Raw genomic sequence first — 44,918 nt, forward strand, 5'->3', positions numbered from 1 at the left:
GAAGCCAGGTGTACCGCTTGTCATTGGCCGCCGACTGCTGGAACAATGGGCCGTAGGACGCCTCATACTTCTGACGTCCCTCCCGCTCCAGCGCGGCGTACTGCTGGAAGAGCGCAAAGGCTTCGCTGTCCCCCTGATGGGTGTCCAGATACTGGCCCAGCTCGGCCAGTACAAATTCCAGCGCCTGCAGCTCCGCCAGCGGTCCGCTGCCCACCTTGCCCGCCTCCGCCTTCAGATGAAAGGGCAGGTTCAGACCGGGAAACAAGGTCCCGTTGCGCAGCGCCTCCTGCTGGCTGTATCGCTTGGAGCCGGTCTGCTGAAAGGGAACATAAGGCACCGCCAACGGCGCGCACTCAGGCAGCAAGCCGCAGCCGTCCGCGCAGGGCATCACCGGCGCCTGATTCTCTTGATCGGAATTCAAAGAAAATGCCTCCTTTGGTCAGATTGGAGGACCCCTCCGGGCCTCCACCCCATCCTATGCCGTTCCGCTCTGCCGGCGCCGGCTCTCTTCTGCGCCATGACCCGGTTGTCCGCCGGTTGGGGGGTCTTTTTCCCCCAAACGTCCGCCCGACGCCGCCGGTCGTTTCAAAATGGGCCCATAAAAAATCTGCCCGCCCGAAAAAACGGACGAGCAGATGTCAAACCCTTGAACTTAGAACCGGGCCACTGCCAGCACGTCGCCCGTTTGCAGCACCGTGTCCCCGTTGGGCACGATGGTCGCATCCCCCCGGCGCACCATGATGACCAGCATCCGCCGGTTGGGCGACAGCTCCCGCAGGGCCTTGTCGCACCAGCGGTGACCGCCGTCAATGGCGATCTCCTCCAGCGTCAGGTCCTCCCGGTCCTCAAAGGTGGGAGCCGCCAGCACCAGCAGGTCCCCCGCCTCGATGCGGGTGTCGCCTACGGGCAGTACGGTCTCCTTGCCGCGGAGGATCAGCACCACCAGCTGGCCCGCCGGTATGGACAGCTCCCGCAGACGCTTGCCCGCCATGGGGCTCTCCGGATCCACATGATGCTTGATAAAGGAGATGTCCCCGTTCTCCTGGTAATCGTTGAAGGTGCGCAGTACGTCGGCTTTTTCGTCGATCATGCCCATCCGGCGGGCCATGACGGGCAGCAGGCCCCCCTGGACGGACAGAGAGAGAAGCACCACCACAAACACCAGGTTAAAGAGGGAAAAGGGCAGCTCCACCCCCGCCAGCACCACATAGATGGAAAACACGATGGAGGCCACCCCACGCAGACCGGACCAGGACACCAGCCCCACCTGCCCCAGCGAGGACCGGAAGGGGGCCAGCAGCGCCGCCGTGGACAGCGGACGAGCCGCCAGCGTCAAAAAGAGCATCACCGCCAGCGCCGGCAGAAATACCGCCGGCAGCTCCGCCGGCGTCACCAGCAGGCCCAGCAGGAAAAAAATCACCATCTGTGCGATCTCTGTCAGGGCGTCGAAAAAACGCACCATGTCCTTTTTACCGGCAATTTCCCGGTTGCCCATGTAAATGCCGCAGAAGTAGACGCTCAGATAGCCATTGCCCCCCAGCACCGCCGGCAGAGCGTAGGCAATGGCCGCCACGGCAAAGAGAAAAATCGTATGGCTTTGCGCGCCGTGGAACAGACCATCCCGGCCCAGCAGCCACACCGCCACCCAGCCCACCAGCAGTCCACCCAGCAGTCCAAAGGCCATCTGCTGGAAGAGCATCAGAGGCACTGAGATTTCCTGGCCGCCGATGAGGGCCAGGAGCACCATGGTCAGCAGATAGGCCACCGGATCGTTGGAGCCGGACTCCAGCTCCAAAAGGGAGTCGGTGTGGTCCTTCAAGGCCAGCTTTCTGGCCCGCAGGATGCTGAACACCGAGGCCGCGTCGGTGGAGGCCATGACCGCGCCCACCAGCAGGCTCTCCAGCAGACCCACACGGAGCACGAGATGGACGAACGCGCCCACCAGCCCGGCGGTCAGGACCACCCCCAGGGTGGAGAGCAGGAAGGCCCGGGCCATCACCGGCCTGGCCTGCTTGACGTTGGTGCCGAAGCCGCCGTAAAACATGATGAACAGCAGCGCCACCGAGCAGATCTGTTCCGACAGGGCGTAGTCGTCAAAGGCGATGCCAAAGACCCCATTGACGCCGAAACACATACCCAGCGCGATGAAGAGGAGCAGCGACGGCACCGGCAGACGGACCGCCAGACGGTTCATCAGCACGCACAGCGCGATGACCCCTCCGGCAAAGAGCAGCAACCCATTCAACATAGAATCTCCTTTCTCCAGAAAAATAAGAATCGCCCGCAGCGACCGAGCGTCACCTCCGTCCGCGGCGGGCGTTTCAGATGTAACCGTTATCCTTCCTCCGGCGGCAGAGGGGCCTTGTGATCCACGGAGGCCTGATAAGTGCGCAAAATCCCCTTCAGCGCGTCGTCATGCACGCAGAATTCCTCCGTCAGGTGCTCCATGCTGTGCCGCACCCGCTCCAGCTCACCGGAGGCGTGGGAAATGGTGGCGTCAATGTCGCTGCGCATCCGGTCATAGCTCTCCTGTACCTTGGCGATCCACTGCTCCACTTCCCGTTTGGTCTTTTCCACCTGCACCTGAGCGGCGGCCTCCACCGCCTGGGCCCGGCAATGGGCGTCCAGCTCAATGCCCGCCGTCCGGTCCTTGATGGCCTCGTAGGCCTGAGCGGCCCGTTCGGCCTTGGCCAGCCGCTCCTTCAGGGCCGACATCTGCTCGGAAAGCTCCCCTTGCAGCTCGTCTTGCAGCTTGGACTCCCCCTGGGCCTCTTCCAGAGCCTTGTTCTTCTGGGTCAGCTGGGCGGACAGCGTGTTGATCTTGGCGCTGAGCTGGTCGATGCGGCTCCGCCGTTCCAGCCCTTCCTTTTCCAGAAGGGCGGCGCGCTCCCGCAGCTCGTCCCGCTCCGCCTGGACCTCCGCCAGGGTCTGTTCCAGCTCTTCCAGGCGCTGATTGTGCTCCCGGTTGGCCTTTTCGATATAATCCAGCACGTCCTGCTTCAAAAAGCCGCCAATGGCCGCCGTGCGGAACTGGATGTCTCCTGTCTCCATATTGATACGCTCCTTCATGGGGCTTGATTCCCCTATGATCCCAAAAATACACAAGCATTGTACCATAATTTTTCCCATATTACAACTTCTATTCTATTTGACGCCCCTTGCGCCAGGTGGTATAATACTTAAATTGCAGAAGTTGATTTATGCTGGAAAATTTGCGGGAAATGAAAGAGGACAGCCTATGTGGATTTCAGACAATTGGAAGGACTATGCGCTGCTGGACTGCGGCGGAGGGGAAAAACTGGAACGGTGGGGCAAATATCTGCTGGTCCGCCCCGATCCCCAGGCCATCTGGAATACCCCCAGAAAGCACCCCGGCTGGAAGCGCCATGACGCCCGCTATGCCCGCTCCTCCACCGGCGGCGGACAGTGGGCCAAAAAGGACCTGCCCGAGCGGTGGACGGTGTCCTATGGCGACCTGACCTTCAACATCAAGCCCATGAATTTCAAGCACACCGGCCTCTTCCCCGAACAGGCCGCCAACTGGGACTTTGCCCGGGAAATGATCCGTACAGCCGGCCGGCCCATCCGCGTGCTCAATCTCTTCGCCTACACCGGCGGGGCCACCGTGGCCTGCGCCGCCGCCGGCGCCAGCGTCTGTCATGTGGACGCCGCCCGGGGCATGGTCTCCTGGGCCAGAGAGAACGCCAAAAGCTCCGGTCTGGAAAGCGCCCCCATCCGCTGGATCGTGGACGACTGCGCCAAGTTCGTGGAGCGGGAGATCCGCCGGGGCCGGAAATATGACGCCATCATCATGGACCCCCCCTCCTACGGCCGGGGTCCCTCCGGCGAGGTGTGGCGGCTGGAGGAAAATCTGTGGCCCTTTGTGGAATTGGTCGCCGGGGTCTTGTCTGACGACCCCCTCTTTGTGCTCATCAATTCCTATACCACCGGTCTGGCCCCCTCGGTCCTTACCTATATTATGGAGTCCATCTTCACCGCCCGCTTCGGCGGACATACAGAGAGCCAGGAGCTGGGCCTGCCGGTGTCCGAGACCGGTCTGGCCCTTCCCTGCGGCGCCACCGGCCGGTGGCGCGCCCACTGACGAGGTGCGCCATGGCTGAGGCAATGATCCAAACCAGAGACCTCCGCTTTTGCTACACCGACACGGAGGAAGTCCAGCCCGTGGTGCTGGACGGGGTGGACCTGGACATCCAGGAGGGCTCCTTTGTGGCGGTGCTGGGCCACAACGGCAGCGGAAAGTCCACCCTGGCCAAGCATATGAACGCGATTTTGCTCCCCACCGGCGGAAAGGTGCTGGTGTCCGGCATGGACACCGCGGACGAGGCCCTGCTGCTCCAGATCCGGCGCACCGTGGGTATGGTCTTTCAGAACCCGGACAACCAGATCGTGGCCAACGTGGTGGAGGAGGACGTGGCCTTCGCGCCGGAAAATCTGGGCGTCCCGCCGGAGGAGATCCGCCGCCGGGTGGACGACGCCCTCAAAGCTGTGGGGATGTACCAGTATCGGGAGCACGCCCCCCATCTCCTCTCCGGCGGCCAGAAGCAGCGGGTGGCCATCGCCGGCGTCATCGCCATGGCCCCCCGGTGCATCGTGCTGGACGAGCCCACCGCCATGCTGGACCCGGTGGGACGGCGGGAGGTGGTGGACACCATCAAAAAGCTCAACCGCGCCTCCGGCGTGACGGTGGTGCTCATCACCCATCACATGGACGAGGCCGCCCAGGCGGACCGCCTGGTGGTCATGTCCAGCGGCAAAATCATCGCGGACGGTCCCCCGAAAACCGTCTTTCAGCAGGTGGACGCCCTGCGCGCGGTGGGACTCACCGTGCCGGAGACCACCGGACTCCTTTGGGAACTGCGCCAAGCCGGGCTGGACGTCCCCCTGGACGCCCTCTCCGACGAGGAATGCGCCCAGGCCCTCTATCAACTGCTCACAAAGGAATGAACGCATTGGAAGCCATCCTTCAGACCGAAAAACTCTCCCATATCTACTCCTCCGGTACACCCTTTGAGCACGGCGCTCTGGTGGACGTGGATTTTGCCGCCTATGAGGGGGAGTATCTGGGCATCATCGGCCACACCGGCTCGGGAAAGTCCACCCTGATCCAGCACCTCAACGGCCTGCTCCAGCCCACCTCCGGCCGGGTGCTCTTCCAGGGGCAGGACATCTGGGCCAGCAAGGCCCGCACCCGCCAGACCCGCTTCCAGGTGGGTCTGGTATTCCAGTATCCGGAATACCAGCTCTTTGAGGAGACGGTTTATCAGGACATCTCCTTCGGGCCCAAAAACATGGGCCTGGATGAACGGGAGATCGACCGCCGGGTGCGGCGGGCCGCTTCCTTCGTGGGCCTCACCGACGCCCAGCTGGAAAAGTCCCCCTTTGAGCTCTCCGGCGGACAGAAGCGCCGGGTGGCCATTGCCGGCGTCATCGCCATGGAGCCCAAGGTTCTCATTCTGGATGAGCCCACCGCCGGACTGGACCCGGTGGGTGTGGAACAGATTTTGGGCAACATCCGGGACTATCACAAGGCCAACAACGCCACCATCATCCTGGTCTCCCACTCCATGGAGGAGATGGCCCGGACGGTGGACCGGCTGGTGGTCATCAACGACGGGCGCATCCCCTTTGAAGGCCCTCCCAGAGAGATCTTCCGCCACGGCGCCGAGCTGGAGGCCATGGGTTTGGGCGTCCCCCAGATGACCCGGGTCTTTACCCGCCTCAAAGCCATGGGCGCCGACGTGGACCCGTCGGTCTACACCATCGCGCAGGCCAAGGAGGCCATCCTGAACGCCCTGGCCAAACGGAAAGGGGGAGCGTAAATGGCCCTCAAAGACATTACCCTCGGCCAGTATTTCCCCGGAAACAGCATCCTCCACCGGCTGGACCCCAGGACCAAGCTCCTGCTGACGGTGGCCTATATCGCCGCACTCTTCCTGGCCGGCGGTACGGCGGCCTATCTCCTGCTGCTGGCGGTGCTGGGGGCCGCCATCGCCGTTTCCCATGTGGGCATCCGGTCCATTCTGCGGGGGATGCGGCCGGTGGTGGTCATCGTGGTCCTCACCGGTGTGCTCAACCTCTTCTATACCCCCGGCGAGGGGGACCCGCTGGTCCGGTTCTGGGTGTTCCGCATCTACGCCGAGGGCATCTATGCCGCCATTTTTATGGTGCTGCGCATCCTGATGCTCATTACCTGCACCTTCCTGCTCACCTACACCACCTCCCCCATCCGCCTCACCGACGGACTGGAGAATCTGATGGGGCCCCTGAAAAAGCTGGGCGCGCCCGTCCATGAGCTGGCCATGATGATGTCTATCGCCCTGCGCTTTATTCCCACCCTCATCGAGGAGACCGACAAGATCATGTCCGCCCAGAAGGCCAGAGGCGCCGACTTCGACACGGGCAATCTGGTCCAGAAGGCCCAGGCCCTGGTGCCGCTGCTGGTCCCCCTCTTTATCTCCGCCTTCCGCCGGGCCGACGAGCTGGCCGTGGCCATGGAGTGCCGCTGCTACCATGGCGGCGAGGGCCGGACCCGTCTGCGTCAGCTCCGCTACGGCCGAAACGACGTGCTCTTTCTGCTGGGCGGCGCGGCGCTGGTGGCGCTGGTGGCGGCGCTGGGCTTCTTCGGGCTGTGACCCGGGGCGTTCCGCCCTCCCTTTTATCAAATCTTAATCCCATCTTAAACCACCGGCGCGGACGGATATGGTATGATAACCCCATACCCCGCCCCGCCCAGGAGAATCCATGAGAAGAAATATCGCCTTACAATTGATGTATGTGGGCACTGCCTACCACGGCTGGCAGGTTCAGAAAACCATTGCTACGGTGGCGGAGACCCTGGAAAAGGCTCTGTCCACCGTGGTCTGTCATCCGGTGAAATGCACCGGGGCCGGACGGACCGACGCCGGCGTCCATGCGGAGGCCTATATCGCCAATTTCTATACCGATTCGGCCATCCCAGCCGACCGCATCCCCCTGGCGGTCAACACCCGCCTTCCGGACGACATCGTGGTGGTGGCCGCCTGGGACGTGCCCCAGTCCTTCAACGCCATTGGCTCCTGCCTGAAAAAGGAATACACCTATCGGATCTACAACTCCCGCATCCGCAACGCCTTTTTTGTGGACCGGGCCTGGTTTTATCCCAAGCCGCTGGACGCGGAGGTGATGAACCGGGCCGCCTCCCACTTTGTGGGCACCCATGACTTTGCCGCCGTCCGCTCGGTGGGCACCGACGTGCGCTCCACCGTGCGCACCGTCCACTATTTTGACATCTCCCGCCGGGGCGATGTCATCACCTGCCGGGTGTGCGCCGACGGCTTCCTTTATAACATGGTGCGGGCTATGGTGGGTACCTGCGTCTATGCCGCCGAGGGCAAATTCGGCCCCGACGACATCCCCTCTATTTTGGAGGGAAAGTGCCGGACCGACGCCGGCCCCACCGTGCCGCCGGGCGGGCTCTACATGACCCGCCTTTGGTATCCGGAGGAAACGCTGGGGGAAATCGTCCCCCTCCTCTCCCCCTTTTGATCCGTACGCTGGGAGGCTTTTATGGAACAGCTGGACGCCAAGAAAAAAGCAGTCAAAAAACCACTGAAAAAAACCACCAACCCCTTTTTCCGCTTCCTCGCCTTTCTGGTGACGGTGGCGCTGGTGCTGGGCGCGGTGTTTTTGGTGGTCAACCGGGATATCTTTAATCTGGACGGACTGCGCCGCTGGTTTGCCTACCGCAGCATCCGCCGCAGCGACACCGGTCAGGCCGACTCCTTCTCCTACGACGGCGGCTCCTCCAGCAGCTTCGCCTCCCTGAACGGCGGCTTACTGGTCTGCGCCAACAACAGCATCCGCCTCTATGACGGAAGCGGAACAGTCTATTTCAACGAGCCGGTCTCCATGGAAAACCCCGTGGTGGACTGCACCGACTCCGCCGCGCTGGTCTACGACGCCGGCGGGACCAACCTGTCCCTTCTGTACGGCGAGGAGTCCTATTTTACCCTCTCTTTGGAAGAGGGGGGCCGCATCCTCTCCGCCCGGCTCAACGACGCCGGCTGGATGACCGTTACCACCCAGGAGAGCGGCTATAAAGGCGTGGTCACCATCTACAACGACCAGCAGGAGCCGGTGATGCGGGTCAACCTGTCCAGCCGCTTCGTCACCGACGCCATCCTCTCCCAGGACTGTCAGACCGTGGCGCTGGCCACAGCCGGCATCAGCGACGCCGCCTATGAGAGCCGGCTGGACTTCTATGACATCAACCACAGCGCCGACGATCCCGAGCCGGACAACACCCTCTCTCTGGGGGACCAGGTGTGCCTGGACCTGCGCTGGACCGACGACGGCATCTGGGTGCTGGGCGACAGCACCCTCTCCCTGGTCAGCGGCAGCGGAGCGCTGAAGTGCAAGTATGTCTTTTCCGGCCGCTATCTGAAGAACTTTACCCTGGACGGAGACGGCTACGCCGTGCTGCTGCTGGGCAAGTACCGGGCGGGCAGCGAGGCCCAGCTGGTGGTAATCAACACCGCCGGCGAGGCGTCCGCCGCATTGACCGTCAACGAACAGATCTTCGCCTTATCCGCCGCGGGACGGTATATTGCCGTCCTGCGCTCGGGAAATCTGGAGATCTACACCTCGTCTCTGGACCTCTACCGCACCCTGGAGACCACCCAGGGCGCCCGGCAGGTCCTCCAGCGGGCCGACGGCTCCACCATGCTCATCAACGCCAATACCGCCCATCTCTATGTACCCAACTGAAAACGGAGGTTATCCATGTCCTATCTTCTCTTAGACCTGCTGGTCCTGGCCGTGATCGCTTTGTTCGTGTGGCGGGGCGCCGCAAAGGGCTTCGCCCTGTCTCTGTGCGGGCTGCTGGCCTTCGCGGTGGCCTTCGGCGGCGCGTCCGTCGCCAGCCGTACCCTCTCCCCTGCCGTGGCCCAGGCGCTGGAGCCCAGATTTGCCGCCGCCATCGGGGAGCAGCTGAACCAGGCCATTCAGAATGCGCCCTACCTCACCGAACAGGGGGGCGTGGCCACGCTGCCGGAGGAGGTGCCGGTCTCCGGCGTGCTGGACGTGCTGCGGGAGCTGGGCGTCTATGAGGACCTGATCCAGACCATCGACCAGGCCGTGGAGCAGGGGATGACCACCGCCGCCGCCAATGCCGCCGCCGCGGCTGCCGCGGCCGTTGCCCAGTCGGTGGCCTACCGCCTGATTTTTGTGGTCTCCTTTGCCCTGATTATGGCGGCGTGGACCCTGCTGAGCCGGGCCCTCAATCTGGTGGCCAAGCTGCCCGGCCTCCGGTTCCTCAACAAAACCGCCGGCGCGCTGGTGGGCCTGGTGAAAGCGGCCCTGATCCTTTTCCTGGCCGGCTGGGTCATCCAGTGCATGGGAAATGTGATCCCAGAAGAGACGGTCCAACAGACCGTCCTGCTCCGCTTTTTCCTGGAAAATACCCCCCTCTCCCTTTTGGCCGCTGCGACCGCCATGGTCTGAGCCGCTTTTATTTCCGTCCTTTGAGGTGTTTGTCATGAATCTGCCCAATCTGCTTTCTCTCCTCCGCCTGGTCATGGTCCCGGTCTTTGCGATGGTCTTTTTCCGGGATGACCCCAACGCCCACTATTGGGCCGCCGGCGTCTATGCCCTGGCGTTCTTTACCGACATTGCAGACGGCTGGATCGCCCGGCACTTCAACCAAATCACCCGGCTGGGTCGTATCCTGGACCCTCTGGCCGATAAGCTGATGACCCTTACCGTGATCCTCTGCATTACCATCGCCGGCATCATCCCGGTCTGGGCGGTGGTGGTGTTCTTCCTCAAGGAACTGCTCATGGGGATCGGCGCGCTGGTCATGTACCGCCGGATGGATGATGTCATCTCCTCCAACTGGCTGGGCAAGGCTTCCACGGGCGGTTTCTTTGTGGTCTGCGCCGCGCTGGTCCTCTTCCCCCAGATCCCGTCAACCTGGGCCACCGTGCTCATCTCCTGCGCCCTGGCGCTGACCATCGCGGCTTTGATCAGCTATGTGGTGCAGTATCTTCAGGTCTGCTCCCACAAGCGGGAGCTTCCCTGAAGCCCCCGTTCTTTTTCCCTGAGAAATTCATAACCAGTTCATATTTACTGGTTATAATCATACTTCCGGAGCGGGCATATCCCCTCCAGGCACGGCGCACGCGAGACGCCGTGCGGCAAAGGAGTTGAAACCGTATGCAGCCGACACTCTGTTCCAGATGTCACAAAAACGTGGCCGTGGTCTTTATCCAGAAGATCGAAAACGGCAAAGCCACCACCGAGGGCCTGTGCCTCAAGTGCGCCAAGGAGCTGGGCATCGGACCTGTTCAGGATATGATGCAGAAAATGGGCATCACCGACGAGGATCTGGAGAACTTTTCCAGCGAGATGATGTCCGCCATGGGGTCCCCCGAGGCCATGGAGGGCCTCATCCCCACCCAGGAGGAGGACGAGGAGGAGGACGACGGCAAGACCGCCACCTTCCCCTTCCTCAATAAGCTTTTCGGCAGCCAGAACCAGCAGCCCGGCGACGCCCAGCCCCCCAGACAAAGCAAGGAGGAAAAGGGCAAGGGCGACCGTCCCGCCAAGCGGAAGTTTTTGGAGAATTACTGTATCTCTCTCACCCAAAAGGCCGCCGAAGGCAAGCTGGACAACATCATCGGCCGGGAAGAGGAGATCCAGCGCACCATCCAGATCCTCAACCGCCGGCAGAAAAATAACCCCTGTCTCATCGGCGAGCCCGGCGTGGGCAAGACCGCCATCGCCGAGGGGTTGGCTCAGCGCATTTACAAAAAGGAAGTGCCCTATAAGCTCCAGGACAAGGAGGTCTATCTGCTGGACCTCACCGCCCTGGTGGCCGGCACCCAGTTCCGCGGCCAGTTTGAAAGCCGCATGAAGGGCCTTATTGAGGAGATCAAAAAGCTGGGGAACATCATTTTAGTCATCGACGAGGTCCACAACATTGTGGGCGCCGGCGACGCCGAGGGCTCCATGAACGCCGCCAACATCCTCAAGCCCGCCCTTTCCCGGGGCGAGATCCAGGTCATCGGCGCCACCACCCTCACCGAGTACCGCAAGCACATCGAAAAGGACACCGCCCTGGAGCGCCGTTTCCAGCCCGTCATCGTGGAGGAGCCCTCCATCGAGGACGCGGTAAAGGTCATCGAGGGCGTGGCGCCATACTATGAAAACTACCACTTTGTCTCCATTTCCCCCCAGATGTGCCGCCTGGCCGTCACCATGAGCGAGCGCTACATTACCGACCGCTACCTCCCCGACAAGGCCATCGACCTCATCGACGAGGCCTGCTCCGACGTGAACCTCCACAATAAGAGCCTGGCCCGGGAGGCCCAGCTGCGCAAGGAGCTCCAACAGCTCTCCGCCGACCGGGAACGGCTCATGAACGAGGCCAACGACAAGGAGTACAAGCGGCAGAGCGGCCTCAAATCCAACGAGCAGAAGCAGGCCGATATCCGCCGTCAGCTGGGCCGTCTGGCTGAGGAGCACGCCGCCCTGGCCGCCGATCCCGACCAGGCCCCTGGCCTGCGGGACAACGAACGGGAGCAGACCCGCCTCCAGCGGGACCTGGCCCTCCTCAACAAGGAGCACGACGCCCTCTCCGCTGAGAGCGGCGCGGATTACGAGCGCCTGGCCGGCATCAAAAGCCGGGAGATGCAGCTCCAGGAGGAGCTGTCCAAGCTGGAGGCCCAGAGCGCCCCGCCTCTGACGGTGGCGCATCTGGCCCGGGTCATCGAGCTGTGGACCAAGATCCCCGCCAGCTCCATCCAGGAGGCGGAATACGAGCGCCTGGCCAAGCTGGAGGAACGGCTCAAAACCCATATCATCGGCCAGGATGAGGCCGTCAAGGCAGTGGCCGCCGCCGTCCGCCGGGGCCGGGTGGGCATTGCCTCCAAGCGCAAGCCCGTGTCCTTCCTCTTTGTGGGCTCCACCGGCGTGGGCAAGACCGAGCTGGTCAAGCGCCTGGCCCAGGACCTCTTCCACTCCCCCGAGTCCCTCATCCGGCTGGATATGTCCGAGTTTATGGAAAAGTTCGCCGTCTCCCGCATCATCGGCTCCCCGCCTGGCTATGTGGGCTATGACGAGGCCGGCCAGCTCACCGAAAAGGTGCGGCGCAAGCCCTACTGCGTGGTGCTCTTCGACGAGATCGAAAAGGCCCACCCGGATGTGCTCAACATCCTCCTCCAGATCCTGGACGACGGCCACATCACCGACGCCCAGGGCCGGAACGTCAACTTTGAGAACACCGTCATCGTCATGACCTCCAACGCCGGCAGCGACACCAAATCCGCCGGCGCGGTGGGCTTCGGCGGCACCGCCAACGACCAGGGCAAGGAGCGGGCCATGAAAGCCCTGGAGTCCTTCCTCCGCCCCGAGTTCCTCAACCGCATCGACGAGATCGTCTACTTCAACAAGCTCAGCGAGGAGAACTTTAAGGCCATCGCCTCCATTATGCTGGGCGAGTTGCGGGACGTGCTCAAGGAAAAGGGGATCACCTTTACCTGGGACGATGCCCTGCTGGACTACCTGGTGGAAAAATCCTATTCCCTCACCTACGGCGCCCGCAACCTGCGCCGCCAGATCCAGAAGGACCTGGAGGACGCCATCGCCACCCGCCTCATCGAGAGCTATCAAAATCCCTTCTCCCAGATGAAGGCCACCGTCACCGACGGAAACATCCAATTGCTGACGCTGTAACGTCAAAAAAGAAGCGAGGTCAGGACTGGTTCCTGACCTCGCTTCAGCTTTGCAAAAAAGTCTCTTATCTCCTGTCAAAGTGCAAGTGTCCTGCGGAAAAGATGTAAATTGCCGCAGAATCGTTTTTCGATTCCCCGCCGGAACGGCCCTACGCGGGCGGCGCCAGGCCCTTTTCCCAAAAAGGGCCTGGACCAAAAGGGGCAGAAGGGGGGATACCCCCCTTCTGCACTTCCCCCAGGTGCCGCAGCGTTAAGAAAATGTGTCGGTGACATATTTTTAGCGTAGGCCGCAGCGGCTATGCCGCGAGGAAGAAACCCTGTTCATCGTTCCCCTTTACCCGCAGGTGACTCCCCACCCACATCACCCAAACGCCCTACCTCGTAGGGGCGACCCTTGTGGTCGCCCGCTTCCATGCTGCGGCAGTCTGTGGCATGCTACTCCTCCGGGGCGGCGGTCTGAGACGTTCCCAAGTCTGCGGCCGTCCAGGTGTCTCCCTTGTCGTGGGAGGTCATACGCCACCCGCCGCTGTCGCTGATAAACGCCAGCATCTCCACCGTCTCGCCGGTTACGGTGATCTGCTCCACCTGGGCCAGCGGGTCCGGCATGATGATCTCCACCCAGTTCTGCCCGCCGTCGGTTGTGATGAGACAGGGCGCGTTATCAAAGCGCTGCCCGCACAAAATCAGCCGGTCCTCGTCCACAAAGCCCACGCAGCTGAGAGAAAAGGTTATTGCCTCCGGCTTGGTCCGCTCGACCCAGGTTTCCCCGCCGTCCTGAGTGCGGTAGACGTAGCTGTCCGCGTGGGCCACCCCCATACCGTAGGTGACCGTCAGCCAGCCCACCGTGTCCGACATCATCCGGCCGCGGAAAGTCCCGGTATCCGGCAGGATGTCCGCCTCGTTCCGCCCGCCCACATCCTGTCGGCTCCATTCCGCCGGAACCGGGATGGGCTGGCCGCTCAGCGCGGTCCAGCTTCCCTGCCGGAAAACATAGGGCAGGCCGTCCCGGACCGTGAGTTCCCCCTCCGTACCGGCGAGATAGGGCAAAAGGTTGATGCTCCGCTCCTCCTCCCCCGCCCATACGTCCATGGTGAGCTCCGTCAGAGCCGCCGCCGTCTCCCGGTCCATGGCAAAGGAATAGGTTTCACCGGGGGTCCAGTCCGTGCCGTCCAGGTAGTGGAGGCTCATGCCGCCCACCCCGTCGGCCTCCATGCGGCCGGAAATCAGAAGGTTCCACCCCTCCTCCCCCTCCGGCAGGGTAAAGGAGAGCGCCGCCCCGTCATAGGCGATGGTCGCTTGCAGGGCGTCCAGAGGATCATCCTTTCCCTGCCGGGGCTGACAGGCCACCAGAAGGCCCGCCAGAAGGGTACAGAGAAGCACCAGCGCCAACAAGGCGCGGCTGTTTTTCTTGTGGGCGAAGAGATTGGAAAGCCGCTTTTTCAGCTCGGCCGCGCTGCCCCCGAAGCGGGTGGACAGAGCCGGACCGGGTTCCGCCGCCGCCATGGTGAGCAGCAGCTCCCCATATTGCCGCCGGAAGGCTCCGTCCCGCCCACGCAAAGCGTCGTCGTCACAGCACAGCTCCAGATTCCGCCCCGCCGCACGGCTGAGCCACCAGGCCAGCGGATTGAACCAGTGCAAATCCGTCACCCACAGCAAAAGGGCTTTATAGGCCACGTCATGCCGCTTGATGTGGCACAGCTCATGACACAGCGCCGCCGCCCGTTCCCCCTCGGTCAGGGCTTGGGGGAGGAAAATCACCGGTCGGAACAGTCCCACCACCATGGGACTTTTTATTCCGGAATGAAGAAAGACCGGCGTTTTTCCCGCCTGCCCCGCGCCTTCCGCGCCCCGTAGAAGGGACCGGCGGGCCAGCAGGTAGCCGGCGGTCCGAACCGCCAGCAGTCCCGCCGCTCCCACCGCCCAGACCAGCGCCCCCAGCTGGGTGACGGTTACGGTGGTTCGCGCTTTGCCGGCAGAGGGGGACGGGTCAGACCGGGTCTCCGTCTCCTGCTTTGGCAGCGGGTCCGGCGGGACAACGGGGACCGACAGGGTTTGGCCGGGCGCCGTCACGATGAGGACCGGCTCCGGAAGGCTCACATCCACGGGAAGCGCCAGGCGGAGGGCCAGCACCAGAAAAAGGGCCCACAAGGTCCTGGCGGCGTACCGGTTTTGGAGCCGGCCCGACAGGAGCAGCACCGGCAGCAGCACCGCCGATGTGGTCAGAGAGGTAAAGACGGTTTGGAGAAAAAGGGCCTCCATCACTCCCCCTCCTTCCGCTCCAGCTCCTCCAGATAGGCCCGCAGTTCGGCCACTTCGTTCCGGTCCAGACCGCCGCCGTCGTAGAGAGAGGCGGCAAACCGCTTCAAAGACCCCTGGTAGAGCTTGCCCAGAATGCTGCGGCTCTCCTGCCGCTCATAGGCCGCCCGGCTCACCAACGGCGTGTAGCGGTTCACCTTCCCCACCTTTTCGCAGCGGAGAAAGCCCTTCTCCTCCAGCCGCTTGAGATAGCTGTGGAGGGCGCTGGCCGTCAGCGGACGCTCCAGCCGCTCCAAAATCGCCGGGGCCGTGGCCCCCTCCCCCAGTCCCCACACCGCCAGCATGAGATCCAGCTCCGATTCGGGCAAACGCTGCTTCTCTTTCACGGATGTTTCCTCCTTTCATTTTCTGCTTTTGCAGATATTTATATTCTACATTTGCAGAAGTTCCTCTGTCAACTGGCATTTGGGACAAATTTCCTTCATATCTTTTGTGCGAAAGGATGTGGTTTTCCGTGGCAAAACAAAACACGATGCACTGCAAGCAGCATTTTCAGGGCAAGGAGCCGGACAGGGACCGCTTTACCCGGCTGTGGGCGGAGCTGATCCGGCGGCGGGGCCAGTGAAGGCGGCCCTCTATTGCCGCCTCTCCGAGGAGGACCGGGATAAGGCCTGCCGGAGCGACGAGAGCGTCAGCATCCAAAACCAAAAGGCCATGCTCCTTCAATATGCCGAAAGCCAAGGCTGGACGGTCTATGATATTTACAGCGACGACGACTACGCCGGCGCGGACCGGAACCGGCCCGCCTTCCGGCGGCTCATTGCCGACGCCGAACAGCGTCGCTTTGATATCATCTTGTGCAAAAGCCAGTCCCGCTTTACCCGGGAGCTGGAACTGGTGGAGACCTATCTGCACGGACTCTTCCCCCGCTGGGGCATCCGCTTTGTGGGGCTGGCGGACAACGCCGACACCAGCAACAAGGGCAACAAAAAGGCCAGACAGATCAACGGCCTGGTCAACGAGTGGTATTTGGAGGATATGTCGGAGAGCATCAAAAGCGTTCTGGACAGCCGGCGAAAGAACGGGTTCCACATTGGCTCCTTTGCCCTCTACGGCTATCGGAAGGACCCGGAGCACAGAGGATGCCTCCTCATTGACGAGGAAGCGGCTCAGGTGGTGAAGGAGGTCTTTTCCCTCTTTGCCAAAGGGTACGGCAAAACCGCCATCGCCCGCATCCTCAACCAGCGGGGCGTCCCCAACCCCACCGCCTACAAGCGCCTCCACGGCCTGCGCTACGTCCAGCCCAACGGGACAAGCGGCGCTTTATGGAAGTATTCCTCCATCGCCCATATGCTCACCAACGAGCTCTACATCGGCAACATGGTCCAGGGAAAATATGGAAGCCTCTCCTACAAAACCAAGGAAAACCGCCCTCGCCCCAAAGAGGCCTGGTTCCGGGTGGAGCACACCCATCCGGCCATTATCCGGCCGGAACTGTGGGAGGCCGTCCAGAAGCGTCTGGCCCAGCGCGCAAAGCCCTTTCAAGGCGGTACGGTGGGCATTTTTGCCGGGAAATGCCGCTGTATGTCCTGCGGCTATACCCTGCGCTCCTCCAAAAGTCGGGGAAAACGCTATTTGCAGTGCCCCAGCCGCTATGTGGCCCTCAATGCCTGCGCGGGCGCCTTCCTCTCCCAGGATACACTGGAGGCCCTGGTCCTGGCTGAGCTCCACCGTCTGGCCGACACCTGCCTGGACCTGGACGCCCTGGCCCGGCTCACCGACCCCCGCCCGGCGCTGGAACGGCAGACCGCGGCGCTATGCCAGCGTATGGCCGCATGCGCCAAGGCGCTGGAACGGTGCGCGCAGGCGGAGCGGACCCTCTATCTGGACCGGGCCAAGGGTCTGCTCGCTCCGGCGGACCACGAAAGCCTCCGTCAGACCCTGGAACAGGAAAAAAAGGCGCTGGAAGAACAGGCCCAGGAACTGGAGGCGCAGAAAGCGGCGCTGGACCAGCGGCTCCTTCAGCCGCCGGACCTCCATGCCCTTACCCATCCAGACCGGCTGACCCGGGAAATGACGGACCTTTTTCTCGCGTCGGTGTCTGTGGGGCGGGACCCCAACCGGCCGCGGCAGACCCTGGTGGAGCTCCACTGGCGGTTTTGATCCAAGTGTCGTGCTTTTCCCATCGCAGCAGAGCAAAAGGCCCGCGTGACCTACGACAATATCCTCCGTCAGTCCGACGATCCCGACGTCAACGACGTCATCCGCTTCCTGCGGGCCCGGGAGATCGTCCACTTCCAGCGCTTTGGCGAGGCCATCCGGCTGGCCAAGGACAAGATGGACCAGAAAAACGTCTACTTTACCAACCCGGTGTTGGATCGCTGACAAAACAGTTAAAAAACAAAAAAGCGTCCGCCGGTCTCCCGTGAAAAGGAGACCGGCGGACGCCGTTTTACAGGCGCGGCTTTACTGCCGCTTGCCGCGGAAGCAGAAGGTAATGGCAAAGTAGAGGGCCAGATACAGCGTGATGCACGCGCCGGTGGACGCCTCCCAGTAGTAGGAGGTCAGCAGGCCGGCAATACCCGCCGCAAGGGCGCCCAGGATGGAAAAGAGATGGTATTGCCGGAGATTTTTTGCCAGATTCCGCCCCGCCGCCGCCGGCAGCACCAGCAGCGAGTTGATGACCATTAAGCCGATCCAGGTCATGCTCACCGTCACCACCACCGCGATGGCCATGGAGAACAGGGCCTCCTGCCAAAAGACCCGGATGCCGCGGCTGTCCGCCAGGGCCGGATGGACCGCCGAGAGCATCAGGTGGTTGTAGGCGCACACCCACAGCACCACCACGACCGCCAGCAGCACCGCCAGCAGGCCGATCTTCCCCGGCTCCACGCTGAGGATGTCGCCGATGAGCAGGGCGTTAAACTTGGTAAAGCTGCCGCCGCCCAGGGTGGCCACAAAAATGCCCAGCGCCACCGCCGTGGAGGAAAAGACGCCGATCACCGTGTCGCTGGCCAGATTGGTATGGCGGCGCACATAGGTAAAGAGCAGCGCGAATACCGCGGCAAACAAAATCGCCCCCCACATCGGGTCGGCCAACCCGCAGAGGGTGCCGATGGCAATGCCCGTAAAGGCCGAATGGCCCAGCGCGTCGGAAAAGAAAGACATCCGGCTCTGAACCACCATGGTGGACAGAAGGCCGAACAGCGGGGTGATGACCAGCACCGCCAGCAGCGCGTTCTTCATAAAATACATGCTGTCCGGCTGGGCCCACTCAAAGGGCAGCAGCCCAACCAGCTGATACCAAAGCTCCATCTTACCGCGCCCCCCTTCCCACATCCAGATGGAACACCGACCGGAAGGCCTCCGACGAGAGGACCTCCTCCGGCGTCCCCACCGCCAGGACGCTGCTTTGCAGCAGGATCACCTTGTCGGTATACCGCTCCAGGGTGGCAAAATCGTGGGTGGAGAGCAGAATGGACAGGTCGTACCTGGTGCGGATCTCGTCCAGCATGTCCAGCAGCTGCCTCTCCCCGTCAATGTCCACCCCGGAGAGGGGCTCATCCAGAATCAGAATATGGGGCAGCGGCTCCAGCGCCAGGGCCAGCAGTACCCGCTGCAATTCCCCGCCCGAGAGCGCTCCCATCCGTTTGTCAATCAGGCTCTCCCCGTGGACCCGCTCCAGACACTCCGCCACCCGCGCCCGCAGCTTTTTGGGGATGGGCAGAAACACCGGCCACTCCGACACCGCCGCGGCGAAAAAGTCCAGCACGCTCACCGGGTCCCCCCGGTCAAAGCTGGGGCTTTGGGGCACATAGCCGATGCGGGGCCGGGCGGCGCTGCCGTCGGCCCGCTGAAAGTCAATGGAGCCGCTGTGGGGCATCTGGCCCAAAATCGTGCGGAACAAAGAGCTCTTGCCCGCGCCGTTGGGGCCGATCAGGGCCACGATCTCCCCGCAGTGGAGATGAAAGCTCACATCGTGGAGGATGGACGACCCGCCCATCTCCACCCCAAGGTCCGATACCTTCAGGCAGCAGGCCCCTTTACAGCCCGGACCGCTCTCACTGTGCTTTTGCTTTCTCATCCCAGCGCCTCCAACAGGGCGTCCACATTGCGCTGCATGTCCTCCAGGTAGGGCGTCAGGCCCTCCCCTTCGCCGCTGATGATCGTGGTCAGCTCCCCTACCGCTACGCCGGTCTCCCGGGCCAGCGCCTGGGCGGTGGCGTCGGAGCCGTTGGTCTCGGTAAACACCGCCGGGATGTGATCGGCGGCAATCAGATCCGTCAGCTCCTTGAACTCCAGGGCGGAGGTCTCGCTGCCCTCCTCCTCCTCGATGGCCCGCAGGATGTGCAGATCAAAGGCGTCGGCCAGATAGCCGAAGCCGTCGTGGAAGGTGATGAGCTCCCGGTTGGTCAGCCCGGAGAGGCTTTCGTTCCACTCGGACCACGCCTCCTCCAGCTGCCGGGCCGCATGGTCGGCGTTGGCGGCGTACAGCTCCGCCTGGTCCGGGTCCGCCTGGGTCAGCGCGTCGGCGGCGTTGCGCACCATCTGGGCGGCGTTGCGGGGGTCCAGCCAGATGTGAGGGTCGTAATCCCCCTCCGCCCCATGGTCGTGTCCGGCTTCGTCCTCATCCAGGTGGCGCAGGGAAATCCCCTCCGAACAGTCCGCCGTGGGCGTCTCCACCGATGAGAGGGCCTGGTCCAAAAAGGACTCAAAGCCCACGCCGTTCAGCAGGATCAGGTCCGCCCCCTCCAGGAGCTTCATCTCCCCCACCGTAAGGGTGTAGTCGTGCAGGCAGCTCACCGGCTCATTCACCACCGGCACCACCTCCACCCCCTCCGCGCCGCTGGCCACGGCGGAGGCAAAGCAGTATACCGGCCAGGTGGTGGCCGCCACGGTCAGGACATCTTCTCCCGCCGGACTTTGGCTGGCGGCGGGGGACGGCGCGGCACAGCCGCCCAGGATCATCAGGCCGGCCATCAGGCCGGCGGCATAGCTCTTCTTCAATGGGGCACCTCTTGCTCTTTTATATTTGCTCATTGGCAATCTATTATTATATATCAATTTCTCCGGTTTGTAAAAGCTTTTTCTCTTTTGCGCTTTTCCCGCCGCCGTGGTACAATAGAAAGGATTTTGAGACCTGTTCCCATGCAACGGAGGTGCCCTTTCTCATGCCGGATAAAATGCAATTGCTCCGGGCGTTTTTTGGCTACGACAGCTTTCGGCCCGGTCAGGAAGCCGTGGTGGACGCCCTCACCGCCGGGCGGGACGTGCTGTCCATCATGCCCACCGGCGGCGGAAAGTCGCTCTGCTTCCAGCTGCCCGCCCTGCTTACGCCGGGGATCACCCTGGTGGTCTCCCCCCTCATCTCCCTGATGAAGGACCAGGTGGGCAGTCTGATCCAGGCCGGCGTCCCCGCCGCCTATCTCAACAGCTCCCTCACCGAGCGGCAGTACGCCCTGGCCCTGGATCGGGCCTGGCAGGGGCGCTATAAGCTCATCTATGTGGCCCCTGAACGGCTGGAGTCCCCCGCCTTCCTCCGCTTCGCTCAGCACGCCGCCATTTCCCTTCTGGCGGTGGACGAGGCCCACTGCGTCTCCCAGTGGGGCACCGACTTCCGCCCCAGCTACCTGCGCATCCCCCATTTCCTGGAAAGCCTGCCCAAACGCCCGCCGGTGGGGGCCTTCACCGCCACCGCCACCCCGGAAGTCCGGGCGGATATCGTGCAGAAGCTGGCCCTTCATACCCCCATGGTGCAGGTCACCGGCTTTGACCGGGAAAATCTCTCCTTTGAGGTGCGCCACCCCCAGGACAAACGGGCCGAGCTGCTGTCCCTCCTGGAGGGGTTCCGGGGCGAGAGCGGCGTGGTCTACTGCTCCACCCGCAAGACCGTGGAGGAGGTCGCCGATTTTTTGACCGGACACGGCATTCCGGCCCTGCGTTATCACGCCGGCCTCCCCCTTCCGGAGCGGCAGGAGAGCCAGGAGCGCTTCGCCTTTGCCGACGATGGCCTCATCGTGGCCACCAACGCCTTCGGTATGGGCATTGACAAGTCCAACGTCCGCTATGTCATCCATTATAATATGCCCCTGGATCTGGAGAGCTACTACCAGGAGGCCGGACGGGCCGGACGGGACGGCGAGGCGGCCCGGTGCATCCTCCTTTACGGCGGCAGGGATATCATGACCGCCCGCTTTCTCCTGGAACACAGCCAGCCGCCGGAAGGGGTGGACCCCCAGCTTTTAGGAGACCTGCGGGCCAAGCAGATGGAACGCTTGCAGCGGATGATCGGCTATTGCACCACCACCCAGTGCCTGCGCGCCTATCTGCTGCGCTATTTTGGCGAAAAACCGCCCAAAACCTGCGGCAACTGTTCCAATTGCCTGGGAAATTTCGAGACGGTGGACGTGACCCGGGAGGCAAGAGCCGTGCTGGACGCGGTGGAGTCCTCCGGCTGCCGCTTCGGCCCGGGCGCCATTGCCGCCCTGCTGCTGGGCCAGGAGACCGAGCAGAGCGCCCGGTGGCATCTGGAACGGCTGGACGTCTTTGGACGGCTGGCCGGCGTCCCGGCAAAAAAAGTCCGCGCCGTCATGGACGCCCTGACAGAACAGGGCTACCTCCAGCACGACGCGGAATCTCCGTATCCTGTTTTGATCCCCGGCCCCAATGCCGCCGCCCTTCGGAGCGGCAGCGCCGCGGTCTCTTTGCGCCGCGCCAGGGACCATGCCCCGGCCAGACGCCCGCGGCCCGCTCCGTCCGCCGCCGGCCCGGTGGACGAGGCCCTCTTCCAGCGCCTGCGGGAGCTGCGGAGTACCCTGGCCCGGCGCAAGGGCGTCCCCGCCTATGTCATCTTCTCCGACAAGACGCTGCGGGAGATGGCCGCCGTCCGCCCCGCCACCCGGGCGCAGCTCGCCCAGATCAGCGGCGTGGGCAGTCACAAGCTGTCCCTCTACGGCGACGCCTTCCTGGAGCTGCTCCGGCAGTGACTATTCCTCCGGCGGCAAGATCACCAGCTCCAACCCCTGCCGCACCGCATAGGTCACCGTGTACATGGTCCCGCCCAGGGTGCCGTTATACACCGCGATGATCCGGCTGGCCTGATCCACCATGTAGCGGTCCCGCTTGAGCATACACCACCGGTCATAGCGGCGCTGCACCATGGTCTCCCAGTCACACCGCTCCACTAAGGCAAAATAGCGCGCCCGGTCGGCCTCTCCCCATCGGGCGGCCTGCTCCTCACAGGGAATGGCCGCCTCCACCTTTACCTCCGGGTGGTCCTCCCGCAGGGCGAGCACCGCCTCGCAGAAATAAAAATCCGCCCCCCGGGCCATGCCGCAGATGAAATGGCGGAAGCCGTCGGCATACGCTTGCTCCACCGCCGCCCGCAGCCGCTCCTTCAGCGCCGTACAGCGCGGGTCCGACTCGCTCTTCCAGGGCAGTTTTTCGGGCCGGTGCCCGGTAAAGCAGCAGGTCTTTTCTCTCCTCGCGCCCACAGACATCTTCCTTCCTTCTCCCGGGTTACAGTCTCTATTGTAGTATATCCCGTTCCGGAAGTCAATGCGAATGCAAACATTTGTTCCCTCTCTTGTATTTTTTCAGGACTGTGCTATAATAGGTCGGACAATGGAATACGGTGTCTTCAGGGCAGGGTGAAATTCCCGATCGGCGGTACAGTCCGCGAGCGCTTCCCCGCGCAGATCCGGTGCGACTCCGGGACCGACAGTGACGCGTTTTCCCAAAACGCGAAGTCTGGATGAGAGAAGACGCGGGCCCTCCTGGGTTTGTGTGTGCGCCTAAAAAGACATGGTGTTTTCAGTTGCCATCACAAACAAAGGAGTGTTTTTATGTCTGTTTCCCCTTCCCGCACGAAATTCCGGGCGAGAGCCCGGGCCCTCACCGTCACCGCCATGCTCTCCGCCATCTCCTTCGTGCTGATGTTTTTGGATTTCCCCGTCCCCTTTATGCCCAGCTTCGTCCAGATGGATATTTCCGAGCTGCCCGCGCTCCTGGCCGCCTTTTCTCTGGGGCCGGTTTACGGCGTGATGGTCTGTCTGATCAAAAATTTGATTCATCTGCTCATCACCTCCACCGCCGGCGCCGGCGAGCTTTGCAACTTCCTGCTGGGCGCCAGCTTTATGCTTCCCGCGGGTCTGATCTATAAGCTGCGCAAATCCCGGGGCGGCGCCATCCTCGGCGCGCTGGTGGGCGCGGTGGTGATGGCCCTCGTCTCCATCCCCCTCAACTATTTCATTACCTACCCCGTCTATGTGGTGGCCTACGGGATGCCGCTGGACGTCATCATCGGGATGTATCAGGCCATCCGGCCTGGCGTCAACGGCCTTTTGGAGTGCCTCATCACCTTCAACGCGCCCTTTACCCTGGTGAAGGGCCTGCTGGACGCCGTCCTCTGCTTCCTCATTTATAAACCCCTCTCCCCCCTGCTCCACGGCCGGGTATGACACCAAAAGAGCCCCCGCTGTCTCAGGACAGCGGGGGCTTTGCGTCTTGTTCAGGTATTCAGGTATTGTGGTCCACCTGATGGAAGGTCTTGAGATTGCCGATCTTATGGCTGCGCTGCTCCAGCTCGCCCAGCACCGCGTCCAGCGGGATGTTCTGGTGGGCCATGAGCACCATGAGATGGTAAATGAGGTCGGAGATCTCGCCTACCGTGTCCCCTTGCTCGCCGTTCTTGGCGGCGATGATGGTCTCGGCGCACTCCTCGCCCACCTTCTTGAGGATCTTGTCCGTCCCCTTTTCGAAGAGATAGCAGGTGTAGGAGCCCTCCTGGGGGTTGGTCTTACGGTCCAGGACCACCCGGTAGAGATCCTGCAAAACAGTGTCGTTCATTGTTCTTCCTCCATGATCGTATTGAAAAAGCAGCTCCGCGCCCCGGTGTGACAGGTGGGGCCGTCGGGCCGGCAGAAATAGAGCAGGGTGTCGGTGTCGCAGTCGGTGACCACCTTCTCCACATGGAGAAAGTGACCCGAGCTCTCCCCCTTGTTCCACAGCTTTTGACGGCTGCGGCTCCAGAACCAGGCCGTTCTGGTCTTTAAGGTCAGCTCCACCGCCTCCCGGTTGGTAAAGCCCAGCATGAGGATATCCTTGGTTTCCACATCCTGGATGATGACCGGGATTAGGTCGGATTTTTGAAAAAGTTGGTCCAAATCAAAGTGCATAGTTTCACCTCACGGGTATGTGTTGGGTGCGCAGGTAGTCCTTCACCTGGGGGACGGTCAGTTCCCCGAAGTGGAAGAGAGACGCGGCCAGGGCGGCATCGCAGCCGGTCTCCTCAAAGACCTGGGCAAAGTGGGCCAGGGACCCGCAGCCGCCGGAGGCGATCACCGGAATGCTCACCGCGTCGGTGACCGCCTTGGTCATACCGAGGTCAAAGCCGGCTTTGGTGCCGTCGGCGTCCATGGAGGTGAGCAGAATCTCCCCCGCCCCCAGGGCCTCGCCCTGCCTCACCCACTGGATGAGGTCGATGCCGGTGGGCTTGCGGCCTCCGGCCACCACCACCTCCCAGGTTCCGTCCCCCCTGGCTCTGGCGTCCACCGCCAGCACCACGCACTGGGAACCAAACCGCTCCGCCGCCTCGGAGATCAGCGCCGGACGGGCCACGGCGGCGGAATTCACCGAAATTTTGTCCGCGCCCGCCCGCAGGAGGCGCTGGAAATCCTCCAGCGTGCGGATGCCGCCGCCCACCGTCAGGGGCACAAAGACCTGCGCGGCGGTGCGCTCCACCACGTCGGCCACGGTGTCCCGGGCGTCGCTGGTGGCGGTGATGTCCAGAAAGACGATCTCGTCGGCCCCCTGGTCGGAGTAGTATTTGGCCAGCTCTACCGGGTCGCCGGCGTCCCGGATGTTGACAAAGTTGACCCCCTTGACCACCCGTCCGTCCCGTACGTCCAGGCAGGGAATGATCCGTTTGGCTAACATTGTGCGCCCGCCTCCTTTACCGCCAGCGGCAGATCCACCGTCCCGGCATAGTAGGCCTTGCCGATAATGGCCCCCCACAGCTTCCGCTCCCCCAGCTTGCGCAGGTCCTCGTTGGAGGAGACGCCGCCGGAGGCGATGATCCGACCGCCGTACACCCCTTGCAGCGCCGCCAGGCGGTTAAAGGACGGTCCGGTCAGGGTGCCGTCGGTTTCAATATCTGTAAAGATAATAAACTTTACACCTATTTTCTCCATCTCTTTGGCAAAGTCCAGGTAGTCCAGGCCGGAGTCCTCCTCCCAGCCGGCGGTGCGCACCCGGCCGTCCTTGGCGTCGATGCCCACGGCGATGCGTTCGCCGTACTTCTCCACGGCGGCCCGGACGAAATCCGGGTTGTTCACCGCCGCCGAGCCGATCACCGCCCGGTTTACCCCCAGGGCAAACACCGCTTCCAGGTCAGTCATGTTGCGGATTCCGCCGCCCAGCTCCACCTTCAGCCCACTTTTTTGGGCAATCTGTGCCACGATGGCCCCATTCTTCCGCACGCCGTCCCGGGCGCCGTCCAGGTCTACCATGTGGATCTGACGGGCACCGGCGGCATAAAAGGCCTTGGCTGTGGCCAGAGGATCGTCGGCCACCTGGTGGACGGTGGCAAAATCCCCTTTGTAAAGGCGTACTGCCTTACAGTCTTTTAAGTCAATGGCAGGCAGCAGGATCATCGGTTCAGCCCTCCAAAGTTCCGCAGTATTTGCAGTCCCACCTCGCCGCTCTTCTCCGGGTGGAACTGACAGCCGTAGACATTGCCATGGTTCACCGCCGCCACCACGGGGACGCCGTAGTCGGTCTGAGCGATGACCTGGGACGGGTCGGACGCCACCCCGCAGAAGGAGTGGACAAAGTAGACGTAGCTCCCCTCGTCTAGTCCCGCGAAGAGGGGCGACGGATTGGGGAAGGTCAGACTGTTCCAGCCGATGTGGGGCAGCTTCAGATCGGTCTCAATCTTACGGACACAGCCACTGACAAGGTTTAATCCTTCACAGTCTCTCACCTCTTCGCCCCGGGCAAAGAGGAGCTGCATCCCCAGGCAGATGCCCAAAATCGGCTTGCGCCGGGCCTCCCGGCACACCAGCGCGTCCAGCCCGGAGGCCCGCAGCCGGTCCGCCGCGTCGGGAAAGGCTCCCACGCCGGGCAGAATGATGGCGTCCGCCCGCTCCAGCTCCTTGGGGTCGCTGGTGATGCAGGTTTTCAGGCCCAAATACTCCATGGCGTTGGTAACGCTCTTCAGATTCCCCACGCCGTAATCCACGATGGCCGTAACGTTCATCAGAGCACCCCCTTTGTGGAGGTGACGCCGGCGCCGGTGACCGCCACCGCCTCCTTGATGGACACCCCCAACGACTTGAAGAGGGCTTCGGTGATGTGGTGGGCGTTCTTTCCATAGAGCGCCTTCATGTGTAAAGTTAAACCACTGTTCACCGCGAAGGCCCGCATAAACTCCTCGGTGAGGCAGCTCTCATAGCTGCCGATACGCTCCTGGGGCATGGGCGCGTCAAAGACCAGAAAGGGACGGTTGGAAAAGTCCAGGGCCGTGAAGCACAGGGCCTCGTCCATGGGGATGTAGGCCGAGGCGTAGCGCCGGATGCCCTTCCGGTCCCCCAGCGCCTCCTTCATGGCCTGGCCCAGCACGATGCCCGTGTCCTCCACCGTGTGGTGGCCGTCCACCTCCAGGTCTCCGTCCACCGTCAGCGCCAGACCCAGGCCGCCGTAAAAAGCCAGGGCGGTGAGCATGTGGTCAAAAAAGCCGATGCCCGTTTTGATGGCCACCGGCCCCCCCTCCAGCGAGAGCTTCAGGTCAATACAGGTCTCTTTGGTCTTGCGGGATACTTCCGCCGTTCGCATCGCAGTCCCTCCTTACCCCTCAAACCGTACCCGGATGGAATTGGCGTGGGCGGTCAGCTTCTCGCTCTCGGCAAAGGTGATGATCTCCTTCTGAATGGGAGCCAGCGTCTCCTTGCTGTACGCAATGACGCTCATGGTTTTCAGGAAGGAGGTCACGCTCAGGGGCGAGAAGAAACGGGCCGTGCCGCTGGTGGGCAGCACATGGTCCGGGCCTGCCAGATAGTCGCCCAGCGGCTCCGGCGACCAGGCCCCCAAAAAGACCGCGCCGGCGTTTCGGATGCCCGGCAGGAGGGCTCTGGGGTCCTGGGTCATAATTTCCAGATGCTCCGGGGCGATCTCATTGGCCAGGGCCACGCAGTCGTCCAGAGTTTCGCACACGATGGCGCAGCCAAAGTCCCGCAGGGAACACTCCATGATCTCGCTGCGGCTCAGGTAGCCGGTCTGACGGACGATTTCCCCGTCCACCGCCTGGGCCAGCGCCGCCGAGTCGGTGAGCAGCACGGCGGAGGCCAGCTTGTCGTGTTCGGCCTGGCTCAGCAGGTCGGCGGCCACGAACTTGGGATCGGCGCTGCCGTCGGCGATGACCAGCACCTCCGAGGGACCGGCCACCATGTCGATGTCCAGCTTGCCGTAGGCCAGGCGCTTGGCCGCCGCCACATAGGCGTTGCCCGGGCCCACCAGCTTATCCACCTTGGGAATAAAGCCAGCGCCGTAGGTCAGGGCCGCCACCGCCTGGGCCCCGCCCACCGCGATGCACCGGTCCACCCCGGCGATTTTCGCCGCCGCCAGCACCGGAGCGCTCAAATTCTCCGTGGGCGGAGTAACCATGACGATCTCCTCCACCCCGGCCACCTTGGCGGGGACGGCGTTCATCAGCACGCTGCTGGGATAGGCCGCCGTGCCGCCGGGCACATAGACGCCCACCCGGGTCAGGCCCCGGACGATCCGTCCCACCCGTCCGCCGTCCGGAGAGGTCCACTCCGCCGTCTCATAGAGCAGCTTTTCATTATAATCCCGGATATTGGCGGCGGCGTGCTCCATGGCGGCGATGAGGGTGGGGCCGCAGGAAGCATAGGCCGCTTCCAGCTCCTCTTTCCCGATCTCCCGGGGCTCCGCCTTGTCAAATTTGAGGGAGTATTCCCGTACCGCCTCATAGCCCCGCCGGGCCACGTCGGCCAGAATGGCGGACACCGCCTGGTCTACCGCCGCGTTGTTCTGCGCCGCCCGGGCCCGCATGGCGCCAATGACGGCCTGTTCGCTCTGCCCGTCGGCCTTGACAATGTCGATCATACCTTCCTCCGCTTCTCCAGCTCGGCCTCACAGCGGCCGATGAAATCCTCGATCTGGGTCTTGTGGAGCTTCATGCTGGCCGTGTTCACGATCAGCCGGGCCGAGACGGTCTGCACGTCCTCAATGGGCACCAGACCGTTTTCCCGTAACGTGGCGCCCGTCTCCACGATGTCCACGATGCCGTCCGCCAGGTCCAGAATGGGGGCCAGCTCCACGCTGCCCTCGATCTTGATGATGTCCACGTCCATCCCCTTCCGCTCAAAGAAGCTGCGGGTCACGTTGGGGTACTTGGACGCCACCCGGCGGGTCTTGTAGGTGCCGTAAAAATCGCTGCCCTGCCGCACCGCCAGGGCAAAGCGGCACCGGCCAAAGCCCAGGTCCAGCACCTCATAAAAGGACTTGCCCTGCTCCAAAATGGTGTCCTTGCCCACGATGCCCAGGTCGCAAACCCCGTGCTCCACATAGGTGATGACGTCCGGTGCCTTGGCCAGCACCGCGTCCAGCGGATAGTTGGGCAGGGCATGAATGAGCCGCCGGCCCGGATTGCGGATGGGAGAGCAGTCCAGGCCCATGGCCTCAAAGAGCTCCACGCTTTTGTCTTGCAGACGCCCCTTGGTCAAAGCGATCCGCAGACGGTTCCCTTGCTGTGTCATACCTGCTCCTCCCCTTCTTCCAGGTCCACAAGGCGGCTCTGTCCGCCCTCCAGCACCCATACATGAGACGCGCCCCGGTCCTTCGCCAGCCGTACCGTCTCCTCCAGGGTCTCGCAGGGCGAGAGGGCGCAGCATCCGTTCTCCCGGCCGTCCACCGCCCGGAGGGCTTCGGCCAGCTGAGCCGGGTCAAAGTGGATCAGGGTATCCGCACCCTTCCCCTCCTCCAGGGGCCGGCAGGCGGTGACCGCGTCCACGTCCACGGCAAAGCCGGTGGCCGGCGCGGGCCGCCCGAAGGCCGCCGTCAGGCCGTCGTACCGGCCGCCGGACAGCACCGCGTCTCCCGCGCCCTCGGCGTAGCCCCGGAACACCACGCCGGTATAGTAGTCGATCTGATGGACCAGACCCAGGTCAAAGCGGATATACTGTCCATAGCCCGCCGCCTCCAGGGCCTCGTAGAGGGTGCGCAGGTAGTCCACCGCCTCGGTCTTGCCCGCCAGGGCCTCCGCCTCGTCCAGCACCTCCGCGCCGCCGAAGAGCCGGGAGAGCCGCTGCATGGCCGTCCAGGCCGGACGGTCCCGGAAGGGCTCCAAAAAGTCGTTGAGGGCCGCGAAGTTTTTGCCCTCGATGAGGGCCCGCATCTCCTCGGTTTTCTCCTCGTCCAGATCCATGCGCCCGGCCAGAGTGCGGAAAAAGCCCGCGTGGCCCAGCTCGATGTGGAAGCCCTTCAGCGCGCAGGCCCGCAGGGCGTCTACCGCCATGGCCACCATCTCCAGATCGGCCTTCAGGCCGGCGGCGCCGATGAGCTCCACGCCGCACTGGGCGATTTCGCTGCTGCCCCCCCGGTGGGCCTGGCCGGAACGGAACACCGTCTGGTCATAATAGAGCCGCTGGGGCAAGGGCAGCGCCTTGAGCTTGGTGGCAGCCACCCGGGCGATGGGGGTGGTGCAGTCGGGGCGCATGACCATGATCTTGCCGGAGCGGTCGATGATCTTTAACATAGCCTCCTGGGGCATCGGGTTGCCGGAGCGGAGGAACAAATCATAAAATTCTACCTCGGGCGTGCTCACCTCGGCGTAGCCCCGGCCCTGAAAGAGACCGGTCAGCGCCCCCTGTACCGCCCGGCGTTCCCGGCACTCGGCAAACAGCCGGTCCCGGGTCCCCTCGGGCGTGTTGATGCTGTATTTCATCGGAGCATCCTCCTTTTGCTTTTTCACTTTACCACGCTAATATACTATAACAACAACGCCTTGTCAAGCCCTTCCCGCAAAACACCCGGAACGGACCGCCGCGGTCCCTTTCCGGGTGTTCTGGCCCGACGGCTCAAAAACCGTCAAAGAGATTGATCTGGCTGGTGTCCGGCAGGCCGTCCAGCGCGCCGGCCGCCTTGAGCTGCTCGATGTGGGTCTTGGACACCTTGGGGCAGGCGGCGGAAAACTCCTCCACCGAGATGAAGGTCTTGCCCTCCCGCTGCTCCATGATGGACCAGGCCGCCGTCTCCCCCAGGCCGGGAATGGCCGTAAAGGGCGGAATCAGGGCCTTTTTCTCCTCGTCTACCTGGAACAGCGTGGCGTGGGAGGCGTACAGGTCCACATGGGAAAAGGTGAAGCCCCGGAGATAGAACTCATACACCACCTCCAGCGTGGTGAGCATGTCCTGCTCCACGGCGCTGGCCTTTTTCTCCTTGGCCTGGATCTCCCGCATCTTGGCCAGGGCCGTCTCCATCCCCCAGCACATGCAGGTGGCGTCAAAGGCCTTGGCCCGGATGGAAAAATAGGCCGCGTAAAAGGCCAGCGGCCGGTGGGCCTTGAACCAGGCGATGCGGAAGGCCATCATCACATAGGCCACCGCGTGGGCCTTGGGGAAGAGATACTTGATCTTCTTGCACGAGTCGATGTACCACTCCGGCACGCCGGCCGCCTTCATCTCGTCCTCCGCGCCCTCGGGCAGCCCCTTGCCTTTCCGCACCGACTCCATGATCTTGAAGGACCGCTTCTCCGGCATACCGCAGGAGATCAAAAAGAGCATGATGTCGTCCCGGCAGCCGATGGCCTGGCCGACGGGAATGCCCTGGTCCACAATCAGGTCCCGGGCGTTGCCCAGCCACACGTCGGTGCCGTGGGAGAAGCCGGACAGCCGGACCAGAATATCAAACTGCTCCGGCTGGGTGTCCACCAGCATCCCGCGGACAAAGCTGGTGCCGAACTCCGGAATGGCCACCGCGCCGGTGGGACCCAGAATCTTGTCTTTCTCAAATCCCAGCGCTTTGGAGCTTTTGAAGAGGGACATGGTGTCCGGGTCGTCCAGGGGGATGGTCTTGGCGTCCATCCCCGTCAGATCCTCCAGCATCCGGATCATGGACGGGTCATCGTGGCCCAGCATGTCCAGCTTGAGGATGTTGGACTCCATGGAGTGATATTCAAAGTGGGTGGTGACAATGTCGGTGTTGGGGTCGTCCGCCGGATGCTGTACCGGGCAGAAATCGTAAATTTCCCGGTCCTGAGGGATGACCACCATGCCGCCGGGGTGCTGGCCGGTGGTCCGCTTGACCCCGGTACACCCCTGGGCCAGACGGTTCTCCTCGGCGTTGGTGACGTGCATCCCCTGCTCGTCCAGATACTTTTTGACATAGCCGAAGGCGGTCTTTTCCGCCACCGTGCCGATGGTGCCCGCCCGGAACACATGGCTCTCGCCAAAAAGCTCAAAGGTATGGCGGTGGGCCTTGGCCTGGTACTCGCCGGAAAAGTTCAGGTCGATATCGGGGACCTTGTCGCCGCCAAAGCCCAGGAAGGTTTCAAAGGGGATGTTGAAGCCGTCCTTCACATAGGGCGTGCCGCACACGGGGCATACCGCGTCGGGCATGTCCGCGCCGCAGCCGTAGCCGTGGGCGGGGCCGAATGCAAAATCCGAATGACGGCACTTGGGACAGCGGTAGTGGGCGGGCAGGGAGTTGACCTCGGTGATGCCCGACATGAAGGCCACCAGCGACGAGCCCACGCTGCCCCGGGAGCCCACCAGATAGCCGTGGTCCAGGGAGTCCTGCACCAGCTTCTGGGCCGACATGTAGATCACGTCGTAGTGGCGGCCCAGAATGGCGTCCAGCTCCACGTTGATGCGGTCCACCACCAGTTGGGGCGGCTCTTCGCCGTAAAGCTCTTTCGCTTTCCCCCATACCAGCCGCTTTAACTCCCCCTCCGAGTCCTCCAGCTTGGGCGCAAAGAGGCCCTTGGGGAGGGGCACCACGTCCTCGCACCAGTCGGCCACCAAATTGGTGTTGCGCACCACCACATTATAGGCGTCCTCCTGGCCCAGGTAAGCAAATTCCCTTAACATCTCGTCGGTGGTCTTGAAGTAGATGGGCAGGGGAGAATCGGCGTCCTCAAAGCCCTTGGTGGCCAGCAGGATATGGCGGTAAACCTCCTCCTCCGGGTCCAGGAAGTGGACGTCCCCGGTGGCGCACACCGGCTTGTCCAGCGCCTTGCCCAGCGCCACCACCGTGCGGTTGAAGTCCCGCAGCTCCTCCTCGCTCTTCACCATGCCCTTGCGGAGCATGAAGGCGTTGTTGCACAGGGGCTGGATCTCCAAAAAGTCGTACCAGGAGGCGATGCGCTTGAGCTCGGAGAACTCCTTGCGGCGCACAACGGCCTGGAACAGCTCGCCGGCCTCGCAGGCCGAACCCAGAATCAGTCCCTCCCGGTGCTCCTCAATGAGGCTCTTGGGCATGATGGGAAAGCGCTTAAAATGGTCCAGATGAGATTTGGAAATCAGCTGGTAGAGGTTGCGCAGGCCCAGCTGGTTTTTGGCCAGCACGATGAGGTGCTTGGGCTGGCGCTTGGCCTTGCCGCCGGTGCGCAGCTTTCGCATGGCCGGGTTGATGGCCTGGAGGGTATGGACCCCCTGGTCGGAGAGCATCTTGAAAAAGGGCACCAGCATGTAGCCCACCGTGGCGGCGTCGTCGCTGGCCCGGTGGTGGTTGAAGGCGGGGAGGTTCAGATGGTCCGCCACAATGTCCAGCTTGTACTTGCCCAGATCGGGCAAAAGGTTCTGGGCCAAAATCAGGCTGTCCAGGGAGGTATTTTCAAAGGGACGCCCCATCCGGCGGCAGCCCTCGGCGATAAAGCCCATGTCAAACTCGGCGTTGTGGGCCGCCAGGGGACGGCCCGCCGCAAAGTCCAGAAAGGCCCCGATGGCCTGGGCCTGGCTGGGGGCCCCTTGGAGCATCTCGTCGGTAATGCCGGTGAGCTGGGTGATCTCCCGGCTCAGCGGGCGCTCCGGGTCGGCGAAGGTGTTGAAGGTGTCCACGATCTCCCCGTCCCGCAGCACCACCGCGCCGATCTCGGTAATCACGTCCCGGCGGTTGTCCAGGCCGGTGGTCTCAATGTCAAAGCAGACGATCTCCCCGCCGCTCAGGTCCATCTCCTGCTCGCCGTGGACCACCACCCGGTCGTCCACATCGTTAATGAAGTAGGCCTCCACGCCGTAGAGGATCTTGATCCCTTTGGCCGAGTGCCAGGCGTCCGGGAAGGACTGGGCCACCCCGTGGTCGGTGATGGCGATGGCCCGATGGCCCCAGCTCTCCGCCCGCTTGACCACGTTCTTGTCCGGTCCCAGCTTGGGACCCACCTGGGTGAGGGCGTCCATGGTGGACATGGTGGTGTGCAGGTGGAGCTCCACCCGCTTTTCCGGCGCGTTGTCCGCCCGGATGGCTTTCTTGCCCTCCATCACCGCGTAGGGCTCCAGGATCATGTCGTTGGTGAACCGGTCGATGTTCAGCCGGCCCTGCACAAGCAGATGCTGGCCTTTCTTCACGCCCTCCACCAGGGGCTTGCCCTCCTCCCCCAGAAAGAACTTGCTCACCCGGACGGAGCCGGTATAATCCGTCATGTCAAAGGAAACCACCCACGCGCCCCGTTTTTTCAGCTCCCGGTGGTCTACCGCGAATACATCGCCCTCCACGATGACAGACCCCATATCCAGCTCCAGCGCCCGCATGGGAGTGGTCTCCCCCTTGATCTCCCGGCGGCCAAAGAGCAGCTTCTTCTTCCCCTCCGGCTTGGACGGAGCGGGACGGGTTACCTTCAGCTTTTTCAGCGCCTCCTGCCGGATGGCCTCGGTGCGGGCAAAAGCCTGGGCGGCGTCCGCGTCCACCTGGGGCTCCGGCACGGCCGGCGCCTCCGGCTCTGGGGCCGGCTCACCCCCGCGCACCTCCATGAATACCCCCCGCAGGCCGTAGCACAGGGCAATGTCGGCGCACAGGTTGTCCAGGGTGTCCCGGTCCTGCCCTTCCCCGGGCAGCAGCTCCACCGAAATGGTCCGGGCCTGCCGGTCAATCTCCGCCCCGCAGACCCACCACGCCCCAAAGGGCTGGCCGCCGGTCCGCTCCAGCCGGGAAAACAGTTCCAAAAATTCTATCTTTGACCCTTCTGCCATGTAATACGCTCCTACTTGATTTCTTACAGCGTCTCAATGAGGCGGAACAGCTCGTCCACCAGCTGGTCCTGGGGCACCTTCTTGACGATCTCCCCGTGGCGGAACACCAGGCCCTCTCCGTCGCCGCCGGCAATGCCCACATCCGCGCCTCTGGCTTCGCCGGGACCGTTGACCACGCACCCCATCACCGCCACCGTAATGGGCTTTTTCACCCCTTGCAGCCGCTCCTCCACCTCGCCGGCCAGGCCGATGAGGTCAATCTTCGTCCGGCCGCAGGTGGGACAGGAGATGAGCTCCGGCCCGTCCTTGCGCAGGCCCACTACCTTCAAAATGTCCCGGGCGGCGTAGACCTCCTCGATGGGGTCGGCCGAAAGAGACACCCGAATGGTATCGCCAATGCCCAGGGCCAGCAGGCCGCCGATGCCCACCGCCGACTTGAGAATGCCCATTTTGGGGGTGCCCGCCTCGGTGAGGCCTACATGGAGGGGATAGTCGCTCACCTCGGCCATGCGGCGGTAGGCCGCGATGGTGTTGGGTACGCTGGAGGTTTTCAACGACACGCAGATATCGTCAAAGTCATACTTGTTCAAAAGACGGATGTGCCCAAAGGCAGACTCCACCAGCGCCTCCGGCGTGGGGCCGCCGTACTTGGCCAGCAGGTCCTTTTCCAGAGAGCCGCCGTTCACCCCGATGCGGATGGGAATGTTCCGCTGCCGGCATACGTCCGCCACCGCCTTCACCCGGTCCTCGCCGCCGATGTTCCCCGGATTGATGCGCACCGCGTCGGCCCCTGCCGCCGCTGCTTCCAGGGCCAGCTTATAGTCAAAGTGAATGTCCACCACCAGGGGAATGTGAATCCGCTCCTTGATGGCCCCCACCGCGTGAGCCGCCGCCATGTCGGGCACGGCGCAGCGGATGATCTCACAGCCCGCCGCCTCCAGCCGGAGGATCTGCTCCACGGTGGCGTCCACATCGTCGGTACGGGTATTGGTCATGGATTGGATGGTCACGGGAGCGCCGCCGCCTACCGGTACGCCGCCTACCAAAATCTGCTTTGTCATCTTCCGTTCACCTCATATTTTTCAAATTTACGTGATGATTTTGATTACGTCGCTCACCGCGATCACCAGCATCAGGCCCAGCAGCAGCATGAGAAAAACACCGTTGACCCAGCCCTCATACTTGGGATCAATCTCCTTCCGGGTCACCAGGCGGAACAGCCAGCCCACGATCAAAAAGAAGATCCGGCCGCCGTCCAGACCCGGGATGGGCAGCAGGTTCATCACCGCCAGGTTGACCCCGATGAAGGCCATGAGAGAAAAGACGCTTTGCAGCGCCACGCCGACGCCGTACTGCTGGGCGGTGTCCTCCCCCAGCTCCCCCACCGTGGCCACGATGCCGATGGGACCCGACAGATCCCGCAGACCCACCGCGCCCTGCACCAGATCGCCCAGGCTCATCCACACCATGCGCACATAGCTCAGGCACTCCTGAAAGCTCATCTTCAGCTTCACCGGAACCGTGGCCTCCAGGGCCACACTGCCCAGCGTGATGCCCCGCAGACGGGTGAAGCTGTCGCCGCTCCCCTTCTCCTGGAAGGGGATGTGGCAGCCGTTCAGCTCCACCTGCTCGCCGTCCCGCTCCACCACCAGGTCCACCGTATCGCCTGCCCGGTCCAGCAGAAGCTTGGCGTCGCTGTACGTCCAGACGGCGTGACCGTCAATGCTCAGAAACCGGTCCCCCACCTGGAGGCCGCTGTCCTCCAGTCCGTAGCCCTCCATAAAGCCGCCCACCGCCGGCAGACTGTACGACTGATAGGGAATGGCCAAAAGGAGCACAATCACCAGCCCCGTCAGAAAATTCATACAGGAACCGGCCACCAAAATCAAAAATTTCGCCCAAAAGCCCTTGTTCTGAAAGGAACGGGGATCGGCGGCTGCACCGTCGCCGTCCTCCCCCTCCATGGCGCAGAAACCGCCGATGGGAAAGGCGCGCAGGGCATATACGGTCTCCCCCTTCTGACGGCTCAGAAGCGCCGGACCCATGCCGATGGAAAACTCGTTGACCTTCACGCCGGTCATCTTGGCAGTGATAAAATGGCCGAACTCGTGGACGGCGATGAGGACGCCGAACATCAAAATCGCAATCAGAATATAGAGAACCATAAGACCTCCAAATATTTTCTAGCTTTGAAACCCACCCCGCAACGCGCACAAGCGCCGGGACCCTTCGGCCCCGACGCTCCTTTGTGGATTATTGGACCGCCCGGCGGGCCGCCTGGTCGGCGGCCAGGATGGTCTCCAAATCGGGCGACGGCTGCACCGGCACTGTCTCCAGCGCGTGGGCCACCAGGGCGGGAATCTCCAAAAAGCCGATCTCCCCCGCCAAGAACCGACCCACCGCCGCCTCGTTGGCGCCGTTGAGGATCGCTGTGGCCGTGCCGCCCCGCTTGGCCGCTTCGATGGCCAGCGGCAGGCTGGGGAAGGCCGCGTCATCCGGCGGGGCAAAGGTCAGCGCCCCGCAGGCCGTCAGATCCAGCGCCTGAGCCACCGCCGGGCCCCGATTGGGCCAGGTCAGGGCGTATTCAATGGGAACGCGCATATCCGGCGTGCCCAGCTGGGCCAACACCGCGTTATCACAATATTCCACCAGCGAGTGAACGATGCTCTGCCGGTGAATGAGCACCGAAATTTTTTCCGGCGGCAGCCGGTAAAGCCGCATGGCTTCGATGAATTCCAGGCCCTTATTCATCATGGTGGCGGAATCCACCGTGATTTTCGCACCCATAGACCAGTTGGGATGATGGAGCGCGTCGGCCACCGTCACGCCCTCCAGCTCCTCCCGGGTCTTGCCCCAGAAGGGTCCGCCGGAGGCCGTCAAAATCAGGCGCTTGACCTCGCCCCGGTCCCGGCAGCCCTGGAGACATTGAAAAATCGCCGAGTGCTCCGAGTCCACCGGTACGATGTCCACCCCGCAGCGGGCGGCCTCGTCCATCACCAGCTGGCCGGCACAGACCAGCGTCTCTTTGTTGGCCAGGGCGATACGCTTTCCCGCCCGAATGGCCGCCAGCGTGGGACGCAGACCAATCATCCCCACCACAGCGGTCACCACCGTGTCCGCTGCGGGCAGACTGGCCGCCTCAATGAGGCCCTCCATGCCGGACGCCACCCGAACGGAGGTATCCGCCAGGGCGATGCGCAGCGCTTGGGCCGCCTCGGGGTCCATCATTACCGCCAGCTCCGGCCGGAATTGGCGGCACTGCTCCTCCATCCGGGCAACATCCCGGTTGGCGGTCAGCGCCACCGCCTGGAACCCGCAGCCGGAAATCACGTCCAGGGTCTGGCGGCCAATGGAGCCGGTGGAACCCAGGATCGAAATTTGCTTCCTCATGTTTTCTCTCACACTTCCCTTCCCAAGGTTTTGCCCTGCGCGGGCGGCGCCAGGCCCTTTTCCCGAAAAGGGCCTGGACCAAAAGGGGCAAAGGGGGGCTTCAACCCCCCTTTGCAATCCCCCCGGGCGGTCCGCTGCGCGAAGGGGTGAGCCGGTCTGTTATCGGAACGTTTTTTCCGCATTGCATAGCTTAGTCTCTCGTCTTGCAGAGGCTTCCAGTCGGGTATCTATGGAAGCTTTCTTTGCCTGCCTTTCTGTCCCGCAGGCAGTCGCCTGGAACGCGCTGGACGGAAGCTTTCTTTGCCTACTTTCTTTCTCGAAAGGAAGTAGGTTAGGAGACGGCGGGGAGGCAGCGGAGGAGGAGCTCGATCAGGGGCGCACAAAAGATGACGCTGTCAAAGCGATCCAGCACCCCGCCATGTCCCGGGAAAATATTGCCGAAATCCTTGATACCATACTCCCGCTTGATGTAGGAGAACGAAAGGTCTCCCAGCTGAGACACCACGCTGCCCAAGCCCCCATAGAGCATCAGCAAGGGGTAGCTGACCGACCGGTCCCAGATCAGCTCCAGCGCCAGGCCGTAGACCAGCATACCCACCACAGCGCCGCACAATCCGCCCACGGCCCCTTCCACCGTCTTTTTGGGGGAGAGCACCGGCGCCAGCTTATGCTTGCCAAAGAGCATCCCGGCGAACAGGGCAAAGGCGTCGCTGAGGAAGGCCGCGGCAAAGGGCATCAAAATAAGATAGGGCCACAGCTCCATCTGACGGATACGCACGATGGACGAGAGGAAAAACGGGATCATAATGGCCAGGAAAAAGGCGCCGCCCATCTTCTCCATGGTCACCGTCTGACGGCTGCGGATGGCCTCGGCAAAAAGAAGCACCACATAAATATAAATCCCAAAAAGCGCCGTGGAGCTGTTGCCGTTAAAGTGCACCCAAAAGGGGGTCAGCGCCGCCAGCGTCAGCGAAAGGCCGGAGATCCGGGCATTTTTGACGAAGCCGGTGGACCACAGCGACTCATGGACCGCCAGCGCGGAGAGCGCCGCGATAAAAATGGTCACCGACAGAGGCCAAACAGGAGAGACAACGTAGAGAAGCACCAGAAGCAGCGGCACACAGACCACCGCCACAAGAATCCGTTTCGTCATCTCACACACCCCCAAAGCGGCGGGCGCGGTGCTGATAGTCGGCAAGCGCACGGTTGAGCTCTTCCTTGCTGAAATCCGGCCAGAGCACATCGGTAAAGTAGAGCTCGGCATAGGCCGCCTGCCAGGGCAGGAAATTGGACAGCCGCAGCTCCCCGCTGGGCCGGATCACCAGGTCCGGGTCCGGAACCCCGGCGGAAAAAAGATAGTTGGAGAAGGTCGCTTCGGTCAGATCCTCGGGGCGGGCGCCGCCCTTCAGGCAGTCCGCCGCAAAGGCCCGGGCCGCCCGGACCAGCTCATCCCGGCCGCCGTAGTTGAGGCAGATGTTGACCTGGACGCCGTCATAGTGGCGGGAAATCTCCTCCGTCTCCAGGCAGAGCTGGCGCAGCTCCGGCGTCAGCGGCGAAAGGTCTCCAAAAAACTTCATCTTGACCCGGTCCCGCTCCATCTTGGCGATGGCTTCCAGCAGATACTTCTTCAAAAGTCCCATGATGGCCGAAATCTCCTCCATGGGACGGCGCCAGTTTTCCGTGGAAAAGGCGTAAACCGAGAGATACTCCAATCCGATGTCCTTGCAATAGGTGGCGATGGTGCGGAAGGTCTCGGCGCCGGCGGCGTGTCCCGCCGTGCGAGGCAGACCGCGCCGTTTGGCCCAGCGGCCGTTCCCGTCCATGATGATGGCGACATGCCTGGGCAGGTGTTCAAAATCCACCTGAGACGGCGCTTCCCGTTTGGGCTGAAAAAGTGCCATGGCTTCTATCCTCTTATCCTAATCAATTCAGAATTTGAGTGCGGGGCGTCGTACGCCCCGCACCGCAGTGATTCCATGTGAGCCAGGGTCAGACCGCCATCAGTTCGGCTTCCTTCTTGGCCGCCAGCTCGTCGATCTGCTTGCAGCGGCGCTCGGTCAGGTCCTGCATCTCCTTCTCATATTCCTTCAAATCGTCCTCGGTGATCTCCGCCTTCTTCTTCATGGCCTTATAGGTCTCCACCGCGTCCCGGCGGATGTTCCGAATGGCCACCTTGCCGTTTTCGGCGTATTTGCGCACCTGCTTGGTGAGCTCCCGGCGGCGCTCCTCGGTCAGCTGGGGGAAGGCCAGACGAATCACGCGGCCGTCGTTCTGGGGGTTGATGCCCAGGTCGGAGGTCTGGATGGCCTTCTCAATGGCTCTGAGGATGGAGCTGTCCCAGGGCTGGATGGCCAGGGTCCGGGGGTCGGGCGAGGAGATGGACGCCACCTGGTTGATGGGCGTGGGGCTGCCATAGTAATCCACGGTGATCTTGTCCAGCACCGCCGCGTTGGCCCGGCCGGCGCGCACCGCGGCAAAGTCGCTCATGATGACCTCGATCGTCTTTTGCATCTTCTGGTCGTACGGCTTGTGGATCTCATTCATCTCACTTTTCCTCCTTTACAATGGTACCGATCTGTTCGCCCATCACCGCGCGGAGAATGTTCTTGGGGTCCTTCAGCGCGAAGAGGAGCACGGGGATCTTGTTGTCCATCGAGAGACTGGTGGCGGTGAAGTCCATGACCTGCAAATGCTGCGCCAGCACATCGTCATAGGAAATGAAGTCATACTTCACGGCGTTGGGGTCCTTGTTGGGGTCGGCGCTGTACACGCCGTCGATGTTCTTGGCCAGCAGGATGATGTCCGCGTCGATCTCGGCGGCGCGGAGCACAGCCGCCGTATCGGTGGAGAAAAACGGGTTGCCGGTACCGCAGCCGAAAATGACCACGCGGCCCTTTTCCAGGTGCCGGATGGCGCGGGAGCGGATATAGGGCTCGGCAATGGCCCGCATCTCGATGGCGGTCTGCACACGCACCTCCACGCCCATCTGCTCCAGCACGTCGGCCAGAGCCAGGCAATTCAAAGTGGTGGCCATCATGCCCATGTGGTCGGCACGGGTGCGCTCCATCCGGCCGGCGCCGTCCTTGACGCCCCGCCAGAAGTTGCCGCCGCCCACGACGATGCCCACCTGGACCCCCATCTGGGTACACTCCTTGATGACCTCGCAGACCTCGCCGATGACGCCGAAGTCCAGACCTCTGGACGCCTCGCCGGCCAACGCCTCACCACTGATTTTCAAAAGAATCCGCTTGTACTGCGGCTCGCTCATACATTCAGCCCCTTCCATGGCATTTGTCTTTTGCTATTCTATAATATTTTTATCCCTTTGCATAGTGCTTGACAAAAACTTTTTACAATTTGTTCGCAACTTCCCGCCCTCAGAGCAGCTCTTTCAGCGCGGACAGCAGCGCGTCCATCTCCCCGTCGGTCCCCACGCTGATGCGCAGATAGCGGGAGATCCGGGGCTGATCCCACCAGCGGACCAGCACGCCCTTACTCCGCAGACCGTCCAGCAACTCCTTGCCGCCGTGGGCGGGATGGGACGCAAAGAGGAAATTGGCCTGGGACGGACAGACCGTGAAGCCCAGCGCCTCCAGCTCCGCCGCCACGCGGGTACGGGTGTGCATGACCTTCCGGCGGTTTTCCTGAAAATAAGCCTCGTCCTCCACCGACGCCAGCGCCCCAGCCTGGGCCAGCCGGTCCACGGTGTAGGAGTTAAAGGAATTTTTTACGCAGTTCAGACCGGCGATCAAATTGGCGCTGCCGATGGCGTAGCCCACCCGCAGACCGGCCAGCGCCCGGGATTTGGACATGGTGCGCACCACCAGCAAATTGGGGTACCGGTCCAGCAGCGCCAGCGCGGACTCCGCGCCGAAATCCACGTAAGCCTCGTCAATGACCACCGCCGCCTCCGGATTGCCCGCCGCCAGACGCTCGATCTGGTCCAGACACAGGGCCCGGCCGGTGGGCGCGTTGGGGTTGGGCAGGAGCACGCCGCCGTTTTCCCCCAAAAAAGCCTCCACCGGGACGGTGAAATCCTCGTTGAGGGGAATGAGCCGGTAGTCTACCCCGTACAGAGCGGCATAGACCGGGTAAAAGCTATATGTGATGTCGGGGAATACCACCGGCTTGCCGCCGCAGAAAAAGGCCTGAAAGCACAGGGCCAGCACCTCGTCGGAGCCGTTGCCCACAAAAACCTGCTCCGGCGTGACCCCGTGATAGGCCGCCAGCGCCGCCCGCAGCTGGGTACACTCCGGGTCCGGATAGAGCCGCAGCCCCTCCCCGGCCGCCGCCTGAATGGCCGCCGTCACGCCGGGCGCGGGCGGATATGGATTTTCATTGGTGTTGAGCTTGATGAACGTACGCCCCTTGGGCTGTTCACCCGGCGTGTAGGGCACCATGTCCCTGATCCGTTGGCTCCAAAATTCTTTCATTGTGCTCCCTCGTTCCGCTTGATCTTCCTGATGCTCTTCTCCGCCTTGCTGCGGGGAATCATCAGCTCGTGTCCACAGCCCTGACAGCGCAGGCGGAAATCCATTCCCACCCGCAGCACCAGCCATTCCCGGCTGCCGCAGGGATGGGATTTCTTCAGCTCCAGCACATCGCCGACCCGGACGTCCATCTGACCCCACCTCGCCTTTCTCTGTTCTTTGCCGGACATGGTTACCATTATAAATTCCCTTTCCGCCGCTGTCAATTCCGGAAGGCGGGGCGCATATAGTGGTATCCCATCCCACCCGCCGGCGGGAAACGGAAGGCGGGACCGTTTTGCAGCTATGGCGCGTCTCCGCCCAAGAAAGGATCTGGTCGTTTTGAATGGATATTATCCCACCGAAGGCACCCTGATCGCCGCCCCGGAAAACCGCGCCGCCTGCGCCTCCCTGGAGGGGCTCCGCCAGGCCATGGACCGGGAGACCCTTCTGGAGGGCACCGCCCTCCTCTGCGACGCCGACCACAATCTCATCGTATCCCTTGGAAACGGACGCACCGGCTTCATGCCGCGGGAGGAGACCGCCCTGGGCATTGCCGACGGCTCTACCCGGGACATCGCCATCCTCTCCCGGGTGGGACGGCCCGTCTCCTTCCTGGTGGACGGCTTGCAGGGCGAAAGCGGCCGGATCGTCCCCCGGCTCTCCCGCCGCCGCGCCCAGCAAAAGGCCCTGGACCGCCTGCTGGACGCCCCGGCCGGCACCGTCCTCCCCGCCGTGGTCACCCACCTGGAGCCCTTCGGCGCCTTTGTGGATCTGGGCTGCGGCGTCACCTCCATGATCGGGATTGAACATATCTCGGTCTCCCGCATCCCACACCCCGCCGCCCGCTTCGCCGTGGGGCAGTCCATCCGGGCGGTGGTGCTGGACCGGGACCGGGAAAAAGGCCGCATCTACCTGACCCACCGGGAGCTGCTGGGCACCTGGTCGGAAAACGCCGCCCCCTTCCGCCCCGGTATGACGGTCCCGGGCATCGTACGGGGCATCAAGCGCTACGGCGTATTCATCGAGCTGGCGCCCAACCTGGCCGGTCTGGCCGAGCTCCACCCGGGCTTGCAGGAGGGCGACCGGGTCTCGGTATACATCAAGGCCATCCTCCCCCAGCGGATGAAGCTCAAGCTGCTGGTCATCGGCGTGCTTCCCCCCGCGCCGCCCCCTCCCCTCACCTACTTTATTCGGGAGGGACGGCTCACCCATTGGAAATACGCCCCCGAGGGCTGTACGCGGGTGGGAGCGGAAACGGTCTTTCTCGATTGATCCGCCCGCAAAAGGGCCGGGATACGGCATTCGTTCCGTATCCCGGCCCTCTCTTATGTCCGATTTCTTACCGTCTCAGCCGCAGACCGGTACGCCGGCCTCCAGCAGCTTGCTCAGCGCGTCACGGTCGCCCACCAGCGTCACATCCGGATGGAGCTGGAGCACCGAGGCGGGCACATCCCGGGTCACCCGGCCGCAGAAGGCCTGGTACACCGCCTCCGCCTTATCCGCTCCGCTGACCACCATCAGAATCCGGCGGGCCCGCATGATGTTCTTGATACCCATGGTCAGCGCCTGACGGGGCACATCCTCCCGCCGCTCGAAAAAGCGGGTGTTGGCGTCGATGGTCCGGTCCGTCAGGGTCACCAGATGGGTCTCCAGGCCAAAATCGTCCCCCGGCTCGTTGAAGGCGATGTGTCCGTTGTGCCCCATCCCCAGCAGCTGGAGGTCAATGCCGCCCAGATCGTGGATGAGCTGGTTGTAGCGCTCGCACTCCCGCTGGGCGTTGTCCGCCAGACCGTTGAGCACATGGGTGTTTTCCGGGCGGATGTCGATGTGGTCGAAAAGATTGCTCTGCATGAAATAGCGGTAGCTCTGCTCATGCCAGGGAGAAAGGCCGTAATACTCGTCCAGATTCACCGAACGGATCTCGGCAAAGCTCAGGTCCCCCTTTTTATACCACTCCACCAGCTGCCGGTAGGCGCCCACCGGGGTGCCGCCCGTAGCCAGGCCCAGAACGCTGTCCGGTTTGGTGATGACCTGGGCGGAAATGATATTGGCCGCCCGACGGCTCATGGCCTCATAATTTTCGGCACAGTAAACTCTCATCGTTTGTTTCCTCCTGCTTCAAACAAGAACTGAGTGCGGCAGTTCAGACCGGTCCGTCCTCCGGGCTGTCCTCAATTTCGCCAAAGAACCCTTCTGTCTGTCCCGCTCTCGTTGTATGGATTGTACAATTTTCAAATTGCCTTGTCAATAGCGGCGGCCATTGTTTCGCCACTGGTCCAGACAGCGGAGGACCTCCGGCGTCAGCAGCAGCAGCGCCGTCAGATTGGGGAGGGCCATTAGCCCCGTCCAGATGTCCGCCAGCTCCCACACCGACCGGAGCTCGCCCACGCTCCCCGCCACGATGGCCCCCAGAAAGGCCAGCCGGTAAAGCCGCCGCCCCCGCGTCCCCCCCAGCAGATAGGACAGGCTCCGTTCACCGTAATAGCTCCACCCCACCAGCGAGGTGAAGGCAAAGAGCAGCAGACTGGCCGCCACCAGCGCCGTACCGCCGCCGCCCAGCGCCGACGCGTAGGACGCCGCCGACAGCGGCGCGCCCAGCATGGCGTCCGATACCCGCCCCTCCGTCAACGCCGCCAGCGCCGTTCCGGGATCGTACACCCCCGCCGTCAGGATCACCAGAGCCGTCATGGTACACACCAGCATCGTGGCCACAAAAACCTCTAAAATGCCCCACATCCCTTCCTCCGCCGGTTGGTCCACATCGGCCGCCGCATGGGCGATGGCCGACGATCCCACCCCCGCCTCATTGGTGAATACCCCCCGGGCAACGCCGTAGCGCAGCGCCGCCGTCAGGCCGTAGCCCACCC

The 44,918-nt window shown here is 63.0% G+C and carries 43 protein-coding genes, 1 pseudogene and 1 riboswitch (1 of these 45 cut by a window edge); of the genes and pseudogenes, 14 read left to right on the forward strand and 30 right to left on the reverse strand.

The genetic code is table 11. From position 1 onward, the window contains the following. The 3 genes from H7U37_RS00565 to H7U37_RS00575 all read right to left on the reverse strand — a co-directional run. A protein-coding gene (locus H7U37_RS00565) for a spore coat protein CotJB (protein ID WP_338049724.1) crosses the window boundary here: on the reverse strand, window positions 1–421 show its 5' portion. 59 nt of this gene lie to the left of the window's left edge; only the first 421 of its 480 coding nucleotides appear in the window; it begins with the start codon at window positions 419–421; its stop codon lies off the left edge, out of view. A 231-nt stretch (window positions 422–652) separates the two neighbouring features. Then, window positions 653–2,248 (reverse strand): potassium/proton antiporter, encoded by a 1,596-nt coding sequence (locus H7U37_RS00570; RefSeq protein WP_243414176.1) that lies wholly within the window; start codon window positions 2,246–2,248, stop codon window positions 653–655. 86 nt (window positions 2,249–2,334) lie between these two features. Continuing rightward, on the reverse strand, window positions 2,335–3,051 hold the full coding sequence (locus H7U37_RS00575; protein WP_204872762.1) for a hypothetical protein: 717 nt from the start codon (window positions 3,049–3,051) through the stop codon (window positions 2,335–2,337). 187 nt (window positions 3,052–3,238) lie between these two features. On the opposite strand from H7U37_RS00575, the gene H7U37_RS00580 reads away from it, so the two are divergent. The 9 genes from H7U37_RS00580 to H7U37_RS00620 all read left to right on the forward strand — a co-directional run bounded on the left by H7U37_RS00580 (window position 3,239) and on the right by H7U37_RS00620 (window position 12,732). Further along, complete coding sequence (locus H7U37_RS00580; protein WP_204872764.1) at window positions 3,239–4,102, forward strand: class I SAM-dependent methyltransferase; 864 nt, start codon at window positions 3,239–3,241, stop codon at window positions 4,100–4,102. Window positions 4,103–4,113: 11 nt separating this feature from the next. Next, a complete protein-coding gene (locus tag H7U37_RS00585; protein ID WP_204872766.1) occupies window positions 4,114–4,965 on the forward strand; it encodes an energy-coupling factor transporter ATPase in 852 nt (283 codons plus the stop codon). Continuing rightward, on the forward strand, window positions 4,962–5,840 hold the full coding sequence (locus tag H7U37_RS00590; protein WP_204872768.1) for an energy-coupling factor transporter ATPase: 879 nt from the start codon (window positions 4,962–4,964) through the stop codon (window positions 5,838–5,840). Before H7U37_RS00585 ends, H7U37_RS00590 begins: the two co-directional genes overlap by 4 nt. Continuing rightward, window positions 5,841–6,653 (forward strand): energy-coupling factor transporter transmembrane component T family protein, encoded by an 813-nt coding sequence (locus tag H7U37_RS00595; RefSeq protein WP_204872770.1) that lies wholly within the window; start codon window positions 5,841–5,843, stop codon window positions 6,651–6,653. Window positions 6,654–6,762: 109 nt separating this feature from the next. Continuing rightward, a complete protein-coding gene (gene truA, locus H7U37_RS00600; protein ID WP_204872772.1) occupies window positions 6,763–7,545 on the forward strand; it encodes a tRNA pseudouridine(38-40) synthase TruA in 783 nt (260 codons plus the stop codon). Between the two features lie 21 nt (window positions 7,546–7,566). Continuing rightward, a complete protein-coding gene (locus tag H7U37_RS00605; protein WP_204872774.1) occupies window positions 7,567–8,766 on the forward strand; it encodes a DUF5711 family protein in 1,200 nt (399 codons plus the stop codon). A gap of 15 nt (window positions 8,767–8,781) precedes the next feature. After that, on the forward strand, window positions 8,782–9,501 hold the full coding sequence (locus H7U37_RS00610; protein WP_204872776.1) for a CvpA family protein: 720 nt from the start codon (window positions 8,782–8,784) through the stop codon (window positions 9,499–9,501). A gap of 34 nt (window positions 9,502–9,535) precedes the next feature. Continuing rightward, entirely contained in the window at window positions 9,536–10,078 is a 543-nt protein-coding gene (gene pgsA / locus H7U37_RS00615; protein ID WP_204872778.1) for a CDP-diacylglycerol--glycerol-3-phosphate 3-phosphatidyltransferase, read from the forward strand. Between the two features lie 134 nt (window positions 10,079–10,212). Further along, on the forward strand, window positions 10,213–12,732 hold the full coding sequence (locus H7U37_RS00620) for an ATP-dependent Clp protease ATP-binding subunit (protein ID WP_204872780.1): 2,520 nt from the start codon (window positions 10,213–10,215) through the stop codon (window positions 12,730–12,732). Between the two features lie 434 nt (window positions 12,733–13,166). Here the strand turns inward: H7U37_RS00620 and H7U37_RS00625 are convergent, their stop codons facing one another. Next, window positions 13,167–14,990, reverse strand: coding sequence for a M56 family metallopeptidase (locus H7U37_RS00625; protein ID WP_204872782.1), 1,824 nt, complete (start codon window positions 14,988–14,990; stop codon window positions 13,167–13,169). Next, window positions 14,990–15,373: a BlaI/MecI/CopY family transcriptional regulator gene (locus H7U37_RS00630; RefSeq protein ID WP_204872783.1), complete on the reverse strand. Its 384-nt coding sequence runs from the start codon at window positions 15,371–15,373 to the stop codon at window positions 14,990–14,992. The genes H7U37_RS00625 and H7U37_RS00630 overlap by 1 nt, the downstream gene beginning before the upstream one ends. Window positions 15,374–15,578: 205 nt before the next feature. On the opposite strand from H7U37_RS00630, the gene H7U37_RS00635 reads away from it, so the two are divergent. Continuing rightward, window positions 15,579–17,150 (forward strand): recombinase family protein, encoded by a 1,572-nt coding sequence (locus H7U37_RS00635; protein WP_338049726.1) that lies wholly within the window; start codon window positions 15,579–15,581, stop codon window positions 17,148–17,150. 21 nt (window positions 17,151–17,171) lie between these two features. Next, window positions 17,172–17,372 (forward strand): annotated as a pseudogene (locus H7U37_RS00640) (manganese catalase family protein); the annotation flags it as partial. A gap of 81 nt (window positions 17,373–17,453) precedes the next feature. Here the strand turns inward: H7U37_RS00640 and H7U37_RS00645 are convergent. From H7U37_RS00645 to H7U37_RS00655, 3 genes are read right to left on the reverse strand one after another with little or no spacing between them, the layout of a single operon-like run. After that, window positions 17,454–18,302, reverse strand: a complete 849-nt coding sequence (locus tag H7U37_RS00645) for a metal ABC transporter permease (protein ID WP_204872787.1) — start codon at window positions 18,300–18,302, stop codon at window positions 17,454–17,456. Between the two features lies 1 nt (window position 18,303). Next, complete coding sequence (locus H7U37_RS00650) at window positions 18,304–19,071, reverse strand: metal ABC transporter ATP-binding protein (protein ID WP_204872789.1); 768 nt, start codon at window positions 19,069–19,071, stop codon at window positions 18,304–18,306. Beyond that, window positions 19,068–19,994: a metal ABC transporter substrate-binding protein gene (locus tag H7U37_RS00655; protein WP_204872791.1), complete on the reverse strand. Its 927-nt coding sequence runs from the start codon at window positions 19,992–19,994 to the stop codon at window positions 19,068–19,070. The genes H7U37_RS00650 and H7U37_RS00655 overlap by 4 nt, the downstream gene beginning before the upstream one ends. A 164-nt stretch (window positions 19,995–20,158) precedes the next feature. On the opposite strand from H7U37_RS00655, the gene recQ reads away from it, so the two are divergent. Then, a complete protein-coding gene (gene recQ / locus H7U37_RS00660) occupies window positions 20,159–21,973 on the forward strand; it encodes a DNA helicase RecQ (protein ID WP_204872793.1) in 1,815 nt (604 codons plus the stop codon). Here recQ and H7U37_RS00665 read toward each other — a convergent pair whose 3' ends face one another. Beyond that, window positions 21,974–22,480 (reverse strand): SLOG family protein, encoded by a 507-nt coding sequence (locus tag H7U37_RS00665; RefSeq protein ID WP_338049728.1) that lies wholly within the window; start codon window positions 22,478–22,480, stop codon window positions 21,974–21,976. Window positions 22,481–22,618: 138 nt separating this feature from the next. After that, window positions 22,619–22,756, forward strand: a riboswitch (FMN riboswitch). A 75-nt stretch (window positions 22,757–22,831) separates the two neighbouring features. Here H7U37_RS00665 and H7U37_RS00670 point away from each other — a divergent pair. Next, entirely contained in the window at window positions 22,832–23,446 is a 615-nt protein-coding gene (locus H7U37_RS00670; protein WP_204872797.1) for an ECF transporter S component, read from the forward strand. Window positions 23,447–23,504: 58 nt separating this feature from the next. Here H7U37_RS00670 and hisE read toward each other — a convergent pair whose 3' ends face one another. The 19 genes from hisE to H7U37_RS00765 all read right to left on the reverse strand — a co-directional run bounded on the left by hisE (window position 23,505) and on the right by H7U37_RS00765 (window position 42,200). Continuing rightward, window positions 23,505–23,834: a phosphoribosyl-ATP diphosphatase gene (gene hisE, locus H7U37_RS00675; RefSeq protein ID WP_204872799.1), complete on the reverse strand. Its 330-nt coding sequence runs from the start codon at window positions 23,832–23,834 to the stop codon at window positions 23,505–23,507. Next, window positions 23,831–24,163: a phosphoribosyl-AMP cyclohydrolase gene (hisI, locus tag H7U37_RS00680; RefSeq protein WP_204872801.1), complete on the reverse strand. Its 333-nt coding sequence runs from the start codon at window positions 24,161–24,163 to the stop codon at window positions 23,831–23,833. The genes hisE and hisI overlap by 4 nt, the downstream gene beginning before the upstream one ends. Window positions 24,164–24,167: 4 nt before the next feature. Next, window positions 24,168–24,923, reverse strand: a complete 756-nt coding sequence (gene hisF / locus H7U37_RS00685; RefSeq protein ID WP_204872803.1) for an imidazole glycerol phosphate synthase subunit HisF — start codon at window positions 24,921–24,923, stop codon at window positions 24,168–24,170. Continuing rightward, window positions 24,917–25,639, reverse strand: a complete 723-nt coding sequence (gene hisA / locus H7U37_RS00690) for a 1-(5-phosphoribosyl)-5-[(5-phosphoribosylamino)methylideneamino]imidazole-4-carboxamide isomerase (RefSeq protein WP_204872805.1) — start codon at window positions 25,637–25,639, stop codon at window positions 24,917–24,919. The genes hisF and hisA overlap by 7 nt, the downstream gene beginning before the upstream one ends. Further along, window positions 25,636–26,244: an imidazole glycerol phosphate synthase subunit HisH gene (hisH, locus tag H7U37_RS00695; protein ID WP_204872807.1), complete on the reverse strand. Its 609-nt coding sequence runs from the start codon at window positions 26,242–26,244 to the stop codon at window positions 25,636–25,638. The genes hisA and hisH overlap by 4 nt, the downstream gene beginning before the upstream one ends. Next, a complete protein-coding gene (gene hisB, locus H7U37_RS00700; RefSeq protein ID WP_204872809.1) occupies window positions 26,244–26,819 on the reverse strand; it encodes an imidazoleglycerol-phosphate dehydratase HisB in 576 nt (191 codons plus the stop codon). The genes hisH and hisB overlap by 1 nt, the downstream gene beginning before the upstream one ends. Window positions 26,820–26,831: 12 nt before the next feature. Then, complete coding sequence (gene hisD, locus H7U37_RS00705; protein ID WP_204872811.1) at window positions 26,832–28,109, reverse strand: histidinol dehydrogenase; 1,278 nt, start codon at window positions 28,107–28,109, stop codon at window positions 26,832–26,834. After that, window positions 28,106–28,762 carry an ATP phosphoribosyltransferase gene (gene hisG / locus H7U37_RS00710; protein ID WP_204872813.1) on the reverse strand — a complete coding sequence of 219 codons (657 nt, stop codon included), beginning with the start codon at window positions 28,760–28,762 and terminating at the stop codon, window positions 28,106–28,108. Before hisG ends, hisD begins: the two co-directional genes overlap by 4 nt. Beyond that, window positions 28,759–29,949, reverse strand: coding sequence for an ATP phosphoribosyltransferase regulatory subunit (gene hisZ / locus H7U37_RS00715; protein WP_204872814.1), 1,191 nt, complete (start codon window positions 29,947–29,949; stop codon window positions 28,759–28,761). Before hisZ ends, hisG begins: the two co-directional genes overlap by 4 nt. A gap of 133 nt (window positions 29,950–30,082) precedes the next feature. Next, complete coding sequence (locus H7U37_RS00720) at window positions 30,083–34,189, reverse strand: PolC-type DNA polymerase III (protein WP_204872816.1); 4,107 nt, start codon at window positions 34,187–34,189, stop codon at window positions 30,083–30,085. A 23-nt stretch (window positions 34,190–34,212) separates the two neighbouring features. Further along, a complete protein-coding gene (gene ispG / locus H7U37_RS00725; protein ID WP_204872819.1) occupies window positions 34,213–35,250 on the reverse strand; it encodes a flavodoxin-dependent (E)-4-hydroxy-3-methylbut-2-enyl-diphosphate synthase in 1,038 nt (345 codons plus the stop codon). A gap of 27 nt (window positions 35,251–35,277) precedes the next feature. Beyond that, window positions 35,278–36,354 carry a M50 family metallopeptidase gene (locus tag H7U37_RS00730; protein ID WP_204872821.1) on the reverse strand — a complete coding sequence of 359 codons (1,077 nt, stop codon included), beginning with the start codon at window positions 36,352–36,354 and terminating at the stop codon, window positions 35,278–35,280. A gap of 88 nt (window positions 36,355–36,442) precedes the next feature. Then, entirely contained in the window at window positions 36,443–37,579 is a 1,137-nt protein-coding gene (locus tag H7U37_RS00735) for a 1-deoxy-D-xylulose-5-phosphate reductoisomerase (protein WP_204872823.1), read from the reverse strand. Between the two features lie 331 nt (window positions 37,580–37,910). Beyond that, window positions 37,911–38,732, reverse strand: coding sequence for a phosphatidate cytidylyltransferase (locus tag H7U37_RS00740; RefSeq protein WP_204872825.1), 822 nt, complete (start codon window positions 38,730–38,732; stop codon window positions 37,911–37,913). Window position 38,733: 1 nt separating this feature from the next. Further along, on the reverse strand, window positions 38,734–39,480 hold the full coding sequence (locus H7U37_RS00745; RefSeq protein ID WP_204872827.1) for an isoprenyl transferase: 747 nt from the start codon (window positions 39,478–39,480) through the stop codon (window positions 38,734–38,736). An 88-nt stretch (window positions 39,481–39,568) separates the two neighbouring features. Next, entirely contained in the window at window positions 39,569–40,123 is a 555-nt protein-coding gene (frr, locus tag H7U37_RS00750; RefSeq protein WP_204872829.1) for a ribosome recycling factor, read from the reverse strand. A 1-nt stretch (window position 40,124) separates the two neighbouring features. Further along, window positions 40,125–40,847, reverse strand: coding sequence for a UMP kinase (gene pyrH, locus H7U37_RS00755; RefSeq protein WP_204872831.1), 723 nt, complete (start codon window positions 40,845–40,847; stop codon window positions 40,125–40,127). A 109-nt stretch (window positions 40,848–40,956) separates the two neighbouring features. Further along, window positions 40,957–42,012 (reverse strand): histidinol-phosphate transaminase, encoded by a 1,056-nt coding sequence (gene hisC / locus H7U37_RS00760; protein ID WP_204872833.1) that lies wholly within the window; start codon window positions 42,010–42,012, stop codon window positions 40,957–40,959. Further along, a complete protein-coding gene (locus H7U37_RS00765; RefSeq protein WP_204872834.1) occupies window positions 42,009–42,200 on the reverse strand; it encodes a DUF951 domain-containing protein in 192 nt (63 codons plus the stop codon). Before H7U37_RS00765 ends, hisC begins: the two co-directional genes overlap by 4 nt. Window positions 42,201–42,390: 190 nt before the next feature. Between H7U37_RS00765 and H7U37_RS00770 the strand changes: the two genes are divergently transcribed. Beyond that, entirely contained in the window at window positions 42,391–43,323 is a 933-nt protein-coding gene (locus tag H7U37_RS00770) for a S1 RNA-binding domain-containing protein (RefSeq protein ID WP_243413673.1), read from the forward strand. Between the two features lie 75 nt (window positions 43,324–43,398). On the opposite strand, the gene nagB is transcribed toward H7U37_RS00770, so the two are convergent. Both nagB and H7U37_RS00780 read right to left on the reverse strand, forming a co-directional pair. Then, window positions 43,399–44,151 (reverse strand): glucosamine-6-phosphate deaminase, encoded by a 753-nt coding sequence (gene nagB / locus H7U37_RS00775; protein WP_204872835.1) that lies wholly within the window; start codon window positions 44,149–44,151, stop codon window positions 43,399–43,401. A 144-nt stretch (window positions 44,152–44,295) separates the two neighbouring features. After that, the coding region (locus tag H7U37_RS00780; RefSeq protein ID WP_204872836.1) for an alanine:cation symporter family protein at window positions 44,296–44,918 on the reverse strand (623 nt) is incomplete at its 5' end.

Origin of the sequence: Pseudoflavonifractor phocaeensis, from assembly GCF_016901735.1 — a bacterium.
GTDB lineage: Bacteria > Bacillota > Clostridia > Oscillospirales > Oscillospiraceae > Pseudoflavonifractor_A.

What these genes read in the sequence shown, in the direction of transcription:
- H7U37_RS00605 (WP_204872774.1), top strand. Translation starts at nt 7,567, where the DNA reads ATGGAACAGCTGGACGCCAAGAAAAAAGCAGTCAAAAAACCACTGAAA.
- hisA (WP_204872805.1), bottom strand. Translation starts at nt 25,639, where the DNA reads ATGATCCTGCTGCCTGCCATTGACTTAAAAGACTGTAAGGCAGTACGC.
- H7U37_RS00740 (WP_204872825.1), bottom strand. Translation starts at nt 38,732, where the DNA reads ATGACGAAACGGATTCTTGTGGCGGTGGTCTGTGTGCCGCTGCTTCTG.
- H7U37_RS00620 (WP_204872780.1), top strand. Translation starts at nt 10,213, where the DNA reads ATGCAGCCGACACTCTGTTCCAGATGTCACAAAAACGTGGCCGTGGTC.
- H7U37_RS00570 (WP_243414176.1), bottom strand. Translation starts at nt 2,248, where the DNA reads ATGTTGAATGGGTTGCTGCTCTTTGCCGGAGGGGTCATCGCGCTGTGC.
- nagB (WP_204872835.1), bottom strand. Translation starts at nt 44,151, where the DNA reads ATGAGAGTTTACTGTGCCGAAAATTATGAGGCCATGAGCCGTCGGGCG.
- hisZ (WP_204872814.1), bottom strand. Translation starts at nt 29,949, where the DNA reads ATGAAATACAGCATCAACACGCCCGAGGGGACCCGGGACCGGCTGTTT.
- H7U37_RS00575 (WP_204872762.1), bottom strand. Translation starts at nt 3,051, where the DNA reads ATGGAGACAGGAGACATCCAGTTCCGCACGGCGGCCATTGGCGGCTTT.
- H7U37_RS00730 (WP_204872821.1), bottom strand. Translation starts at nt 36,354, where the DNA reads ATGGTTCTCTATATTCTGATTGCGATTTTGATGTTCGGCGTCCTCATC.
- hisF (WP_204872803.1), bottom strand. Translation starts at nt 24,923, where the DNA reads ATGTTAGCCAAACGGATCATTCCCTGCCTGGACGTACGGGACGGACGG.
- hisE (WP_204872799.1), bottom strand. Translation starts at nt 23,834, where the DNA reads ATGAACGACACTGTTTTGCAGGATCTCTACCGGGTGGTCCTGGACCGT.
- H7U37_RS00645 (WP_204872787.1), bottom strand. Translation starts at nt 18,302, where the DNA reads ATGGAGCTTTGGTATCAGCTGGTTGGGCTGCTGCCCTTTGAGTGGGCC.
- H7U37_RS00650 (WP_204872789.1), bottom strand. Translation starts at nt 19,071, where the DNA reads ATGAGAAAGCAAAAGCACAGTGAGAGCGGTCCGGGCTGTAAAGGGGCC.
- H7U37_RS00670 (WP_204872797.1), top strand. Translation starts at nt 22,832, where the DNA reads ATGTCTGTTTCCCCTTCCCGCACGAAATTCCGGGCGAGAGCCCGGGCC.
- frr (WP_204872829.1), bottom strand. Translation starts at nt 40,123, where the DNA reads ATGAATGAGATCCACAAGCCGTACGACCAGAAGATGCAAAAGACGATC.
- pgsA (WP_204872778.1), top strand. Translation starts at nt 9,536, where the DNA reads ATGAATCTGCCCAATCTGCTTTCTCTCCTCCGCCTGGTCATGGTCCCG.
- H7U37_RS00625 (WP_204872782.1), bottom strand. Translation starts at nt 14,990, where the DNA reads ATGGAGGCCCTTTTTCTCCAAACCGTCTTTACCTCTCTGACCACATCG.
- H7U37_RS00765 (WP_204872834.1), bottom strand. Translation starts at nt 42,200, where the DNA reads ATGGACGTCCGGGTCGGCGATGTGCTGGAGCTGAAGAAATCCCATCCC.
- pyrH (WP_204872831.1), bottom strand. Translation starts at nt 40,847, where the DNA reads ATGAGCGAGCCGCAGTACAAGCGGATTCTTTTGAAAATCAGTGGTGAG.
- H7U37_RS00590 (WP_204872768.1), top strand. Translation starts at nt 4,962, where the DNA reads ATGAACGCATTGGAAGCCATCCTTCAGACCGAAAAACTCTCCCATATC.
- hisC (WP_204872833.1), bottom strand. Translation starts at nt 42,012, where the DNA reads ATGAAAGAATTTTGGAGCCAACGGATCAGGGACATGGTGCCCTACACG.
- hisB (WP_204872809.1), bottom strand. Translation starts at nt 26,819, where the DNA reads ATGCGAACGGCGGAAGTATCCCGCAAGACCAAAGAGACCTGTATTGAC.
- recQ (WP_204872793.1), top strand. Translation starts at nt 20,159, where the DNA reads ATGCCGGATAAAATGCAATTGCTCCGGGCGTTTTTTGGCTACGACAGC.
- hisH (WP_204872807.1), bottom strand. Translation starts at nt 26,244, where the DNA reads ATGAACGTTACGGCCATCGTGGATTACGGCGTGGGGAATCTGAAGAGC.
- hisD (WP_204872811.1), bottom strand. Translation starts at nt 28,109, where the DNA reads ATGATCGACATTGTCAAGGCCGACGGGCAGAGCGAACAGGCCGTCATT.
- H7U37_RS00595 (WP_204872770.1), top strand. Translation starts at nt 5,841, where the DNA reads ATGGCCCTCAAAGACATTACCCTCGGCCAGTATTTCCCCGGAAACAGC.
- hisI (WP_204872801.1), bottom strand. Translation starts at nt 24,163, where the DNA reads ATGCACTTTGATTTGGACCAACTTTTTCAAAAATCCGACCTAATCCCG.
- ispG (WP_204872819.1), bottom strand. Translation starts at nt 35,250, where the DNA reads ATGACAAAGCAGATTTTGGTAGGCGGCGTACCGGTAGGCGGCGGCGCT.
- H7U37_RS00745 (WP_204872827.1), bottom strand. Translation starts at nt 39,480, where the DNA reads ATGGCACTTTTTCAGCCCAAACGGGAAGCGCCGTCTCAGGTGGATTTT.
- H7U37_RS00580 (WP_204872764.1), top strand. Translation starts at nt 3,239, where the DNA reads ATGTGGATTTCAGACAATTGGAAGGACTATGCGCTGCTGGACTGCGGC.
- H7U37_RS00610 (WP_204872776.1), top strand. Translation starts at nt 8,782, where the DNA reads ATGTCCTATCTTCTCTTAGACCTGCTGGTCCTGGCCGTGATCGCTTTG.
- H7U37_RS00735 (WP_204872823.1), bottom strand. Translation starts at nt 37,579, where the DNA reads ATGAGGAAGCAAATTTCGATCCTGGGTTCCACCGGCTCCATTGGCCGC.
- H7U37_RS00720 (WP_204872816.1), bottom strand. Translation starts at nt 34,189, where the DNA reads ATGGCAGAAGGGTCAAAGATAGAATTTTTGGAACTGTTTTCCCGGCTG.
- truA (WP_204872772.1), top strand. Translation starts at nt 6,763, where the DNA reads ATGAGAAGAAATATCGCCTTACAATTGATGTATGTGGGCACTGCCTAC.
- H7U37_RS00585 (WP_204872766.1), top strand. Translation starts at nt 4,114, where the DNA reads ATGGCTGAGGCAATGATCCAAACCAGAGACCTCCGCTTTTGCTACACC.
- hisG (WP_204872813.1), bottom strand. Translation starts at nt 28,762, where the DNA reads ATGACACAGCAAGGGAACCGTCTGCGGATCGCTTTGACCAAGGGGCGT.